At 71.2% G+C, this 57,671-nt stretch carries 45 protein-coding genes and 1 riboswitch (1 of these 46 cut by a window edge); of the genes, 22 read left to right on the forward strand and 23 right to left on the reverse strand.

From position 1 onward, the window contains the following. Positions 1-198 precede the first annotated feature (198 nt). The gene (locus KF823_05865; protein ID MBX3725427.1) at positions 199-363 is read left to right on the forward strand and encodes a hypothetical protein; all 165 of its coding nucleotides are present in this window, start codon (positions 199-201) and stop codon (positions 361-363) included. A gap of 1,437 nt (positions 364-1,800) precedes the next feature. On the opposite strand, the gene KF823_05870 is transcribed toward KF823_05865, so the two are convergent. Then, positions 1,801-2,097, reverse strand: coding sequence for a type II toxin-antitoxin system RelE/ParE family toxin (locus KF823_05870; protein MBX3725428.1), 297 nt, complete (start codon positions 2,095-2,097; stop codon positions 1,801-1,803). Position 2,098: 1 nt separating this feature from the next. Further along, entirely contained in the window at positions 2,099-2,383 is a 285-nt protein-coding gene (locus KF823_05875; protein MBX3725429.1) for a ribbon-helix-helix protein, CopG family, read from the reverse strand. Positions 2,384-3,027: 644 nt separating this feature from the next. Here KF823_05875 and KF823_05880 point away from each other — a divergent pair. The 4 genes from KF823_05880 to KF823_05895 all read left to right on the forward strand — a co-directional run bounded on the left by KF823_05880 (position 3,028) and on the right by KF823_05895 (position 8,274). Beyond that, the gene (locus KF823_05880; GenBank protein MBX3725430.1) at positions 3,028-4,338 is read left to right on the forward strand and encodes a hypothetical protein; all 1,311 of its coding nucleotides are present in this window, start codon (positions 3,028-3,030) and stop codon (positions 4,336-4,338) included. A gap of 345 nt (positions 4,339-4,683) precedes the next feature. Continuing rightward, positions 4,684-6,891, forward strand: a complete 2,208-nt coding sequence (katG, locus tag KF823_05885) for a catalase/peroxidase HPI (GenBank protein MBX3725431.1) — start codon at positions 4,684-4,686, stop codon at positions 6,889-6,891. Between the two features lie 335 nt (positions 6,892-7,226). Continuing rightward, a complete protein-coding gene (locus KF823_05890; protein MBX3725432.1) occupies positions 7,227-7,787 on the forward strand; it encodes a sigma-70 family RNA polymerase sigma factor in 561 nt (186 codons plus the stop codon). Beyond that, entirely contained in the window at positions 7,780-8,274 is a 495-nt protein-coding gene (locus KF823_05895; protein ID MBX3725433.1) for a hypothetical protein, read from the forward strand. The genes KF823_05890 and KF823_05895 overlap by 8 nt, the downstream gene beginning before the upstream one ends. Positions 8,275-8,668: 394 nt before the next feature. Here KF823_05895 and KF823_05900 read toward each other — a convergent pair whose 3' ends face one another. The 3 genes from KF823_05900 to KF823_05910 form a co-directional block, all read right to left on the reverse strand. Next, positions 8,669-10,258: a peptide chain release factor 3 gene (locus tag KF823_05900; protein MBX3725434.1), complete on the reverse strand. Its 1,590-nt coding sequence runs from the start codon at positions 10,256-10,258 to the stop codon at positions 8,669-8,671. Positions 10,259-10,774: 516 nt separating this feature from the next. Next, a complete protein-coding gene (locus tag KF823_05905; GenBank protein ID MBX3725435.1) occupies positions 10,775-11,740 on the reverse strand; it encodes a M23 family metallopeptidase in 966 nt (321 codons plus the stop codon). 148 nt (positions 11,741-11,888) lie between these two features. Further along, entirely contained in the window at positions 11,889-12,626 is a 738-nt protein-coding gene (locus tag KF823_05910) for a hypothetical protein (GenBank protein MBX3725436.1), read from the reverse strand. 214 nt (positions 12,627-12,840) lie between these two features. Here KF823_05910 and KF823_05915 point away from each other — a divergent pair, with 214 nt between their 5' ends. From KF823_05915 to KF823_05930, 4 genes are read left to right on the forward strand one after another with little or no spacing between them, the layout of a single operon-like run. Then, positions 12,841-14,316 carry a 50S ribosome-binding GTPase gene (locus tag KF823_05915; protein MBX3725437.1) on the forward strand — a complete coding sequence of 492 codons (1,476 nt, stop codon included), beginning with the start codon at positions 12,841-12,843 and terminating at the stop codon, positions 14,314-14,316. Further along, positions 14,313-14,921 (forward strand): polyisoprenoid-binding protein, encoded by a 609-nt coding sequence (locus tag KF823_05920; GenBank protein ID MBX3725438.1) that lies wholly within the window; start codon positions 14,313-14,315, stop codon positions 14,919-14,921. The genes KF823_05915 and KF823_05920 overlap by 4 nt, the downstream gene beginning before the upstream one ends. Next, positions 14,921-16,045: a cytochrome b/b6 domain-containing protein gene (locus KF823_05925; protein MBX3725439.1), complete on the forward strand. Its 1,125-nt coding sequence runs from the start codon at positions 14,921-14,923 to the stop codon at positions 16,043-16,045. Before KF823_05920 ends, KF823_05925 begins: the two co-directional genes overlap by 1 nt. Further along, a complete protein-coding gene (locus KF823_05930) occupies positions 16,042-17,388 on the forward strand; it encodes a GTP-binding protein (GenBank protein ID MBX3725440.1) in 1,347 nt (448 codons plus the stop codon). The genes KF823_05925 and KF823_05930 overlap by 4 nt, the downstream gene beginning before the upstream one ends. Positions 17,389-17,599: 211 nt before the next feature. Here KF823_05930 and KF823_05935 read toward each other — a convergent pair whose 3' ends face one another. Together KF823_05935 and KF823_05940 are read right to left on the reverse strand one after the other, a co-directional pair. Next, entirely contained in the window at positions 17,600-20,620 is a 3,021-nt protein-coding gene (locus tag KF823_05935; protein MBX3725441.1) for a S8 family serine peptidase, read from the reverse strand. Positions 20,621-20,701: 81 nt separating this feature from the next. Beyond that, the gene (locus KF823_05940) at positions 20,702-20,968 is read right to left on the reverse strand and encodes a glutaredoxin family protein (GenBank protein MBX3725442.1); all 267 of its coding nucleotides are present in this window, start codon (positions 20,966-20,968) and stop codon (positions 20,702-20,704) included. Positions 20,969-21,180: 212 nt separating this feature from the next. Here KF823_05940 and KF823_05945 point away from each other — a divergent pair, with 212 nt between their 5' ends. Next, on the forward strand, positions 21,181-22,563 hold the full coding sequence (locus tag KF823_05945) for an L-serine ammonia-lyase (protein ID MBX3725443.1): 1,383 nt from the start codon (positions 21,181-21,183) through the stop codon (positions 22,561-22,563). Positions 22,564-22,787: 224 nt separating this feature from the next. Here the strand turns inward: KF823_05945 and KF823_05950 are convergent, their stop codons facing one another. From KF823_05950 to KF823_05980, 7 genes are all read right to left on the reverse strand, one after another. Beyond that, positions 22,788-25,826: a hypothetical protein gene (locus tag KF823_05950; protein MBX3725444.1), complete on the reverse strand. Its 3,039-nt coding sequence runs from the start codon at positions 25,824-25,826 to the stop codon at positions 22,788-22,790. A gap of 146 nt (positions 25,827-25,972) precedes the next feature. Further along, entirely contained in the window at positions 25,973-27,079 is a 1,107-nt protein-coding gene (locus KF823_05955) for a homoserine dehydrogenase (protein ID MBX3725445.1), read from the reverse strand. Further along, positions 27,076-28,257 (reverse strand): cystathionine gamma-synthase, encoded by a 1,182-nt coding sequence (gene metB / locus KF823_05960; GenBank protein MBX3725446.1) that lies wholly within the window; start codon positions 28,255-28,257, stop codon positions 27,076-27,078. Before metB ends, KF823_05955 begins: the two co-directional genes overlap by 4 nt. Further along, positions 28,254-29,267, reverse strand: coding sequence for a homoserine O-succinyltransferase (locus KF823_05965; GenBank protein MBX3725447.1), 1,014 nt, complete (start codon positions 29,265-29,267; stop codon positions 28,254-28,256). The genes metB and KF823_05965 overlap by 4 nt, the downstream gene beginning before the upstream one ends. A gap of 89 nt (positions 29,268-29,356) precedes the next feature. Continuing rightward, positions 29,357-29,477, reverse strand: a riboswitch (SAM riboswitch). Positions 29,478-29,678: 201 nt separating this feature from the next. Continuing rightward, positions 29,679-33,680 carry a response regulator gene (locus KF823_05970; GenBank protein MBX3725448.1) on the reverse strand — a complete coding sequence of 1,334 codons (4,002 nt, stop codon included), beginning with the start codon at positions 33,678-33,680 and terminating at the stop codon, positions 29,679-29,681. A 123-nt stretch (positions 33,681-33,803) separates the two neighbouring features. Continuing rightward, the gene (hemE, locus tag KF823_05975; protein MBX3725449.1) at positions 33,804-34,889 is read right to left on the reverse strand and encodes a uroporphyrinogen decarboxylase; all 1,086 of its coding nucleotides are present in this window, start codon (positions 34,887-34,889) and stop codon (positions 33,804-33,806) included. Between the two features lie 52 nt (positions 34,890-34,941). Further along, a complete protein-coding gene (locus tag KF823_05980; GenBank protein ID MBX3725450.1) occupies positions 34,942-35,199 on the reverse strand; it encodes a WGR domain-containing protein in 258 nt (85 codons plus the stop codon). 289 nt (positions 35,200-35,488) lie between these two features. On the opposite strand from KF823_05980, the gene KF823_05985 reads away from it, so the two are divergent. Then, a complete protein-coding gene (locus KF823_05985) occupies positions 35,489-36,382 on the forward strand; it encodes a pirin family protein (protein ID MBX3725451.1) in 894 nt (297 codons plus the stop codon). A 41-nt stretch (positions 36,383-36,423) separates the two neighbouring features. Here the strand turns inward: KF823_05985 and aroB are convergent, their stop codons facing one another. Beyond that, positions 36,424-37,500, reverse strand: a complete 1,077-nt coding sequence (gene aroB / locus KF823_05990) for a 3-dehydroquinate synthase (protein MBX3725452.1) — start codon at positions 37,498-37,500, stop codon at positions 36,424-36,426. Further along, on the reverse strand, positions 37,497-38,042 hold the full coding sequence (locus KF823_05995) for a shikimate kinase (GenBank protein MBX3725453.1): 546 nt from the start codon (positions 38,040-38,042) through the stop codon (positions 37,497-37,499). Before KF823_05995 ends, aroB begins: the two co-directional genes overlap by 4 nt. A 289-nt stretch (positions 38,043-38,331) precedes the next feature. On the opposite strand from KF823_05995, the gene xrtH reads away from it, so the two are divergent. The 7 genes from xrtH to KF823_06030 all read left to right on the forward strand — a co-directional run bounded on the left by xrtH (position 38,332) and on the right by KF823_06030 (position 44,743). Further along, on the forward strand, positions 38,332-38,841 hold the full coding sequence (gene xrtH, locus KF823_06000; protein ID MBX3725454.1) for an exosortase H: 510 nt from the start codon (positions 38,332-38,334) through the stop codon (positions 38,839-38,841). Positions 38,842-38,947: 106 nt separating this feature from the next. Beyond that, positions 38,948-39,157, forward strand: coding sequence for a dodecin domain-containing protein (locus KF823_06005; GenBank protein ID MBX3725455.1), 210 nt, complete (start codon positions 38,948-38,950; stop codon positions 39,155-39,157). Between the two features lie 19 nt (positions 39,158-39,176). After that, the gene (locus tag KF823_06010) at positions 39,177-39,899 is read left to right on the forward strand and encodes a response regulator transcription factor (protein ID MBX3725456.1); all 723 of its coding nucleotides are present in this window, start codon (positions 39,177-39,179) and stop codon (positions 39,897-39,899) included. Between the two features lie 63 nt (positions 39,900-39,962). Beyond that, the gene (gene pdxH / locus KF823_06015; protein ID MBX3725457.1) at positions 39,963-40,553 is read left to right on the forward strand and encodes a pyridoxamine 5'-phosphate oxidase; all 591 of its coding nucleotides are present in this window, start codon (positions 39,963-39,965) and stop codon (positions 40,551-40,553) included. Between the two features lie 163 nt (positions 40,554-40,716). After that, positions 40,717-42,558 carry a potassium transporter Kup gene (locus tag KF823_06020; protein ID MBX3725458.1) on the forward strand — a complete coding sequence of 614 codons (1,842 nt, stop codon included), beginning with the start codon at positions 40,717-40,719 and terminating at the stop codon, positions 42,556-42,558. 175 nt (positions 42,559-42,733) lie between these two features. Next, positions 42,734-44,065 (forward strand): hypothetical protein, encoded by a 1,332-nt coding sequence (locus KF823_06025; protein MBX3725459.1) that lies wholly within the window; start codon positions 42,734-42,736, stop codon positions 44,063-44,065. A gap of 21 nt (positions 44,066-44,086) precedes the next feature. Beyond that, the gene (locus KF823_06030) at positions 44,087-44,743 is read left to right on the forward strand and encodes a TrkA family potassium uptake protein (GenBank protein MBX3725460.1); all 657 of its coding nucleotides are present in this window, start codon (positions 44,087-44,089) and stop codon (positions 44,741-44,743) included. 98 nt (positions 44,744-44,841) lie between these two features. On the opposite strand, the gene KF823_06035 is transcribed toward KF823_06030, so the two are convergent. After that, positions 44,842-45,189, reverse strand: a complete 348-nt coding sequence (locus tag KF823_06035) for a DMT family protein (protein ID MBX3725461.1) — start codon at positions 45,187-45,189, stop codon at positions 44,842-44,844. 178 nt (positions 45,190-45,367) lie between these two features. On the opposite strand from KF823_06035, the gene KF823_06040 reads away from it, so the two are divergent. From KF823_06040 to KF823_06050, 3 genes are all read left to right on the forward strand, one after another. Then, on the forward strand, positions 45,368-45,916 hold the full coding sequence (locus tag KF823_06040) for a sigma-70 family RNA polymerase sigma factor (GenBank protein ID MBX3725462.1): 549 nt from the start codon (positions 45,368-45,370) through the stop codon (positions 45,914-45,916). 36 nt (positions 45,917-45,952) lie between these two features. Continuing rightward, positions 45,953-48,766, forward strand: coding sequence for a serine/threonine protein kinase (locus KF823_06045; GenBank protein ID MBX3725463.1), 2,814 nt, complete (start codon positions 45,953-45,955; stop codon positions 48,764-48,766). Between the two features lie 184 nt (positions 48,767-48,950). Next, complete coding sequence (locus KF823_06050) at positions 48,951-51,341, forward strand: hypothetical protein (protein MBX3725464.1); 2,391 nt, start codon at positions 48,951-48,953, stop codon at positions 51,339-51,341. A gap of 88 nt (positions 51,342-51,429) precedes the next feature. Here KF823_06050 and KF823_06055 read toward each other — a convergent pair whose 3' ends face one another. The 6 genes from KF823_06055 to KF823_06080 all read right to left on the reverse strand — a co-directional run bounded on the left by KF823_06055 (position 51,430) and on the right by KF823_06080 (position 57,349). Continuing rightward, on the reverse strand, positions 51,430-51,765 hold the full coding sequence (locus KF823_06055) for a diguanylate cyclase (protein ID MBX3725465.1): 336 nt from the start codon (positions 51,763-51,765) through the stop codon (positions 51,430-51,432). A 526-nt stretch (positions 51,766-52,291) separates the two neighbouring features. Further along, complete coding sequence (locus KF823_06060; protein ID MBX3725466.1) at positions 52,292-52,603, reverse strand: BrnA antitoxin family protein; 312 nt, start codon at positions 52,601-52,603, stop codon at positions 52,292-52,294. Continuing rightward, a complete protein-coding gene (locus KF823_06065) occupies positions 52,527-52,802 on the reverse strand; it encodes a BrnT family toxin (GenBank protein ID MBX3725467.1) in 276 nt (91 codons plus the stop codon). The genes KF823_06060 and KF823_06065 overlap by 77 nt, the downstream gene beginning before the upstream one ends. A gap of 514 nt (positions 52,803-53,316) precedes the next feature. Beyond that, the gene (locus tag KF823_06070; GenBank protein ID MBX3725468.1) at positions 53,317-53,790 is read right to left on the reverse strand and encodes a hypothetical protein; all 474 of its coding nucleotides are present in this window, start codon (positions 53,788-53,790) and stop codon (positions 53,317-53,319) included. Between the two features lie 380 nt (positions 53,791-54,170). Next, positions 54,171-56,645, reverse strand: coding sequence for an FtsX-like permease family protein (locus KF823_06075; GenBank protein MBX3725469.1), 2,475 nt, complete (start codon positions 56,643-56,645; stop codon positions 54,171-54,173). Next, positions 56,642-57,349, reverse strand: a complete 708-nt coding sequence (locus KF823_06080; GenBank protein MBX3725470.1) for an ABC transporter ATP-binding protein — start codon at positions 57,347-57,349, stop codon at positions 56,642-56,644. The genes KF823_06075 and KF823_06080 overlap by 4 nt, the downstream gene beginning before the upstream one ends. Here KF823_06080 and KF823_06085 point away from each other — a divergent pair. Then, positions 57,348-57,671 carry the 5' portion of an arylesterase gene (locus tag KF823_06085; protein MBX3725471.1) on the forward strand. 300 nt of this gene lie beyond the right edge of the window, so the window shows 324 of its 624 coding nt (coding positions 1-324); it begins with the start codon at positions 57,348-57,350; its stop codon lies beyond the right edge, outside the window. The genes KF823_06080 and KF823_06085 overlap by 2 nt on opposite strands.

A 57,671-nucleotide genomic window follows, 5' to 3' on the forward strand; every position in this document is an offset into this window, starting at 1 on the left:
TGTGCCCTTGGCCGGCGGCGGCTTAACGCGGCGTTAGACTTCATGAGACCTACCCGGCCTTGGCGAGAAATGATTGCGGACTGGGCGCCGGAGCTTTCGACCAAGCTTGGCCGACCCGTAGACCTGATCTTGGAGAAGGGTCTTGGGGCCTTGGACTTTGGCGCAAGCTCATCCGTCGAGATTAGGGACCCTGGCGGCATGACTACGCGCATCGAGCTCGCATTTGCCTTGATTCGCCCAGAGCAGAACATTGCGGCCGTGTTCTCGGAGCACTGCGGATACTTGAAGTTTGATCTCAGGGAGGACTCAGTAGTGGCAGAGATCCGTGAGGAGATCTACACGCACTGGGGTGACCCAGAGTGAGGTACAACAATTCATTCAAGCCGAACCCGCTTCGCTGGTCGGCTTAACTCGGGCGTTGGACGTTGAGCAGACATCTGGTAATTACTTTTCTGTTGTTGCTTGCAGCGTGCTCCTCGGTTTCTACCAGAGGTTTGCCGCGCTTCGTTGAATCTCACGTCGCGCGGGCGGACGGGGCGTCCGAGATTGTCGTGTCGGCTTTGGCCATTAAACCTGACGGGTCCAGCGCAGGTCCGGTAAACATGATGGCGCTACTTGAGGAGGCGGCTGAGGCACTCTGTGCCGGAAGCTACACAATTGATACAGACGAGAGCATTGGCCTTATTACGCCCAGGTCTGGTGGCATGCGTGCAACGTTTACAGGGATAGTCCGTTGTCAGCATTAGAGAAGTGCTGTCAGAGCACACTCACAAGACGCCTGCCGATTCGCGGACGCCGAGCTTCGTTCGTGTTCCATCTGGAAACGTACTGCGATGGGAACCTTCCGGCGCCAGTCGTTTCCAACGACGCATATCGCAATTGAAGGCTGGGAGATTAGCAAGTGAGCTGGCTTCGCCGGTAACCGAACATAGACGTTGGGGGATATCCAGCATTTGTCCAGGAGGTGTTCCGTGTTTGTCACGAATGGAGTGATTGTTTTCATTGCCGGCTTTTCTCTAGCGGTTCCCACATGGACTGCAGGGGCCTCGGAAAGCGAAGAGTGCTGGCAAAAAGCCAGGGTCCACATCGAGGAGACGGTCCCGCCTGTTGCGATTCTGGGAGAAGAAAAAAAGTTTGAGTCCATTGATGTTCGGCTACCCATTGATTGTTCGACGAAGCGCGTTCTCTTGCCAGTTGGCCTAATCCAGGCCTTGGCTTGGGTGGATCGTGGGATGCCAATCGCCTATAAATCCGGCTTGTTAACTGACTCGCTTTATCTGGATTCCCCATACGGATCTTCGGTCTTGGCGGACGTGGGCAGATTTTATCGGGACCATTGGCGCCTCGATAGGAAAAGTCAGATTTGCACTGCAACGTGGAGGGCACTGTCTGAGCTGGGGGACCCTCCGTTTGTTGATGAGGATACTGAGCACTGTGGAGCCGACCTGCAGCGACTACTTCGTTTTGCTCTGACAATGCGGCACTGTGAGATTCCCGAGGGAAACAGAAATCTCTCGGTTTCAAGTGGCTGTGTGCCGCCAGGATGGCTGGCGAAGTAGCGAGCAAGGAACGGGGTCAGGTTCAGTTCTTTGGAGTGGGGGCATGACTCGCCAGGCGTCATGCGCCGCGGCAGTGGGCGTCGAGTCAAGCGCGCGGTCCGGACGCCTGCGCGGCGGGTGGTCGGGGCCTCGGCGTTCTCCCCGAAGCGAATGCTGCCCAAAGGCACGACGACGCTGTCGAGTCCGTCGCGTCGTCCCCCGGCAACTCGACCTGGACCACCCCGTCCGGCTCCAACCGGACTCACGCCCGCGCGTAACCCGCCTCGCGTTGCCCGCGGATCGCCAGCACAAGGGCCACGTCCAGCATCGGCAGGTAGCGATACAGCGCCACGTAATCCTCCGCGCCGCGACCGATCACCAGTTCGCGCCGGTCTTCGCCGGCCGGCCAGCCGATCAGTGGGTTGGCTTCGAGCACATCCAGGGCGCTGATGATCCCGGCGACCCGCGTCTGCGCGGCCTTGGCCTCGTGGCGCAACAGGTGGTCGACGATGCGGTCGAGGTCGTCGATCACGCCGGGCGCAAGGCGGACGCGTGCCATCTCACCTGGCCTGCTTCCTGGTTGCGGGTGCCTTGACCGGTTTCCCGGAGAGCCGTTGTTGCAGCCAGGTGCGTGCCTCTTCCCAGGGGATCGCCTGCCCGGTCTCCAGGAACTGCGCATAGCGCTGGTCGGCGACCGCGTGGAAGGCAGCACGCTGCTCGCTCAAGGTCGCCTTTTCCGCGATGGCTTCCAGGATGAAGTTGTGCGAGGTGGTTCCGGCCGCTTCCGCCGCCCTGGCGATGCGCGCCTTCAGTTCTTCAGGAAGGCGGATGGTGGTCGTGCTCATGCGGATTCCTGCGGCGCTGCGGCGACGGAAAAGTAGCACAGGTGTGCTACACGCGAGAAACGGGGTCAGGTTCGGTTCCTTGGCGTGGCGGCAAGGCGCGCCAGGCACCAGTCGCCGGGAGGCGGCACGCGTCGAGACCGGCGCGACGGCCGGACGTCTGCGAAGCGAGCGGTCCGGGCCCTGGTCTTCGCCCGCATGAGGTCGCGCTGTGGGGATGCTGTTGCTGCAGGCTGGGGCGGATTCGGCGACTTGCGGAGCGGGCAGGGCGTGCCGGGATAGCGCCCGGACGGCGTAGTCGCGATCGCCCCCGGTGCCATCAAGGGCCAGCCAGGCGGGAGGCGACTGCAGCGGATTGCCGCGGCTGCCGGGGGGTTGGGGGGAGGGCAGCTCGACCTGGGACGGCGGTCCGGCGCGTCGATCATGCGGGCCCACACGCGGTCCCGCCGGGGTGCCGAGCCTCGGGAACGCATCCGGGGTGCCGACTGACCTGCCCCGGCATCGCAACTCAATGCGCTGATTGAAAACGAAAAAATCTTGCCGATAGGGGCGCGCAAGCTTCCGATCAGGCAGCGCCGGCGCCTCCCCTCCAGATTGGCCGCCTCCGCGATCCCGCGGTCGTCACCCCAACCTGGAGACCCAAGTCCATGCGTCCTTCATACCTGCCACGCCAGCGCGGCCACCTGTCGGTGGACACCCCGTCCCGCTACGTCCGCGCTCCTGCGCAGCGCTTCGGAAGTACCCGCCCCAGGCGGCGCCTGACTGCGGTGGCCCCGGCACCGTTGCCCGCCCATCCGGCGCCGGCCAGCCCCTCGGGATCCCCGGCGGGCCGCCGGCCCTGGAACCCGGCGCGGGCATCCGTCCTGGCGATGGCGCTTTCCCTGCTGGCCGGCCTGCTGCTGCCCCTGCAGGCCTCGGCGGCGCAGTACTGCGCTCGCACCGTCGCCCAGCTCAGCCTGGCGCTCGACCTGGCCGAGGCCAACAACGAGAACAACGTTATCCGGATCGCCCGGGGCGTGATCGCGCCGGCCGCTCCGAGCGATGGCCACCTGTTCTTTTACCTCTCAAGCAAGGACCGGTCGCTGGAGATCAGCGGCGGATGGGACCCTGTGGACTGCTCCAGCCAGGTCCTCGATCCGGGCAGCACCCGAATCGAGGCCAACGGCTCCTTCGGCCTGTTCCAGGCCATCATCGGCTCGGCGGGTGGCAACGCCCGGCTGCGGGTGCACAACCTGACCCTGTCCGGCGGCTCCAGCGACTCCCTGGTCGCGCGCGGCCTGGGCCTCAACGTCAGCGGGTTCCAGTACGTCCATGGCAAGGTGGAGATCGACCGGGTGGTGTTCGCGGACCATCACTGCAGCCATGCCGAGAGCCGGGGCTGCGCATTGAACTTTTCCTTCGGCATCAAGGAGGTCGTGGTCCGCAACAGCCTGTTCCACCACAACAGCGCCGGCGGCACCGCCGCCATCCGGGCCTGGGTTACCGAGGACATCCAGCCGGTGTTCCGGCTGCACAACAACACCCTCGTCGACAACTACGCCCATGCGCCCGACCAGGCACGGGCCAGCGCCGTCGAGTTCCTCGGCGACACCGACACGATCCTGATGTACAACAATATCCTGTTCGGCAATCCGACGCTGAACGCGCCAGTCCCGCTGCCCGATCTCGCCCGCGACCCGGCCGGTGCGATCCTCGGCAAGCACAACAACATCGCCGCCAGCGCGGTGACCTGGACGCCCGACACCAGCGGCAACCGCTCGATTCCGCCGGTGTTCGCCGGCCGCGTCGACGACTATCGCCTGCGCGGCGACTCGCCGCTGCGCGATGCTGGCTTCAATGCCGGTTGGCCGACCCATGGCCTGCTGGAGCTGGGCGGTGGCCCACGCGTGCTGGGCCCGACCATCGACCTGGGTGCCTACGAGTCGGACGTGCTGTTCAACGCCGGCTTCGGCGATTGAGGTCGGCGCGGCCAGAACGGTGCCGGGTGCAGTGCCGCGGCAGGAAGGGGAGCGGACCGGGTCGCCTGGAGAGCACGAAGGGCTGGACGAGGTGCGCATCCGCGTCGGGTGGGGCGCCCGACCGGTGTCCGGCAACATGCTGCATGCGCACATTGGGGCGGGTCGCATTTCAGGCGGCTCGATCCCCGGTGCGTAGGGAACGGTCTCGCGGTTGCAGCGTCCTTGCCCTGCCCGGTTGATTCCTCAGGCCAATGCCTGTCATTGGCGCAATCGATTTCCTCTGCATGCCCGGTGGGATCATGCTCGGAGCTGTTCTCCGGTCCATGCCCAAGAGGAACATCCGTCATGTCCAACGAAGCGAAATGCCCCGTCCACGGCGGCACCGGCCACATCGGCATCGGCCAGGGCCCGCGCAATCTCGATTGGTGGCCGAACGCGCTGAAACTCGACGTCCTGCACCAGCACTCGCCGAGATCGAATCCGCTCGGCGAGGCGTTCGATTACCGGAAGGAATTCGAAAAGCTCGATCTCGACGCGGTGGTCGCCGACCTGAAGGCGCTGATGACCGACTCGCAGGAGTGGTGGCCCGCGGACTATGGCCACTACGGCGGTCTGTTCGTGCGCATGACCTGGCACGCGGCTGGCACCTACCGCATCTATGACGGCCGCGGCGGCGGTGGCACCGGCGACCAGCGCTTCGCCCCGCTGAACAGCTGGCCCGACAACGGCAATCTCGACAAGGCGCGCCGTCTGCTGTGGCCGATCAAGCAGAAGTACGGCAAGCAGCTGAGCTGGGCCGACCTGTTGATCCTTGCCGGCACCGTCGCGATGGAGTCGATGGGCTTCAGGACCTTCGGTTTCGCCGGAGGCCGTGCCGATATCTGGGAGCCGCCGATCATCGACTGGGGTGCAGAGAAGGAATGGCTGGCCACCAGCGACAAGCCGAACAGTCGCTACTCGGGCGAACGCGACCTTGCCGATCCGTTGGCCGCGGTGCAGATGGGCCTGATCTACGTGAACCCGGAAGGCCCGGACGGCAACCCCGACCCGCTGGCGTCGGCGCGCGACATCCGCGAGACCTTCGCGCGCATGGCGATGAACGACGAGGAGACGGTCGCCCTGACCGCCGGCGGTCATACCTTCGGCAAGGCGCACGGCGGTGGCGATGCCGCCAAGGTCGGCGCCGAGCCCGAGGCCGCCGACATCGCCGAACAGGGCTTCGGCTGGATCAGCACACATGGCAGCGGCAAGGGCAACGACGCGATCACCAGCGGCATCGAGGGCTCGTGGACGCCGAACCCGATCCAGTGGGACAACGGCTACTTCGACATGCTGTTCGGTTACGAGTGGGAGCTGGTGAAGAGTCCTGCCGGTGCGCATCAGTGGCACCCGATCAATCCGCGTCCAGAGCACATGGCGCCGTCAGCGCATGACCCGTCCAGGAAGGTCACGGTGATGATGACCACCGCCGACATGGCGATGCGGATGGATCCGGCCTACGAGAAGATTTCGCGGCGTTTCCACGCCAACCCGGACGAGTTCGCCGACGCCTTCGCCCGCGCCTGGTTCAAGCTGACCCATCGCGACATGGGCCCGCGCTCGCGCTATCTGGGCAAGCTGGTTCCGAAGGAGGTGCTGATCTGGCAGGACCCTGTGCCCGAGGTCGACCACCCGCTGGTCGATGCCGATGATGTCGCGGCGCTGAAGGCCACGGTGCTGGCGTCGGGCCTGTCCACCCAGGAGCTGGTGTCCACCGCCTGGGCGTCCGCATCGACCTTCCGTGGCAGCGACAAGCGTGGTGGCGCCAATGGCGCGCGCATCCGGCTGGCGCCGCAGAAGGACTGGGCCGTCAATCAGCCGGCCCGACTGGGCAAGGTGCTGGGTGTGCTCGAAGGTATCCGGAAGGACTTCGACGCCTCGGCCTCGGGCGGCAAGCGGGTCTCGCTGGCCGATCTGATCGTCATTGCCGGCAATGCCGCAGTCGAGGATGCGGCAGGCAAGGGTGGCGTCAAGGTCAGCGTGCCCTTCCACCCCGGTCGCACGGACGCCAGCCAGGAGCAGACCGATATCGACAGCTTCGCCGTGCTCGAGCCGCGCGCCGATGGCTTCCGCAACTACGTCGCCAAGGGCTACGAGGGTTCGCAGGTCGAGCGCCTGATCGACAGGGCGCAACTGCTGACCCTGTCGGCGCCCGAGATGACGGTGCTGATCGGTGGGCTGCGCGCGCTCGATGCCAATGTCGATGGCACAAGGCACGGCGTGTTCACTTCGCGGCCCGGTGTGCTGAGCAACGACTTTTTCGTCAACCTCCTCGACATGGGCACGAAGTGGAGCCGCACGGCCACGGATCCGGATGTGCTGGAGGGTCGTTGCCGCAAGACCGGTGCGCTGAAGTGGACGGGTACCGTGGTCGACCTGGTGTTCGGGTCGAACTCGCAGTTGCGCGCGCTCTCCGAGGTCTACGCCGAAAGCGACGGCCAGCCGAAGTTCGTGCACGATTTCATCGCTGCCTGGACCAAGGTGATGGAGGCCGACCGCTTCGACCTGAAGTAGGTCGCCCGGTGCGAAGGCCCCGCAGCTGCCGTCACCCCCGGCAGCTGCGGGTCTGACGCGAGAGGCGCCACGCAAGAAGGTGCCAGGGACATTTCCGCGCCACGTTGGCTGGCGCAATCCCGCCCGCCGAGTCCGTCGCGTGGGCATCTCCAGGCAGCACCGGGCGCCCGGCCGCCCCGCCGTTGCCCCCGCGGACCGACGCACACGCCCACTTGCCAACTTCCCGGCCAGCGCCCAGCATTGCGAATTGCCCGCAGCCTGTCCGTGCTCGTGTCTGAATCCGCTTTCACCCTCCTGGCCGGCCTGTCCGGCCGATACCAGCACGGCCGGCCGCGGTGAGCGGCGGCCGGCCGCCTGGGCTGGAGGCGCTGCTGGCGAACCTGCTGGCCCGCCACGGCGCCCGGCTGCGCGCGCTCGTTGCCCAGCATTGCTCGGCAAATCAAGGACTTGACCCGGACGACATCGAGCAGGAGGTGCGCATCCGGCTGTGGAAGGCGCTGGAGCGTGAGAACAATCCGGCCCTGCCTGCGTCTTATATCCAGCGGGTCGTGGTCACCACGGTGATCGACGCCCTGCGCCGCAGCAAGCCGGAACAGACCACGGCATTGCCCGAGGACGGCCAGGAGGCCGGCATCGAGGCCTTGCTTGACCCGGTCGGTCCGGTGCGCAGCGCCCGCGATGGTCAGCACATGGACATGGTCCGTGCCGCCATCGAGGCGTTGCCGGGGCGGCGGCGGCAGCCGGTACGGCTGGCGCTGCAGGGCTTCACCCCGGAGGAGATCGGCGAGCTGCTGGACATGACCGCGACGATGGCCAAGAACCTGATGTACCGCGGCCTGTACGAATTGCGAGACCGCCTGCGGGCGGCCGGACTGGATGGAAGCGACGATGACTGAGCACAACCTGTCCCACCTCTACCGGGCGTCCTGCCGCGACGATGCCGCCGTGCTGGCCTCGGTGACGCCGGCCGAGCTGGTCGACCTGGCCGAAGGCCGCCTGGCCGGCCCGCGCCGCGCTGCCGTGGTCGAGGCGATCGCCGCCTCGCCCTCCCTGGCCCAGGCCTGGCGCCTGGCACGCGCCAGCCGCGACGCAGCGGTCGAGCTGTCGCAAGGGCTCGCCGATGCCCGCCGCGCAACGGCGCGGCCGCTGCATGCCCGTCCCGCCCTGCGCCGCCTGGCGCTGGCCGCCACGGTCTCGGCGGTGGCGGTGGGTTCGGTTTTCATGGCCCGCCAGCTCGGCCCGGATGCCGGCCTGCCGACCATGGTCGAAGAGGACGCCATCGCCACAGCCGGTTTCGACGGCCGTGGCGACGACCGTATCTTCTCGGCAAACACCGGCCTGGAGTCGGACCAGATCTTCGGCCAGAGCTTCAACAACTCCTGACCTCCCGCGCCGGCCCCCGGCCGGCGCCCTCCCCCGAACGAGCCGCCGGCACCCCCGGCGGCTTTTTCGTTTCAGCCGCAACCAGCCCGACTCCGCCAGTATCCCGGCCCCGGCCCCGGTCCCGGTCCAAGGCGAGCAGCCTCGCTCGCCGGTCCGCATCAAGCACCTGCCCCCAGGTCCCGCGACGACCCCGCGCGCCCGCAGTGCAGGAAAGGGGTAGCAAAAAGGAAGCGGCAGCCGGCACGCACCCCGACACGACCGGCCCCACGCCATCGCCGTACCAGCCAATGGAGCAAGGCGCGGTCGCACTTGCGCATCTGCCCCGGCCCTGCTCGCCTTTCCCCGGTCCCCGGTCCCCGGTCCCCGGTCCCCGAGTCCCCAGTCCCGACCCCACCTACCCCTGCGTCTCCCGCGTCGCCGCGAACACCAGGTCCGGCCATCGTTCCTGGGTGAGCTGCAGGTTGACCCGGCTGGGCGCCAGATAGACCAGCTCACCGGCGGCGTCGATGGCCAGGTTCAGGGCGTTCTTGTCGCGGAACTCCTCCTGCTTGCGGGCATCGCCGCCGCGCACCCAGCGCGCCGTGCTGATGCCGACCGGTTCGAAGGCGGCGTCGACGCCGTACTCGTCCTTGAGCCTGTAGGCCACGACGTCGAACTGCAGCATGCCGACCGCGCCCAGCACCAGGTCGTTGCTCATCAGCGGCCGGAAGAACTGGGTGGCGCCTTCCTCGCTGAGCTGGGCCAGACCCTTCTGGAGCTGCTTGAGCTTGAGCGGATCGCGCAGGCGGGCGCGCCGGAACAGCTCGGGCGCGAAGTTGGGGATGCCGGTGAAGACCAGCGCCTCGCCCTCGGTGAAGGTGTCGCCGATCGAGATGGTGCCGTGGTTGTGGATACCGATCACGTCGCCCGGCCAGGCCTCGGCGGCGATCTCGCGGTCGGAGGCCATGAAGGTCAGCGCGTTGGCCAGCTTGAGCTCCTTGCCGCTGCGCACGTGGAAGGCCTTCATGCCGGCCTGGAAGCGCCCCGAGCACACGCGCATGAAGGCGACGCGGTCGCGGTGCTGCGGATCCATGTTGGCCTGGATCTTGAACACGAAGCCGGTCAGCCGGTCCTCGCCGGGTTCGACCTGGCGGCTGGTGGTTGCGCGCGGCCGCGGCGACGGCGCGTGCTCGACGAAGAAATCCAGCAGCGGCTGCACGCCGAAGTTGTTGACCGCCGAGCCGAAGAACACCGGTGCCTGTTTGCCGGCCAGGTAGGCCTCGCGGTCGAACGGGTGGCTGGCGCCCTGGACCAGCTCCAGTTCCTCGCGCAGCTCGGCGAGCATGGCCGAGCCGATCCGTTCGGCCAGTTCCGGCGCGTCGATGGAAGCGAAGATGGTCGAGTCCTGGCGCGTGAAGTTGCGGCCGGACTCGTACAGGTGGACCTCGCCGCTGACCAGGTGCACGACGCCCTTCAGGCGCGAGCCCATGCCGATCGGCCAGGTCACCGGCGCGCACTGGATGCCGAGCACCGACTCGATCTCGTCGAGCAGGTCGATCGGCGCCTTGCCTTCGCGGTCGAGCTTGTTGATGAAGCCCATGATCGGCGTGTCGCGCAGGCGGCACACCTCCATCAGCTTGATGGTGCGCTCCTCGACGCCCTTGGCGACGTCGATCACCATCAGCGCGGAGTCGACCGCGGTGAGCACGCGGTAGGTGTCCTCGCCGAAGTCGGCGTGGCCGGGGGTGTCGAGCAGGTTGACGATGCGGCCCTCGTAGGGGAACTGCATCACCGAGCTGGTCACCGAGATGCCGCGCTCCTTCTCCAGCGCCATCCAGTCCGAGGTGGCGTGGCGGGCCGCCTTGCGGCCCTTGACCGAGCCGGCCATCTGGATGGCGCCGCCGAACAGCAGCAGCTTCTCGGTGAGCGTGGTCTTGCCGGCGTCCGGGTGCGAGATGATCGCGAAAGTGCGCCGGCGCGCGGCTTCCTGGGCGGGGGTGGTCATGGCGGGCAGGGGGTCTTCCGGGCAGCCGCCCATTGTACGGGAGGGCGTTGGGGGGACTCGGGACTCGGGACTCGGGACTCTGGGCTCGGGACCCGGGACCCGGGACCCGGGACCCGGGACCCGGGACTCGGGACTCGGGACTCGGGACTCGGGACTCGGGACTCGGGACCGGGGACCGGGGACCGGGGTCCGGGGTCCGGGGTCCGGGATTTCGGGATTTCGGGATTTCGGGATTTCGGGATTTCGGGATTTCGGGATTTCGGGATTCGGGATTCGGGATTCGGGAAGCGGAGCGCGCTGTGCTCTCTCTCTTCGGAGACCTGATTCGCGTCGTGTCTCAGCCCGCTGTCAGCCGGCGCTTCGCTAGTGCGACGGCACCGCACTTCTCCCCTCCCCCGCCTGCGGGGGAGGGGCCGGGGGAGAGGGCCGGGGCTGGCCATGATCTGCATCGCCGCCGGTCAAGGCGCACGCACCGGCCGGACTGCCATCCCCGCACGCGGGGATCGTCCGCGCGCGTCAGGGCACCAGCCGCCAGCGCTCGCCGGCCTGCGGCGTCCAGGCACCGTCCGGGCCGTCGAAGTGGAACGGGATCGAGACCAGGCGCAGTCCCTCGTTGCGCTGGACGACGAAGTGCAGGTGCGGGCCGGTCGCGAAGCCGGTGGCGCCGGCCGCGCCCAGACGCTGGCCGGCAAGGACCACGCTGCCCTCGCGCACCAGGACGCTCTCGAAGGCCAGGTGGGCGTACACCGCCATGGTGCCGTCCTCGTGCAGGACGCGGACCACGTTGGCGCGGTCGCCCAGGCGGCGATCCTGGCCGGATTCGTAGAAGTCGCGCTCGACCTGGATGACGATGCCGTCGCGGGCGGCCAGCACCGGGGTGCCTTCGTCGACGCCCAGGTCGACGGCGTGGTAGTTCTGCTCGTCACCGTGGCTGAAGCGGCCGCCGAAAGCCTGGCCGATCGCGTAGCGGGTGCCGGAGGGCAGCGGCAGGCGATAGCGCACCGTCGGGTCGGGGGCGCTGCGCGGGTCGCCGGGCACGGCCACCACCTCCACCCGCCAGGCGGCGTCCTGGTAGGGATCGTAGGAGCGCACCCGGGTCACCTGGACGCTGGCGCGCGGCGCCAGCACCACCCGCCGCGGCAGCCGCGGTTCGGCCAGGGCGTTGCGCACCTCGGTCAGCGCCAGCTCCACCTCCAGCGGCCCGGCGAAGCGGCTGTGCACCCACACGGTGCTGGCCTGGCCGCCTTCGCCGCGGGTTTCCAGACGCACCAGGGGCGAGGGGTCGACGCGCACCCGGGTGGCCTTGACCGGCGCGTCGGTGACCGGCGGCACGTCCGTGAAATGGCGGATGCCGTGTTCGTCGATGTATTCGTAGAGCTGCTTGGCCCGCACCACGCCGGCGACCAGAAGGCAGGCGAGCAGCGCCAGGAGGGCGCCACAGGCGCCCCCCGATCGATGCCGATTGGCCCGCACCTGCGGCATGTCAGGCCTCGCCGCGTCCCGCGTCGCGCGCCCGCACGAGGAGCGCGGCTGCGCGGCAGGCCGGGACGCCGCTGCCCGGGCTGCGGCGGGCGCGCCCGGCGACCGCCACCGTCACGGGCGCCAGGCAGGGCAGGCCGGGTCGCACGGATCAGGCCCGGCGCAGGAACAGCAGCAGGAAATGGAAGAACTCCGCGCGCGGCGCCAGCGCGTAGTCGGCCACGGTCCAGCCTTCCTTGCGCGCCTCGCGGTCGTAGGCGGCGGCGCCGATGCGTGGCGTGATGCGGCGCTCCTCGGTGCCGTAGAAGACCGCGCGCCGGCGCATCTGCTCGGCGAAGGATTCCGGTGGGGTGCGGAAGCGCGGGTCGGAATCCATCAGGTCCGGATCGGTGATGAAGTTCAGCGCCACCACCGCGTACCCGGCGTCGTCCTTGAGGTAGCGGAACACCGCCGGCATCGCGTCGAAGTGCTCGCAGAAGCCGGCGTAGACGCCGCCCAGGTTGTTGTCGAGGATGATCAGGTCGTAGCGGCCCAGGCGCGGGTCGCCCTGGTTCATCATCGCGAAGCTGTCGCCGTGGGTGGTGCGCACCTTCGGCCCGAGCTTGCCGGCCAGCCGGATGTAGTCCTCGTTGATGTCGCACAGGTGTGCGCTGTTGACCCGCTCCAGATAGCCGTGCGACATGTTGATGCCGGCCCCGGAGAACGGGTCGAGGATGTCCGGGTTGCGCAGCGGGTAGCCGTGCGCGGCGCACAGCCAGAACACGATGTCGATGTGGAAGCGCACGCGCAGGTAGTTGCCGACCGGCGGCAGTGCCCGGGTCATGCCGGAGATGCCGCCGATGGCGGCGCGCCGCGTCCAGTAGTGCAGGTCGGTGGAAAAGCTGGCCATGCGTGCTCCCTCGGAAAGGCCCGGCCGACCCGTCCCTGGGCCGATCGGACTCGCAGGCGCCCGCTCGCGGGCCGCACGAGCCATCCCTGGCTCGCGGGAAGGTCCGGTGATCCAGCCCTTCCCCGAAGGCTGAGCCGGCAAGGTAGCCGGCACGGCCTGGCCCGGCAACCCGGCTCACGCGCGGTCAACCCGGCGCCGGCTACCATGGCCGGGCATGGTCTCCACCCGTCTGCTTCGCTGTCTCCTGTTCGCACTGCTCGCCGCGGCGGTCGGCGGCGCCCTGCTGCTGGCCCTGCTGGCGATCGACACCTCGCTGTCGGTCTGGCAGCGCCTGCAGGGCCTGCCGGCCGGCTTCGGCTACCTGTATGGCGCGCTGCTGGGCGCCGCCGGCCTGGGCGTGGCCTGGCTCGGCTGGCGCCTGCTGCGCCGTCGCCGTCCCCGGCGCCGGCCGCCGCCGCCGCCGGTGACCCGCGCCGACATCGAGCGCCGTGCCCAGCGCCTGGTCGAGGTCGGTGCCACGGCGCCCGCGGTCGCCGATGAACTGGCCGAGCTCGACCGCCGGGCCGGCTCCGGCCATGTCTGGGTGGTGGTGTTCGGCGCCGTCAATGCCGGCAAGAGCGCCCTGGTGCGCGCCCTGGCGCCGCAGGCGACCACCGCCAGCGATGCCCTGGCGGGAACCACCCGGGCCGTCGAGCACGTCCACGGCGCGCTGCCCGATGGCCGCCCCCTGGTGCTGGCCGACGTGCCGGGCACCCAGGAGGATCCCGGCCGCGAGACGCTGGCGCGCGAGGAGGTGCTGCGCGCCCACTGGGTCCTGTACGTGTGCGCCGGCGACCTCAGCCGCAGCCAGGCCGCCGAGGTCGACTGGCTGAAGGCCTTCGGCAAGCCGTTCGCCCTGGTGCTGAACCAGGCCGACCGCTACCGGCCCGAGGAGCTGGCGCAGCTGCAGCGTCGGCTGCGCGAACGCGTCGACGCGCCGCTGGTGACGGTCAGTGCCGGTGGCGAGGAGGCAGTCGAGCAGGACGGCACGCTGGCCTGGCGGCAACGCCCGCCCGAGGTCGCGCCGTTGCAGGCCCTGCTGGCGCGCCGCCTGGCGGCGGGCCCGCAGGCGCTTGAGGCGGCGCGCAGCCAGGCGGTGCTGGGCGGGCTGGATGCCCGGCTGTCCGCGGTCGAGACTGCCGACCGCGCCGCGCGCTGCGAAGCCGCGGTCGGCAAGTACACGCGCCGCGCCGTGGTCGGCGCCCTGGCGGCGGTGGCGCCGGGCAGCGACCTGGTCATCCAGGGCGCCCTGGCCACCGGACTGGTGCGCGAGCTGGCCGCCATCCACGAGGTCCCGGTCCGGCAGATCGACATCGACGCCCTGGTGGCGCGCGCCACCGGCACCTTGCGCACCACCACAGCGGTTGTGCTGGCGATCGCCGGCAACGCGGCCAAGGCCTTCCCCGGCCTGGGCACCCTGGGCGGCGGCGTGGCCCACGCGGTCGCCTACGGGATGATCTTCGACAGCCTGGGCCGGGCGGTTGCCGCGACCCTGGCAGAGTCCGGCCGGCTGGACGCGCAGGCCGCCGTCGACGCCTTCGCCGACACCCTGCGCGCCACGCCGCGGCCGCCGGTGCTGGGCCTGCTCGGCGCCGTGCTGGCCGAGCGCGTGGTCGATCGCGCGAAGGCGCGTGAGGAGAGCCGTCCATGAACCCGCGGCTGCCGACCTTCGTCCTGCTGGCATCGATGCTCGCCGCGCCGCTGGCCGCGCAGCCGGCCTGGTACCAGATCGACCCGGTGCATACCCGGGTCCTGTTCTTCGTCGAGCACGCGCGCTTCTCGCGCAGCATCGGCCTGTTCCGGCCCGTCGAGGGCGGGCTGTGGTTCGACGAGGCGGACTGGACGCGCAGCCGGGTCGAGATCTGCCTGCCGCTGGCCAGCCTGGACATGGGCGACCGCGCCTGGGAGAACACCCTGCGCCGGTCCGCCTTCTTCGACGCCGGCCGGCACCCGGCGATCTGCCTGCGCTCGCAACGCATCGAGCGCCTGGACCAGCGCCGCGGGCGCCTGCATGGCCTGCTCGAGGTGCGCGGCATCGCCCGCGAGGTGGTGTTCGAATTCACGGTCAACGACGTGCGGCGCTTTTCCCTGACCCGCAAGCGACGCATGGGCGTCAGCGCCACCGCCACGGTCTCGCGCGCCGCCTTCGGCATGACCCGCGACCCGACCCTGATCGGCGACGCCGTCGAGATCGTGATCGAACTTGAGGCCGAGCCGGCGCCCGCGCCGGCCGGCGATGACCCGGAGGAGAGATGATGGCCTTGCGCAGTGGACCGACCGACTGGAGCACCCCGATCAAGATCCTGCACTGGCTGCTGGCGCTGGCGGTGCTGGCCATGGTGGTGTTCGGCTTCGTCATGAAGTACGGCGACTTCAGCCAGGTCGAGCGGATCCGCCTGTACAACCTGCACAAGTCGACCGGCCTGACGGTGCTGGTGCTGGCCGTGCTGCGTCTGCTCATCCGCCTGGTCGACCGGCGTCGGCCGGTGCTGCCGCCGATGCCGGCCTGGCAGCGCGCCACCGCCGCCTTCACCCATGTCTTCCTGTACGTGGCGCTGATCGGCATGCCGTTGTCGGGCTGGCTCTACAACTCGGCCTCGGGATTCCCGCTGCGCTGGTTCGGCCTGTTCCCGGTGCCGGCACTGAGCGGCCGCGACAGCGGCCTCAAGGACCTGGCCGGCGAGATCCATTTCGCGCTGGCCCTGCTGCTGGTGCTGGTGGTGATCGTCCACGCCGGCGCCGCGCTGACCCACCATTTCCAGCATCGCGACAATGTCCTGCGCAGCATGCTGCCGCGCCTGCGCAGGGGCGCCGCCGGCGCCCTGCTGGCGGCCGCGCTGCTGCCGGCCTTGCTGGTGTCCGGCACCGCGCGCGCGCAGGCGCCGTCCTGGGTGCCGGAGGGCGAGGCGGTGCTGGCGTTCCGTGGCAGCTACCAGGGCGAGGCCTTCGAGGGCCGCTTCGCGCGCTTCACCCCGCAGGTGCGCTTCGACCCCGACGACCTGGCCGGTTCCGGCATCGAGGTCGACATCGAGCTGGCCAGCGCCGCGACCGGCATCGAGGACTACGACGGCACGATGCAGTCGGCGGAGTTCTTCGACAGCGCACGGTTTCCGCGGGCCCGCTTCGTGGCCGGCAACCTGCGCACCGAGGGCGAGGGCTACCTGGCCGATGCCGAGCTGACCCTGCGCGACCGCACCGTGCCGCTGGCCTTTCCGTTCGTCTTCGAGATCGACGGCGAGCGTGCCGTGCTGACGGCAAAGGTGACGCTCAAGCGCCTGGACTTCGGGGTCGGCACCGGCGAGTGGGCCGATACCGCGCTGATCGCCAACGAGGTCGAGGTGCGCGTCGAGCTGCCGCTGCGGCGCGCGCCGGCGCCTTGAAGCTGCCCTGGCCCCGGCGTCGCCGGACGGCGCCCGACGCCGGGGCGCCGGCGACCGGCGAACGCCATCGCGACCGCGCCCGCGCCAGCCTGGCGGCGCTGCGCGACGACCCTGCCATCCCGCCGGCGATCCGCCAGCAGCTCGCCGCCGACTTCGCCGAGGTCGAGACCCTGCTCGGCCGGCTCGAGCGCGGCGACCTGCACATCGCCGTGTTCGGCCGCGTCAGCGTCGGCAAGTCGGCCCTGCTGAACGCCCTGGCCGGCCGCGCGCTGTTCGAGGTCGGTGTCCTGCACGGCACCACCACCGTGCACAGCCTGGCCGACTGGCGCGAGTCCGGCGCCGGCAAGGTGGTGCTGGTCGACACCCCGGGCATCGACGAGCTGGACGGCGACGCCCGTGAGCAGCTCGCCTTCGAGGTCGCCGGTCGCGCCGACCTGCTGATGTTCGTGGTCGAGGGCGATCCGGTGCGCGTCGAGCGCGAGGCGCTGGACCGGCTGCTGGCCCTGCAGCGTCCGCTGCTGCTGGTGCTGAACAAGGCCGACCGCTTCCCGCCGGAGACCCGCGCCCGGCTGCTGACCCGGCTGCGCGAGCTGGCCGGCCCGACCCTGCCTGCCGAGAACGTGATCGCCGTGGCTGCGCTGCCGGCGCCGCTGGCGCGCATCGAGCGCGATGCGCGCGGCGGCGAGCGGCGCCATGCGCAGGCGCGCGAGCCGGAGATCGCCGCCCTGCAGTCGCGCCTGCTGGAGATCCTCGAGCGCGAGGGCCGCAGCCTGGCGGCGCTCAATGCCGGCCTGTTCGCTGGCCAGCTGGTCGAGCAGGTCGCGCAGCGCGTGGCGGCGCTGCGCCGCGACCAGGCGGCGCGGGTGATCCGCGGCTACTGCCTGGCCAAGGGCGTGACGGTGGCGCTGAATCCGGTGCCGGTCGCCGACCTGGTCGCCGCCGCCGGTCTGGACATCGCCCTGGTGGTGCACCTGGGCCGGGTCTATGGCCAGCCGCTGAGCCGGCGCGAGGCCGGCCGCGTGATCGCCACCATCGCCGCCCAGCTCGCCGGGCTGATGGCCGGGTTGTGGGCGATCAATCTCGGCGCATCGGCGCTCAAGGCGGTCAGCGCCGGTCTGTCGACCGCGGTCACCGCCGGCGCCCAGGGCGCCCTGGGCTGGTACGCGACCCTGGTGGTCGGCCGCGTGGTCGAACGCTGGCTGCTGCAGGGCCGGCAGTGGGGTCCGGACGGCCCCGGCCGGGTGGTCCGCGAGATCCTCGACAGCCTGGATCGCGGTTCGGTGCTGCGCGAGGCGCGCACCGAAATCCTGGCGCGCATCCGGCGGCCGGCGCGGCGCGGCTGAGCGGGGCCGCGGACCAGGCGCGTCCCTGGCCGGTCCCCGGTCCGCGCCGTCAGCGCCGCGTGGCACTGCGCTGGCGAACCATCGAACAACCGCGTCCTGGTCGTTCTTCATGGCGCCCCGCCGGCGTCGATCCGGACGGGCGGTGCGACGAGCCGGCCGCCGGCGCCATTGCCTCGCCGAGGGCGGCCGTCCCTGGCCGCCCGGCAACCCGTCAGTCCAGGCAGGCCGGCTTGGCCTCGAAGTCGTCGCGGAACACCCGGTCCTCGGGCGCCCCGGTGACGGTGACCGAGGCCTGCGCGGTGTTGTTGGCCTGCGCCGGATCGGGGTTGGCGGCCTGCACCGTGGCGATGTTGACCAGCTCACCGCCCTTGTCCGGGGCCAGCACGGTCAGCCGGACCGGCGCGGGCGGCGCGGCCAGCGGGCCGGGTTGCGCGCATTCGACGGTGTCGGCGGCCAGTTCGCAGGTCCAGCCCGGTGCGTCGATGGCCACCACGCAGGTGCCCGAGGGCAGGGGGTCGGCGAGGACGATGTCGATCGCGCCCGGCGCATCCATGTCCACCGACAGCAACCAGTCGAACGGCCGGCCGGCCTCCACCGTGGCCGTCGAGGCGGACTTGGCCAGGTCCAGGTCGCGGGCGCCGACCAGCACGTCGGCGCTGCCGGTGTTGTTGGTCGGATCGGGATCGGGGGTGTCCGAAGACACGCCCGCCAGGGCGGTCAGCACCCCGGGACTGTCCGGCGCGGTGGCGTGGAACTGCAGTCCCGCGCTGCTGCCGGCCGGGAAGCCGCCATCGAAGGTGCAGATGACCGTGGCGACGAAGATCTCACATTGCCAGCCAGGCGGTGCCAGGGCCTCGGTGGCCGGCACCGGCAAGGTGGCGGTGACCGCGACGATGCCGACGGCATCCGGGCCCAGGTTGTCCACGTTCGCCAGCCAGCGGGCCAGGCCGCCGGGCTCGACTGGTGCGGCGCCCGGGACGAGGGTCAGGGCCAGGTCGGCGCTGCTGCCGCCGGCCGGTGCGGCGACGTCGCCGGTGGCGACCACCGCGTAGCGCTGGCCGCTGCCGCCCATCGGCACGTTGATGCCGCGCACCCGGACCTGCCAGGTGCCGGCACCCGGCGTCGGGAAGACCAGCTGGTGCACGACGTTGCGGTCGTCATGGCCGGTAGTGGCGGTGCTCTGCGTGGGGTTGGGCGTGCCGCTGGCCGGCAGCTTCTGGGTCCAGACGCCGCCATCGGGGTCCTCGACCTCCAGGCGCAGCCGGTTGACCACGTGCGGGTTGGCGCCGATCGCCGCGGGGAAGTCGCTCCAGACCAGGGTGACCTTGAGCGGCTGGCCGGCGGCGACCTCGAGCGCGAACTCGGCCTGCTCGCCGGTCGCCAGGCCGGCGCTGGCGTCGTGCAGCCACAGCCGGCGGGCGTCGCCGCTGAAGTGCAGGACATCGTCCAGGTGGATGCGGCCCCAGCCCTCGACCTGGTTCGGCGCGGCGGCGCCGGCGCCGGTGCCGGTCATGTCGCGCGCACCGTTGACCAGCAGGGCCTTGAGCAGGGCAGCGGACGGTTCGGCGATGGCGTTGGCGGCGTTCTCGCTGCCGCCCGGGTAGAAGCCGCGGTTGAGGTACTCGCGCACCAGGGCCGCCAGGCCGGCGGCGGTCGGCGTCGCCATCGAGGTGCCGCTGAAGGTGCAGGTCGCGCAGCCGCTGGTGGTGGTGCTGCCGTTGCTGGCCGACGAGACGATGCCGTCGCCCTGGGCCATCACGTCGGGCTTGGTGCGGCGATCGAGGGTCGGTCCGCGCGAGGAGAAGCTGGCCGCGTTGTTGCCGTTCGCACCTGCTCCGGAGGCGCCGACCGTCAGGGCGCTCTTGGCCAGGCCAGGCGAGCCGACCGCGCCGCCGCTGCTGGCGCAGCAGGTGCCGTTGTTGCCGGCAGCGATCGCCACCAGCAGTTCCGGGAAGTCCCAGGTCGCCTGGTCGGCGTCGCGCGCGAACTCGTCATAGCTGGCCGTGCAGCCGGGCAGGCAGAACAGTCCCAGGAAGCAGCAGCTGCCGCCCCAGGAATTGGAATGGATGCGGGCGCCGTTGGCGTGGGCGACGGTGGCCGCGTGGTAGATCGAGCCGCCCAGGTTGTTGACGTACTGCAGGCTCTCGCCCATCTCCTGGGCGACCAGGCGGGCGCCGGGCGCGGTGCCGTCGAGGTTGCCCGGCGTCGCCGCCAGCGTGCCGGCGGCGCAGTCGACCGGGTTGGCCGGATCGCTGCCGGTGATCGAGCCGGCGACGTGGGTGCCGTGGCCGGCACCGGTGCTGCTGCTGCAGGCGTTGTCGCCGAGCGCGTCACCCGCGCCCGACCACTTGTAGTAGTGCAGGGTCTTGCGCTGCAGCAGGTCGGGCAGGCCGGGCGCGCAGGCGGCGCCGTCGCCGCAGTCGCTGATCGGCGGATCGCCCTGCACCGTGTCGTTGAACGCGCAATGGTTGTAATCCACGCCGGAATCGAGCACGCCGACCACCTGGCCGCAGCCGAGCAGGCCGCGGTCGAACACCGGCAGCTGGCCGGGGCTGCCGCTCTGGTGCAGCCAGCCGGCGCGCGCGTTGAGGAAGGCCATCTGCTTGCGCAGGCCGATCGACGCGACCTCGGCCTGCGGCGCGATCGCCGCGAGCACGCTTTCCAGTCGCGTGCCGACCAGGCTCAGCACGACGCGCGGCGAGGTGGTGCCTTCGACCTGGAAGCCGTGCACCACGCCGTCGATGTCGAGCCAGCGCGCCAGCAGGTCGGCGGCGTCGGCGCCGGGGTGCAGGCCGACCGACAGGGGCAGGGCGGCCGGGCGCTCGCCGCCTTCGAGCAGCTCGGGCAGGCCGCCGCTGAGCTTCCAGGCCGCGGCCATCGGCCCCGTCCAGGTCGCGCCGGCGACCCGACCGGCCGGGTCGGCGTCGAGCGTCATGCGCACGCGCAGGGCGTGATGCGGGAGATAGTCGACGGCCTCGGCGCCGATCGCCTGCAGGGCGGCCCGTTCGGCGCGGCCGATCGGGCCGGGGAATTTGACCACCCACCAGCTGTACCGTTCGCCGCGCGCCTCGCCGGGCAGGCCGGCCAGGGCATGGTCGAACAGGCTGGCGCGCTGCGCACAGGCATCGAAACTGCCGGCATCGAAGCCGAGCGTGCAGCGTTCATCGGCGAAGGCGCTGGACAGCACCAGCAGCATGGCGGCGGCGCAAGCCGCCCGGAACCGAAGGCTCATGCAGGTCTCCCGTAGTGATGAATGCCCGTCCCCCCGGGCGCCGCGACCTTAGCATGGCCGCCGCGCACTGCGCCCGCGCGATCAGTGCGGGTCCGCGACCAGCGTGCGGATCTGTGCGGGGGAGAACGGCCAGGCCAGCTCTGCGCCGTCGGCGCGCCGCAGCACCGGGATCACGGTGCCGTAACGCGCTTCCAGTGCCGGATCGCGTTCGATGTCGACGCGCTCGAACTCGGCGACCCCGGCCAGGGCCAGCACGTGTTCGGCCTCCAGGCACAGCAGGCAATACGGTCGCAGCAGCAGCTGCAGCGCGCCCGCCGCCGGGTCGCCCTCGCGCGGTTCGATGTCCATGGCCGCATTCTATGGGCTGCGGCAGTCCGCTCCGCGTCCTGCGCCCAGCAAGGCACGCACAACCAGGCCCATCGCCTGCCGCAGCACAAGGATCGCGACGGCACGCGACTTGTGCCTCATTCTCGCCAGGGCCATGCTAGTCCCCGGTCCCCGGTCCCCGGTCCCCGGTCCCCATCCCTCTTCCCACTTGCCACTCAATCCCCCAGCCCATCATGGCCGTCAGCGTCTTCGACCTCTTCAAAATCGGCATCGGTCCCTCGTCCTCGCACACCGTGGGTCCGATGCGCGCCGCCGCCCGCTTCGTCGAGCGCTGGCTGATCGACAACGGCGAGCTCGGGCGCACCGCCCGGGTCCGGGCCGAGGTGTTCGGTTCGCTGGCCCTGACCGGCCGCGGCCATGGCACCGACAAGGCGGTGCTGATGGGCCTGGAGGGCCACTGGCCGGATCGCATCGATCCCGACCTGATCCCGGCGGCGCTGGAGCGGATCCGCGCCGACAAGCGGATCCGCCTGCACGGCCGGCACGAGATCGGTTTCGACGAGAAGCACGACCTGGTGATGAACAAGCGCCAGAAGCTGCCCTTCCATACCAACGGCATGCGCTTCACCGCCTACGACCAGGGCGGGGCCGAGATCGCGACGCGCGACTACTACTCGGTCGGCGGGGGCTTCGTGGTCAACCAGGACGAGGCCGCCGAGGACCGCATCGTCGCCGACACCACCGAGTTGCCGCATCCGTTCGGCTCCGGCGACGCCCTGCTGGCGCGCTGCCAGGAAACCGGTCTGGCGATCGCCACCCTGATGTACGAGAACGAACAGGTCTGGCGCAGCCGCGCCGAGATCGACGCTGGCCTCGACGCGATCTGGGCCGCGATGCAGGCCTGCGTGGCCCGCGGCATCCGCGAGGCCGGGACCCTGCCCGGGGGGCTGCACGTGCGCCGGCGCGCGCCGGCCCTGCACGCCGAACTGTCCTCGCGTCCGGAGGCCGCGTTGCGCGATCCGCTGACGACGCTGGACTGGGTCAACCTGTACGCGCTGGCGGTGAACGAGGAGAACGCCGCCGGCGGCCGGGTGGTGACCGCGCCGACCAACGGCGCCGCCGGCATCATCCCCTCGGTGCTGCACTACTACGAGCGCTTCATCCCCGGCTCCACGGCGCAGGGCGTGCGCGATTTCCTGATGACCGCGGCCGCGGTCGGCATCCTCTACAAGGAGAACGCCAGCATCTCCGGCGCCGAGGTCGGCTGCCAGGGCGAGGTCGGCGTCGCCTGCTCGATGGCGGCGGCCGGCCTGACCGCCGCGCTCGGCGGCAGCCCCGGCCAGATCGAGAACGCCGCCGAGATCGGCATGGAGCACAACCTCGGCCTGACCTGCGACCCGATCGGCGGCCTGGTGCAGATCCCCTGCATCGAGCGCAACGCCATGGGCGCGGTCAAGGCGATCAACGCCTCGCGCATGGCGTTGCGCGGCGACGGCAAGCACAAGGTCTCGCTCGACAAGGTCATCAAGACCATGCGCGACACCGGCCGCGACATGCAGGACAAGTACAAGGAAACCTCGCGCGGTGGCCTGGCGGTGAACGTCATCGAGTGCTGAAGGGGTCGGCGCGATGCCAGGTCCTGTCCATCCTTCCGGTCCGTTGACGCACTCTTCCTCACTGGCATCGCGGAAAGTCGGAACGGTGGCTGTCGGCCCGATGGGCGCCTGCTGTACTGGCGGTTTCCCGGATCGCCTTGCCGGCGCGGGTTCCGACGGGATCCCGGTGAACCACCCGCCTGCGCGGTGGTTCACCGGGCGGCCCCTCCCGGGCTCGCGCCGCGTTACTGGAAGCCGTTGGCGAAGATGCGGTCGACCGGGCCCGTGGCCGGCACCAGGCTGAGGGTGTTGTTGCTGGGGTCGTGGTCGTTGACGACCTGGCCGATCGCCACCGAGATCGGCGCCGGCGGCGGCGTCAGGCCGGTGAACACCGCGCGCACGCGCACCATCAGCGGCGCCGCGCCCGGGCCCACCACGTAGCCGCGCAGGCGGTAGCGGGTCGGGCTGTCGGCCAGCTTCTCCAGCGTGCCCGGACAGGGCAGGCCGCCCTGGGTGCATTCGGACTCGCTGCCCAGCAGGTAGCCGGCCGGGAACTGGATGTCGACGTGGCTGCCGCCCAGCTCGGCCGAGGGGCCGAGGTTGACCAGCTCGAAGGCGACGTCGACCTCGTTGCCGATGCGCGTCGCGGTGCCCGCCTCCAGGCCCAGGTTGCGGCTGACCACGACGTCGCGGCGGTAGCTGACCCGGTCGTTGCTGTCGTCGGGATCGATGACGCCACCGATCGCCAGCGGGATCCAGGTGCCGGCATCGAAGGCGACCTCCTGGCCCTGGTCCAGGAAGGGATCGGGCGTGGCCAGCAGTTCGATGGTGGCGGTGGCGCCTGCCGCCAGGTCGAGCGAAGGCTGGAAGTGCTCCATGCTGCACCAGGGGCCGGCGCAGCCGGCGGGCAGCGTGCAACTGGAACCGGCTGGCGCGACGCAGCGCCAGGCGTGGGGATTGAACAGCGGCTGGGCGGTGACCGGGTGGCGGCCGAGCTGGCCGGTGAAGCGCGCCTGCGGTGCCCGCGCCGGTCCGTCGTTGCTCACCGCCAGGGTCCAGAAGCGCGGGTCGCCGGCGACCAGGTTGGCGGGCGCGGTCAGGGCCAGGCGCAGGTCGGCCAGCGCCGGCGGCGTCGCCTGGCAGCGGATGTCCAGCGACCAGTCGCGCAGCACGCCGGTGTCCTGGGCGGCGTTGTCGCTGACGGTCAGGGTCCAGGCGCCCTGGCCGGCGCCGCCGATGATGCCGGGAAACCCGGCGCCCGGGCGCAGGCTGCCGTCCAGGGCGCGCAGGCCGGGACCCAGCTGGCCGCACATCGCCTGGGCGTTGGGCAGGTCGCCGAGCTCCAGCGTCGCCAGGATGTCGTCCTGCGAGCAGTTGCCGGCGCCCGGCATGCCGGTGCCGCGCGGCCGCTGGATCAGCGGAATCGCCGGCCGGCCCGGCGGCCTGAGGAAGATGTTGAGGTCGCCGACGTAGGTGTGCGTGATGTCCAGGCCGACCCGGATCGCGGTGACGAAGTTGCAGGACTCGAACACCTGGATGGTCGAGGTCACCGGCGCCAGCGGCGCGTTGTCCGGGATCGGCGCATTGCTGTTGCACAGCCCGTTGTTCGAGCAGCGGATGCCCGGCAGCGATCCGGTGGTGGTGCTCTGGAACAGCAGGGTCTCGCGCTGCCCGATCACCCGCATGGCATTGCGCGGGTCGTACAGGCCGCCGACCGAAGCCGAGGTCACGGTCACGGCATTGGCGGCGCCGGGCGTGAGGTGGCGCAGCGCGATGCGGTCGCCGTTGCGGACCCAGCCCGGGCCCGACAGCCAGCCGCCGTCGTTGATCCGGTACTGGCCGCCCTCGACCAGCACCGGGACGTGCAGGCCGGCATCCAGGCCGGACACGGTGGCGGTGTCGGAGACCACCCAGGCGTTGCGCGGCGCGTCGTTGCGAGGGGCGACGGCGAGCGGTGCCGGCCGCGTGCCCCAGTGCGGCGAACTGTTGTCGGCCTGCAGGCGGACCACCACGCCACGCCGGCTGAGCGTGCCGCGCGTATGGCCCGCGGCCAGGATGCGACCGGCGCCGTCGACGGCGACCGCCTCCAGCCGTGTGTCGGCGCTGCCCGGCGCCTGCAGCACCCGGCTGCCGCCGATCGAGAAGGTGGCTTCGGCTGCGCCGTTGCTGCGCCGCGCGGCGACCAGGCCATGCCGCGCGGTGCCGTGGCGGTCGCGCACGGTGCCGACCTGCACGCTGCGGCCGGTCGGCAGCAGCGCCATCGCGCTGCGGCCGTCGCTGGTCGGCGTTGCGACATAGCCGCGCTGCAGCAGGTCGATCAGCGACTGGCCCGCCTGCGCCCCAGGGCCGCCGACGAAGCCGGCATCCGGTGCGCCCGCTGCAGACCAGCGGCCCGCCGGCACCGCTTCCAGCATCGGGTTGACGCCGTCGTTCCAGGCGGTCGCCGCGACCAGCACCGCCAGGTCGGGCTGCAGGAGGCTGCCGGTGGCCGCCGCCCTGGACGCCGCGAACAGTGCGCCGCGCGCGTCGCCGTCCTGGAGGTTGCTCTCGTAGCGGGTCAGGTTGCCGCCGATCAGACCGACCACGTCGACGCGGTCGCCGGTGCGCACGGTTGCGCCGCCGCCGGCATTGGCGATGCGCCGGGTAGCGAACGACGAGGGCTGCGCCGGCCCATCGGCAGCGAAGGTCCAGGCCACGGCCCCGTAGATGTTGCTGATCGTGCCGGTCGCCAGGATCTCGCCCGAGGACAGGCGGGTCAGGTGCAGCGGTTCGGGCGCGTGCTCGTTGGCATTGAGCGGCAGCGGCTCGGGCAGGTACACGCCGCCCGGCGCGAAGCCGCCGTCCAGCGTGCCATTGGCCAGGATGCGCACGAACGCCGCCTCGTGGCCGATGCCGGCGCGCGGCATCCGGGCGCCGACCACCAGGCTGCCGTCGGGCAGCAGCAGGGAGGCCCGGCAACTGTTGAGCGAGCCGCCGCTGGCCTGGAGCAGGAATTCGACGCGGCCGCCGTTGCCCCAGGCGGCATCGAGCTGGCCGGTGTCGGTGAGGCGGGCAGCGAAGCAGCCCAGCGGCGACTGCGACTGGCCGTCGGGCGGCATCTTCTCGCCGACCAGGTAGATGCGCTGGTCGTTGGCGCCGACGTGGATGCCGGTGACATGCGCCGGATAGGTGGCGCCAGGGCCGGACCAGCCCTGGCTGCCGAAGCCGGTGTCGGTGTCGCCGGGCAGGGCGAGTGCGGAGGAGCTGGCCAGGGCCAGGGACAGGACGAGCGGGCGGATCGACATGGGGACACTCCGGGGAAACCGACCGTGGCTTGCGCAACCCCCGTGCCAGTCCAGGTCGGACCGTACCGTTGCGGCTGCGGGCCGACGCAAGCGCCGAGCCCGGTCCGCGATCGCGGTCGCAAGCGCCGCCTTTCGCCCTCCCGAGTTCAGCAACGCGAACCGGGCGGTCCTGCGCGCCGGCCGAACCCTACGGCGCCGGCGATTTCCAGGATGTCGTCCAGCAAGCCGGCCGCGGTGACCGCAGGTCCCGCGCCTGGACCCGACAGAGTCAGGGGTGTATCCGGATACCGGTCGCTGTAGATGGCCAGGCGGTTCCCTGGGCCCGCGCCCGCCAGGGGATCGTCGGGGTCCAGGCAAGCCAGGCCGACCCGTGCCCGGCCATCGGGCAGCAGGCGCGCGACATGGCGCAGGCGCCGGCCCTTGGCGTGCGCCTGAGCGAGCCAGCCCGACAGGGTGCGATCGAGTGCGGCGGTGTCCGGCCCCAGGCCCGGATCGAGCAGGGGCGCGCGTTGCACTGCGCAGGCCAGCAAGCCATGGCCGGCGGCCCGCGCCAGGATCAGCAGCTTGCGCTCGACATCCTGGCCACCGAGGTCCTGCCAGGGGTCGGGTTCGGTCAAGCCCAGCGCGCGTGCCTGTTCGAGCAGCGCCGAGAACGGCCGGCTGCCGTCGAAGCGGTCGAGCAGCCAGGCCAGGGTGCCCGACAGCGAACCTGCCAGGGCATGGATGCGGTCGCCGCCGGCGCGCAGCCGGGCGATCGCCGCCAGCAGGGGCAGGCCGGCGCCGACCGTGGCGCTGGCGCCGTAGCGGGTGCCTGCGCCGCGACGCGCGGAGGCGATCGCCTGCCAGCGCGACAGGCAGCCACCCAGGCCCCGCTTGTTGGCCGTGACCACGTGCACGCCGGCGGCCAGCCAGCCGGCATGCCGATCGGCGAGCGCTTCGCTGGCGCTGGCGTCGACCACGATGGCGGCGCGGCCGCGGCGCACGGCCAGCCAGGACAGGGGATCGGGCGTTGCCTGCGACCGCGCGGCCCGGGCAAGCGCATCGGCTGCCTCCGCGAAAGGCAGGCCGTTCCTCGCGGACACATGACGCGTGCTGTTGGCGATGCCGACCAGGCGCAGATTGCCTGCGGCGGGCTGGTCGTGCAGGCGGCGCAGCAGGGCGCGCCCGACCTGGCCGCAGCCCAGGACAACCAGATCGGCGGGTGGCGCATCGGCGGCCGGGGCGGTGGCCACGCGGGCGGCGGATGCGTTCATGCCGCCTCCTTGCACGGGGCGACGGCGGCAACACGCGCCAAGGCATCGTCCAGGTCGGCCAGCAGGTCGCGGGCATCCTCGATGCCGACCGACAGGCGCAGCAGGCCGGGGCCGATCCCGGCGCAGGTCCGCGCCTGCTCGGACATGGCGGCATGGGTCATGGTCGCCGGGTGCGCGATCAGGCTCTCCACGCCGCCCAGCGATTCGGCCAGCGTGAAGCAGCGCAGGCCCTCCAGGAAGGCGCGCACGGCCGGCTCGCCGTCGGCCAGTTCGATGCTGACGATGGCCCCCGGGCCGTGCTGCTGGCGCAGGGCCAGGGCATGGTCGGGGTGCCGCGCCAGGCCGGGCCAGTGCACCGCGGCGACCCCGGGCGCATCGGCCAGGCGCCGCGCCACCGCCTCGGCATTGTGCTGGTGCTGGGCCAGTCTCACTGCCAGGGTGCGCAGGCCGCGCAGGGTCAGCAGGCTGTCGAACGGGCTGCCGGTCAGGCCCAGGGCGTTCGCCCACCAGGCGAGCTCCGCGGCGAGTCCGGCGTCGGCGGCCACCACCGCACCGCCGACCACGTCGCTGTGGCCGTTGAGGTACTTGGTGGTCGAGTGCACGACCAGGTCGGCACCGAGCGCCAACGGCCGCTGCAGCGCCGGCGACAGGAAGGTGTTGTCGACGCAGACCAGGGCGCCGGCGGCGTGGCCGGCCTGCGCCAGGGCGGCGATGTCGACCAGGCGCAGCAGCGGATTGCTGGGCGTCTCCAGCCACAGCAGGCGCGGCTGTTGCGCCAGCACCGCGGCCAGCGCGGTGGGGTCGCGCTGGTCGACCAGGGCCAGTCGCAACTGGCCGCGTCGCGCCAGCGCGGTGAACAGGCGCCAGCAACCGCCGTAGCCGTCGTGCGGCGCCACCAGCAGGTCGTCCGGACCGAGCAGGGCCAGCACGGTGGTGACCGCCGCCAGGCCGGAGGCCGTCACCACGGCGCCGGCGCCGCCTTCCAGTTCGGTCAGGGTCTCGGCCAGCAGGTCGCGGGTGGGATTGCCGCTGCGTCCGTAGTCGTAGCGGCGCGGCTGGCCCAGGCATTCGAAACTGAAGGTGCTGCTCAGGTGCAGGGGTGGCGTCACCGCGCCATGGGCGGCATCGCAGTCGATGCCGCCGCGGACGGCGACGGTGGCAAGCGCGGCCGGCCTCATGCCGCCACCTCGCGGGCCGGCGTGACGGCTTCGCGCAGTGCCTCGGCGATCGCCTCGTGGCACTTCAGGAAGGCATCGTGGCCATGCGCCGAGCGCAGCGTCAGCAGACGCGCCGGACCGGCCAGGGACTCGGCCAGCGCGTACAGCGAGGACAATGGCACGACCTGGTCCTCGTTGACGCCGACCAGGGTCACCGGTACCCGGATCCTTCCTGGGTCGACGGCGTGCAGGTCCAGCGATTCCGACAGGCGCAGGTAGGCCGTGGCCGGCCATCGTGACGCGAAAGCTTCGCCATGAGACCGCAGCCAGGGCTCGCAGGCCAGCTCGAAGCGGTCGTCGAGCCGGGTCGGTGGCAGGTCGAAGCGCGCCCGGACATCCTGCGGCGTGCGGTAGCCGAGCAGGGCGACCTGGCGGGCCAGCGCCAGTGCCGGCGCCGCCTGGCCGGCCGCCAGGCCATGGCGGAGGATGGCCCGTTGCAGGCCGCGCCAGGCGCTGGCCCAGGGATCGGCGCGGTCTGCGCCGCTGATCGCGACCAGTTGCCGGAGACGCTCGCCATGACTGGCGGCGAACGCCAGACCGACCATCGCGCCATAGGACGCGCCGACCAGGGCGTGCAGGCGGGCGATGCCGAGCGCGTCGAGGACGGCGGCCAGGGCCTGGGCCTGGTCGGCGGTGTCGATCGGCTGGTCGATGCCGCCGCAGCGGCCCAGCCAGTCGATGCCGAGCAGGCGGAAGCGTCGCGTGTCCAGCGCCAGACCGGGGCCGCACTGTTGCGGCCACCAGCCCGGCTCGGGGTAGCGTCGGGTGGCCAGCAGATGGCGGTCGCCGGAGATGCCGCCCAGCACCGCGATCACCGGTGCACCGGGCGGCCCGGCCAGTTCGTAGGCGATGCGCACGGCGCGCGTGCCGCCGTGGCGCAGGCCGAGGGTGATCCAGCAGTCGCCGCGTTCGGCGGCGCAGTCGGCGGGGGCGGGGGCGGTGGCGCGCGGGCCGGGGTGGGTAGTGGTCATCTCGGCACTCCTTCGAAGGGCGGAAAAGGCATGCCATCGAGATGAGTGCGGATGATCGTGGCCAGCCACCGGGCGGGGGCGCCGAGCACGTTCCATCTGCCGGCGGGCCTTCGGGCCAGCCGCAGGAATTGGCACCTTCGACGGCAGCGCTGCTGCCGACGGGTTGCCCCGGCTTCAAAGGGCCTGTCCCTCAGCCGGTCTCGATGGTGGCGGCAGCCTAGCGGCAGACCATCCGGGCTGTCAATCGCTATATCGCGATGAAGAGATAGATAAGCTCGGGGTCGACCGTGACGCCCGGCGAGGGCATCGCTGCGCTGGCGCGGATGTTTCACGCGGGCGCGCGGATCGACGGCCGTAGCCGCGGCCCCACGAGGACTCCGAACCGCCGGCGGGCAGCCGCGCGACCTGCCGTCAGCGCGACGCCGTCGCGTCGACCAGGTCGCGCAGACGACGCGCCAGCTCGCCTGGATCCACCGGCTTGGCCAGGACGGCGCGTGCGCCCAGGGCAAGACATTCCCCGGCAACCTCGTCGCTGTAGCCCGCGGTGACCACCAGCACCGGCGGCATGCGCGCGCCCTGCAGGCGGCCCAGCGCCCGCAGCACCCCCTGTCCATCCAGGCCCGGCAGATTCAGGTCGAGGACCACGGCATCGAAGCGGGCGACCTCCAGATGGGTGAGGGCGGCCAGTCCGTTGTCGACGCTGACCACCTCGGCGCCGTCGGCGGCGAGCCGGGTCGCCATCACCTCGCGCTGGGCCGGATCGTCCTCGACCACCAGCAGGTCCAGGTCCCGAAGCGTGTCCTGCGTGCGGCCGGACGGTTCCGGCGCCCCTGCACCGGACATCGCCAGCATCCGGCACGCGCTCAGCAAGGCGCCGGGTCGCCAGCAACCGTGCACCGTCGCCCAGCCGGCCGGCAGGTCCCCGGCGTCGATGTCCAGAGGCAGGCGCAGCAGCACAGCCTGACCCGGCGGATAGCGTCCGCGCAGCGCCGACAGCGCATCGGCATCGTCGACCGCCGCCAGCAGCAGCGCGCCCGGAGGCAGCGTGCCCTCCGGCCCTGGCCCGGAGATGTCCTGAGGACGCGTAGCCGGGCCGTCGAGAAGATCGGCGGTCGCAGCAGCGGGCCCATGAGCCATCCGGGCAGGATGCGTAATCGCCGAACTGGCGCCGAGCGCGGCAAGGGTGGCCTGCAGGTCGTCGGCACGCCCGGCGTCGCCGTCGGCAAGCAACAGAGCCGGCAGCCCGGCCGCCGGCCATTGCGGCGGGCCGGGAACCGCCAGGCTCACCCAGAACGCGCTGCCGCCGCCGTCGCGGTCGCGCGCACCCAGGTCGGCACCGAGCAGGCCGCACAGTTCGCTGGAGATCGCCAGGCCCAGCCCCGCACCCCCCGCGCGGCGGCCGTGGCCATCCTGGCTCCAGGGCTGGAAACGGCGCTGCCTGAGCGCCGGTGTCAGGCCCGGCCCCTGATCCTCGACCAGGAAACGCAGCTGGCCGCCGCGATGGTCCACGCGCAGACGGACCCTGCCGGTGGCGGTGAACTTGATCGCATTGCCGAGCAGGTTGACAAGCACCTGGCGCAGGCGCTGGCGGTCGGTGTGCAGGCTGCCCGGGACCGGCGTGTCGATGCGTACCGACAAGCCCAGGCCCTTGCCGGCAGCGGCGGCCTCGACATCGCCCAGGACCTCGTCGAGCAGGTCGAGCAAGGGCGTGGCGGCAGGGCTCAGGATCAGGGTCCCGGACTCGATCCGCGCCAGGTCCAGCAGGTCGTTGACCAGTCGGAGCAGGTGCTCGCCGGCCTGCTGGATGCTCTGGCTGCAGTGCCGCTGACGCGACGCCAGTGGCCCGTTCTGCAGCAGCGCGTTCATGCCGAGCAGGCCGGCCAGGGGCGTGCGCAGTTCGTGTCCGACCCGGGCCAGGAAGCGGGTCTTTGCGGCGCTGGCCTGCTGCGCCCAGCGCTGTCGTTCCGCGGCCAGCAACCGCCGGTGCCGGCGCTGCAGGCGGCGGCGCAGGGCCTGCTGTCCGGCCACGGCGCACAGGCCCAGGGAAAGGGCGTAGACGACCAGCGCCGGCGCCCTCCGCCACGGCGGCGCCTCGACCTCGACCAGCAGGGTGAGCGGCGCAATCGCCGCCTGGCCATCGCTGTTGCTGGCCGACACCTGCAGGGCGTGGCGACCGCTCGACAGGCGCTCGAAGACGCGTTCCGGCCCGTCGCTGTCCAGGCCTTCGTCGCCATCGGCGCCGTCCAGCCGAAAGCGGAAACGCTGTGCCCGCGGCTTGTGGAAGCTGTCCAGCCGCACCGCGAGGCGCAGGTCGTGGTCGCCATGGCGAAGCTGCAGCGTGCCGGTGCCGGTATCGAGCGGCACGCTGCGACCATCGCGCTGCACGCTGGCCTCGTGCCAGCGCAGGCGCGCCACCGGCAGCGGCGCCAGCAGCGACCGGGTGTCGATCACGACCACGCCGGTCTGCACCGCTGCCACCAGCAGGCCACCCGGCAGTCGCTGCGGCGGCGAGCGGGCGAACTCGACGCCGGGCAGGCCGTCGGCCTCGTCGAACACCCGCAGCGTCCGCTGCTCCGGCAGCCAGGCGTGCAGGCCGCGCTGGCTGGTCAGCCAGACGCGGCCGTCGGCATCCACCATCACGCCGCCGCCGGCCACCGCCGGCAGTCCCTGTGCGGCGGCGACCGCCTCGATCTGCTCGATCCGGCCATCGGCGCGGACCCGATAGCGCGCCAGCATGCCCGGCCGGTGCAACCAGAGGCTGTCGTCGGGCGCGAAATCCAGGCCCAGCACGGGAAGATCGCCGCTGCCCGCCACCGCCTCGGGTTGCCAGGCCCCGGGTTCGGTCCGCAGCAGGCCACGCTCGCAGGCGAGCCAGGTGGCGCCGCGGCGGTCGAAGCGGATGTCGGTGATCTCCGCGCAGGGAAGCGCCTGTCGGTCGCCGAGGAACTGGAAGCGCACCTCGGACAGGTCGCCGCGGAACCAGGCCAGGCCGCCACCGCCGAACGCGGTCAGGATGTCGCCGGCGGGCGACTGCGCCATCCGCAGCACCGGCGTCGACGGGAACGCCCGGCCTTCGTCGTCCTGCTGCCACAGGCGGCTGCCGTCCGGATGCCAGCGATGCACGGTCCCGTGGTGGCCGGTCCACACGGTTCCGTCGGCGCTGGCCGCCACGCCCCGGATCCGGCTGTCCGGCAGGACGCCGCCCTCACGCTGCCCGGTCCAGCGCCGTACCTGGCCGCTGGCCGGGTCGAGTTCGAGCAGACCCGCGGCCGGGTGGCCGGCCAGCCACACCCGCCCCAGGGCGTCGGTCTGCACCATCCTCAATGTGCCCGCCGACGTCTGTGCCGGGCCGAGGTCGTGGTCCGGCAGGTAACTTCGGATGCTGCGCCAGCGCGGCGGCAGTTGCGCGATGCCGCCGCCCTCCATGGCGAACCACAGGCTGCCCTCGCGATCCCGCAGGACATCCAGGATCATGCCGGCGGGAAGGGCCCGGACGCGCCCGGGTCGCGCCGGAAACACCTGGACCAGGCCGCTCGGCGGATGCCAGCGCCGGATGCCGTCGATGCTGGCGTACCACAGGCTGTCGTCGGCATCGCCGGCCACGCCCCAGCCGGACACGCCAGCCAGCTCGGCCGGCAGCCCTGGCGTCCTGGCGTCGGTCGTTGACAGGGCGCGCAGGCCGGCATCGGTGGTCAGCCAGCGCAGGCCGCCGTGCTGCCGGATGTCGGCGACGATCGCCGGCCGGGTGACCTCGCCGGGCCCGACCAGCGGCACCGCCAGGAGACCGGTGTCGGGGTGCCAGCGGCACAGGCCCTCGGTGCTGCCGATCCAGACCGTGCCATCCGGGTCGACGTCCAGGGCGATGACGTGATCGGAACACGGTCCGGCCTTCGCCGCGTCGTCGTGCCAATGTCGGGTGATGCGGCCGTCGATCGCCAGTCGCGCCAGGCCGGTGCCGAACCCGCCCAGCCAGATGCCGCCGAGGCCATCGGGGGCCAGTGCCCAGATGCGGTCGCCGGGCAGGCTGGCATCGTCGCCGGCGCGATGCCGCCAGGTCTCGAAGTCGTTGCTGTCGCGGCGGTAGCGGGCGACGCCGGCGTCGTTGACCGACACCCAGACCTGGTCGAGCGGATCGACCAGCACTTGCTGCACGTCGTTGCCCGGCAGGCTGCCGGCACGATCCGGATCGTGCCGCCAGACCGTGAAGCCATGGCCGTCGAAGCGCGCCAGACCGTCGAGGGTGGCCAGCCACAGATTCCCGGCGCGGTCCTGGGCCAGGCGATGAACGGTGTTGGAGGGCAGGCCGTCGGCGCTTCCGAGCAGCCGGAACAGCGGCCGCTCCGGCGGCGCCCCGAGCTCGCTGGCTGCGGCCGCTCCGGCGGCCGGCAGCAGCATGGCAAGCAACGCGAACATCCGGGTCGGCATCGCCCCAGACTAGGTGGAGCGACCCGTCGCACCCATCGGAACCGGCCGCTGCCGGGTGTAGGAATTTTCCGATGTCGCCGCGACGCCGGGCGCGCGCCGGGTTCCGGGCGGTCAGCCGGGGCCGGCGTGCCAGCGCGGGCTGAGCCGGGCCACGGCGTCCACCAGGGCGCCGAGGTGCTCGGGACGGACCTGCGGGGTGATGCCGTGACCCAGGTTGAAGACATGGCCGGGACCGTGCCCGTAGTCGGCCAGCACGGCGTCCGCCTCGCGTTCGATCGCGGCCGGGTCGGCGTAGAGCAGGGCCGGGTCCAGGTTGCCCTGCAGGGCGACCCGGTCGCCGGTCAGGGCGCGCGCCTCGGCCAGGCCCTGGGTCCAGTCCAGGCCGAGGGCGTCGGCGCCGGTATCGGCCAGGGCGGTCAGGTGGCTGCCGTTGGCGCCCTTGGCGAACACGATCACCGGCACCCGGTCGGGGTCGTCGCCCTGGCCCAGGGCGGCGACTATGCGCGCCAGGTAGCGCAGCGAGAATTCGCGGAAATGGTGCGGCGCCAGCACGCCACCCCAGGAATCGAACACCTGCAGGGCCTGGGCACCGGCGGCGCGCTGCGCCGACAGGTAGTCGATGATCGCGGTGGTCAGCACGTCCAGCAGGCGGTGCATCAGCGCCGGCTGCTCGGCGAGCAGCGCCTTGGCGCGCCGGAAATCGGTGCCGCCGCCGCCCTCGATCATGTAGCAGGCCAGTGTCCAGGGGCTGCCGGAGAAGCCGATCAGCGGCACCTTGCCGGCCAGCTCGCGGCGGATGAGAGACACCGCGTCGATCACGTAGCGCAGCTCGACCTGCGGATCCGGCGCGGCCAGGGCCTCGATGTCGGCGGCGCTGCGCAGGGGCCGCGCGAACCGCGGTCCCTCGCCCTCGACAAAGGACAGGCCCAGGCCCATGGCATCGGGAATGGTGAGGATGTCCGAGAACAGGATGGCGGCGTCGAGCGGAAAGCGCGCCAGCGGCTGCAGGGTCACCTCGCAGGCCAGTTCGGGCGTCTGGCACAGGGCCATGAAGCTGCCCGCGCGCTCGCGGCTGGCCCGGTACTCGGGCAGGTAGCGGCCGGCCTGGCGCATGATCCAGACCGGGGTGCGGTCGACGGGTTGCCGGCGCAGGGCGCGCAGCAGGCGGTCGTTGAGCAGGGGCGGGTGGCTGGTCATCGGGGTCACTCGGAATCCTGGGGGCAAGGGCCGGCGACCGGCGCCGGGCCGGTCAGTCGGAGGGCGGCTGGGCGCCTTCGGCGAAGGTGATGCGCAGGCCGCGTCGGATCTCCCGGTCGCGGGCGGCTTCGAAGGCCGCGACCGCGCTGTCCCGGTCGGGGTGCACGCTGCGCCGCACCTGGCTGCGTCCGCCGATCTCGCCGCTTTCCCGCATCAGCGTGTAACCCCCCAGCAGGTCGGCCTGGAGGATCAGCTGGCAAAAGCGGGGCGGCGCGCCGGTGGCCGGCGGCTGCTGGAGGAACATGCGCATGACGGCATTCTACTGGTGCGCCGGCTGGCCCGGAAATTTCATGAGGACGCGCAGCGAGGCCGTCGAGGCCGCGCCAGGGCACGAGGATCGGCAGCCGCGGCAGGGGTCCCGGGAAACGTCCGGGCCGGGATGCAGGTTGCCGCCAGGCTGCGTCGTCGTCGGCGGATACCGAAACAACCCGGTGCCCGTCGTGCCCCTCGCGCGTCCGGCCGTGGCGCCGGTCGCGTCATGCATGGCCGCGTGCGCGATGGGTCGGCTTACACTGGGGGCCTGGCGAACGGAGCGAGCGATGTCCCTGATCCGCATCGATGCCCAGCCGCGCGACCTGGGCGACGGCTTCGTGGTCCGCCGGCTGCTGCCGGCAGCGAAACTGCGTACGGTCGGCCCCTTCGTGTTCCTCGACCATTTCGGGCCGGTCGACTTCGCGCCCGGCCAGGGCATGGACGTTCGGCCGCACCCGCACATCGGCCTGGCCACCCTGACCTGGTTGTTCGACGGGGCGATCCGCCATCGCGACAGCCTGGGCAGCGCGCTCGACATCGAGCCCGGGGCGGTCAACTGGATGATCGCCGGTCGCGGCATCGTCCATTCCGAACGGACGCCGCCGGCGCTGCGCGAGCGCGGCCAGCGCCTGCACGGCATCCAGACCTGGATGGCGCTGCCGCTTGCCGACGAGGCCATGGCGCCGGCCTTCGTGCACGTACCGGCCGAGCAGCTGCCACGGCGCACCGGCGACGGCTTCGAGGCCACGGTGGTCGCCGGCGATGCCTGGCGCCTGCGTTCGCCGGTGCCGGTGCGCAGCCGCACCCTGTACCTGTCCCTGCGGCTGGCGGCGGGCGCCACCCTCGAGCTTCCCGCCGACCATCCCGAGCGGGCGATCTATTGCGCCCAGGGCCGCCTGGCCGTGGCCGGCACCACGGTCTCGGCCGGCGAGCTGCTGGCGCTGCCGCCCGGCCCGCTGGCGGTGGCCGCCGGCGGCGAGAGCCTGGCGGTGGTGGTCGGCGGCGAGCCGCTGGACACTGGTCCGGAGAATTCGGCGGCGCAACCCCGTCACCTGCGCTGGAACTTCGTGGCCAGCCGGCAGGCCGACATCGAGGCGGCCGCTGCGGCATGGCAGACGAGCGACACCGCGCGCTTTCCCGACGTGCCGGGCGAGGTCGACAGGATTCCCTGGCCCGCCTGATTGCCCCTGATCTCCCCGCGGGGCGGCGCCAGGGGCGCGGTTCAGCCGGCCGCGAGCACCGCCCGCACCGCGTCCCCGGGCACGCCGGCGACCACCTCGGCGCGGCCGACACCGCGCCAGAGCACGAAGCGCAGGCCGTCGGCCTGGGCCTTCTTGTCCAGACGCATGTGGTCGAGCAGGGCATCCACGGGCATCGCCGGGTCGCCGCGCACCGGCAGCCCGAACCGTGCCAGCAAGGCGGCCAGTCGTTCGGCATCGGCGGTCGGCGCCAGACCCAGGGCGCTGGACAGGCGCGCCGCCTGCACCATGCCCGCGGCCACCGCCTCGCCGTGCAGCCAGTGCCGGTAGCCATCCTCGGCCTCGATGGCGTGGCCGAAGGTATGTCCGAAGTTCAGCAGGGCGCGGTCGCCCTGCTCGCGTTCGTCGCGGGCGACGATGGCGGCCTTGTGACGCACGCTTGCGGCGATCGCCTCGATCATCGCCGCGGGCTCGCGCGCCAGCAGGGCCTGGGCGTGCTCTTCCAGCCAGTCCATCAGCCCCGGATCGGCGATCGCCGCGTACTTGACCACTTCGGCCAGGCCGGCGGCCAGTTCGCGGTCGGGCAGACTGGCCAGGGTGCCGGTATCGGCGATCACCGCCTGGGGCTGGTGGAAGGCGCCCACCAGGTTCTTGCCCTCGGGCAGGTTGACCGCGGTCTTGCCGCCGACCGAGGAATCGACCATGGCCAGCAAGGTGGTCGGCACCTGCAGCAGGCGCACGCCGCGCATCCAGCAGGCCGCCGCGAAGCCGGCCAGGTCGCCGACCATGCCGCCGCCCAGTGCGACCACCGTCGCGTCCCGGGTCGCGCGCATCGCCGCCAGCGCCGAGAAGATGCCGGCACAGTGCGCCAGCGTCTTGCTGGCCTCGCCTGCCGGGACCACGTGCAGGGCGTCGGCGGTCAGGCCCAGCCGTTCGATCACGGATTTGCCGTAGCGTGGCGCGACATTGCCGTCGCTGACCACCAGGCAGGGTGCGCCGGTTCGCAAGCCTTGCCACATGGCGGCGTCGGTGAGCAGGCCCTCGCCGATGGCGACCTGGTAGGCGCGTTCGCCCAGCGCCACGTCGACGGTCCGGTTCATGGCATGCCACCGGTCGTCGCGGTGTCCGGCCGTGCCAGCAGTCCGGCCAGCGCCCGTGCCGCCTGGGCCGGCGGTCCGGAGGGGTGGAAGCGCAGGTGCGCGGTGGCCCCGTACAGGGGCTCGCGCTGCTCGGCGAGGGACTCCAGGCGCGCGCGCCGGTCGGGCACCTGCAGCAGCGGCCGCTGGCGGTCGCGCGCGAGGCGTCCCAGCTGCTCCTCGATGGTCGCGGCCAGGTGGACCACCAGGGCGTGCTCGCGCAGGCGTGCGCGATTGCCCGGGTCGAGCACGACACCGCCCCCGCAGGCGATCAGACTGGGCAGCGGCGCCGCCAGCGCACGCGCGAGGGCCTCCGACTCGCGGCGCCGGAAGCCGGACTCGCCCTCGTGCTCGAAGATCAGGGCGACGCGAGCGCCGGCCGTCGCTTCGATCGCGTGGTCGAGATCGACGAACGGCCGTCCGAGCAGGTCGGCGAGCGCCCGCCCGATGCTGCTCTTGCCGGCACCGGTGGGGCCCACCAGGGCGATGTGCTCTGCGCATGCCATCCGCTCGAAAGGTTAGCAGGCCCTGGCGCGGTCGCTTCATCGCTTTGTGGGAGTGCTGCCGAGTCCGCCGCGCCCAGCGCCACGGCGTCGATCCCGACGGCCCCGCCGCGCATCCTCATGAAATGGCCGGTCCGTATCTGCCCCGGGCAACCGGCAGCGACGGCGACCGAGGATCGACGGCCGCGCGTGGCCTGCGTCGTGGCCTGCCCACGACCGGCCCGCAGGGCCTGGCGCCGCGGCCCCGCTACACTGTGCGGCCACGCGAATTCCGCCCGCACGACGCCCCGCCATGCTGCGATTCACCCTGGTCTTCACCGGCCTGCTGCTCGGCCTGTTCACGCTGTCACTGCTGCCGCCGGTCGAGCGCGCCGTCATCGAGCCGTTCACGACCGCGCTTGCCCAGGTCTGCACCGCCCTGGTGTCGATCTTCGACGGCAACGCGGTGACCGAGGGCCGGGTGATCCGCACCCTGGACGGCAGCTTCGGCATCAGCATCGAGCGGGGCTGCAACGGTGTCGAGGCGATGATCGTCCTCGCCGCCGGCGTGCTGGCCTTCCCGGCCACCTGGAAGCAGCGGCTGGCCGGCCTGGCGATCGGCTTCGTGGCCATCCAGGCGCTCAACCTGGTGCGCATCATCAGCCTGTTCTATCTGGGCCAGTGGAGCATGACCGCCTTCGAGTGGTTCCATCTCTACATCTGGCAGGCGCTGATCATCCTCGATGCCCTGGTGGTGTGGCTGCTCTGGCTGCGATACCTGGGCCGGCCGCGGCCATCCCAGGCAAGCCCTGCGCTCGCCTGAGCGCATTCCAGGGCGGATGCACCGGCCGGCCCCGGTCCGCTGCTTCCGCAGCCGCATTCGATGCTGCTAATCTGCCCGCACATGGCAGACCGAAGGGGGTAGCGTCATGGCCACGCAGGTAGCAAAAGTCATCGAGATATTCGCCTCCTCGCCGAAAGGCATCGAGGATGCCGTCGAGAAGGGCCTGAAGAAGGCCGCCCAGACGGTCAACAACATCCGGGGCGCCTGGGTGAACGAGATCAAGGTGGTGACCAGCCCGGACGGCAAGGTGTCCGAGTGGCGGGTCAACCTGAAACTGACCTTCATCGTCGAGTGATCACGGGCCCGCGCGCGTCGTGAGCAGCGGCCCGGTCACCATCGGTCTGGTCGAGGACGATCCCGACCAGGCCGACCTGCTGGTGCAATGGTTGCAGGCGGCCGGCTACCGGTGCCTGCACTACGGCACCGCCGCCGAATTCCGGCGCGGTCGCGGCCGGCATGCCGCCGACCTGGTGCTGCTCGACTGGGAACTGCCCGACAGCGACGGCCTGACCCTGCTGACCGAGGTCCGCAGCGACCCGGCGACCGCGGCCACGCCGGTGGTCATGCTGACCGTGCGCGCCGACGAGGACGATGTCGTCCAGGGCCTGCGCACCGGGGCCGACGACTACATCGTCAAGCCGACCCTGCGCGCGGTCCTGCTGGCCCGGATCGAGGCGGTGCTGCGCCGCACCCAGCTGGCCCACGGCGCCGGCGAGGACATCGACCTCAGCCCTTACGAGATCGACACCGAGCGCGCCCGCATCCTGATCGACGGGCGCGACACCGAGCTGACCCAGCGCGAGTTCGAGCTGGCGGTGTATATGTTCAGGCGGCACGGCCGCATCATCCGCCGGGAGACGCTGCTCGAGAGCGTCTGGCAGATCGCCGCCAACGTGCCGACCCGCACCGTCGACACCCATGTCAGCCGGCTGCGCCGCAAGCTGCAGCTGGACGGCATGTACGGCTGGCGCCTGGTCGCCGTCTACCAGCACGGCTACCGCCTGGAAAAGTTCGTCAGCAACGGCGAGCGCAGCTGAGCCCGGCCGGGCAGCGGTCCCGACGCAGTATCCTGCGCCTCCCATTCCGAGCAGGAGGCGGCCATGCTGCCGCAGCGACTGATCGACCGGTTCCATGAACTGCTCGCCGCCGCCGAGGCCGCCGGCGAGCCCGAGCCGACGGCGATGAGCCTCGCCACCGTCGACGACCTGGGGCAGCCCTGCGTCCGCGTGGTCCTGCTCAAGGCGCTGGACGCGCGCGGCTTCAGCTTCTACACCAACACCGAAAGCGACAAGGGCCGGCAGCTCGCCAGCCAGCCCCGTGCGGCGATCTGCTTCCTGTGGAAGCACCTGGACCAGGTCGTCCAGGTGCGCGCCCAGGGCGCCGTGGAAGCGGTCGACGACGCCGAGGCGGATGCCTATTTCGCAAGTCGTCCGTACGGCAGCCAGATCGGGGCGTGGGCCTCCGACCAGTCGCGACCGCTGGCCGATCGCGCCACCCTGGAGCGGCGCATCGCCGAAGCGCAGGCGCGCTTCGCGGGCGCGCCGGTGCCGCGCCCGCCGCACTGGGGCGGATACCGTCTGGTGCCCGACCGCCTGGAGTTCTGGCACGGCAGGGAGTACCGGCTGCACGACCGCTTCGTGTTCGAACGGGAGGAGTCCAATAACTGGCGAGAGTCCCGCCTGTTTCCCTGAGCACGGATCGGCGCACACGAGCCCCTGCCCGATGCGCCGTTCGCCCGGCTTGATTCGGTCCGGACAGGGGCGTATGGTGCAGCGCCGCATCACCGCTCCCTGACGGCCCGCCCCCGCCGACGCCACGTTCGTGGACAGCCAAGCCAACCACGCGCCCAAGCGCATGCTGCCGCTGATGGTCGCCGCCACTGGCGTCGTCTACGGCGATATCGGCACCAGCCCGCTGTACGCCATGCGCGAGGCCTTCAGCGGTCCGTTCGGCATGGCGCCGACCGAGCTCAACATCCTGGGCGTGGTCTCGCTGCTTTTCTGGTCGCTGGTGCTGGTGATCTGCATCAAGTACCTGACCGTGATCGTCCGCGCCGACAACCGCGGCGAGGGCGGCATCCTGTCGCTGATGGCGCTGGCGACGCGCAACTGGGGCGGCAGCGCGCGCACCCGACGCTGGCTGGTGCTGCTCGGCATCTTCGGCGCCACCCTGTTCCTGTGCGACGGCCTGATCACGCCCTCGATCACGGTGCTGTCCGCGGTCGAGGGTCTCAAGGTCGCGACCCCGGTGTTCGAGCCCTACGTGGTGCCGGTGGCCCTGGTCATCCTGGTCGGCCTGTTCTCGGTGCAGCGCTTCGGCACCGCCCGGGTCGGCAGCCTGTTCGGGCCGGTGATGATCCTGTGGTTCTGCGTGCTGGCGGCGATCGGCGTCTCCAGCATCGTCCAGAACCCCGAGGTCTTGCGCTCGCTCAGCCCGCACTACGCGGTGCTGTTCTTCGCCGAGCACCGCACTGCCGGGCTGGTGATCCTGGCGGCGGTGTTCCTGGTGGTGACCGGCGGCGAGGCGCTGTACACCGACCTCGGCCACTTCGGCCGCGCGCCGATGCGCCGCGCCTGGTTCGGCCTGGTGATGCCGGCGCTGATGCTCAACTACCTGGGCCAGGCGGCGCTGCTGCTGCGCGAGCCGGGCGCCGCCGACAATCCCTTCTATCTGATGGCGCCGTCCTGGGCGCTGTATCCGCTGGTCGTGCTGGCCACCTGCGCGGCGGTGATCGCCTCGCAGGCGGTGATCACCGGCAGTTTCTCGGTGGTCCGCCAGGCGGTCCAGCTCGGCCTGCTGCCGCGCCTGGAGATCCGCCACACCTCGGCCAGCGCCATGGGCCAGATCTACGTGCCGGCGGTCAACCGCTTCCTGCTGGTCGGCGTGATCGGCCTGGTGCTTTCCTTCCAGACCTCGTCCAACCTGGTATCCGCCTACGGCATCGCCCTGGCCCTGACCATGGCGATCGAGACCGTGCTGGCGATGGTGGTGGCGCGCCGGCTCTGGCACTGGGGCGTCGCCGGCATGGCGGCGATGGCGCTGTTCATCGCCATCGACCTGGTGTTCCTGGGCGTCAACGCCCTGAAGATCCCGACCGGCGGCTGGTTCCCCCTGGTGCTGTCGGGGATCCTGGTGCTGCTGATGACGACCTGGCGCCGGGGCCGCGAGATCGTCCACGAGAAGCTGCACAACGCCACCTTCCCGCTGCACCTGTTCCTGGCCAACCTGGACGGCATCCACCGGGTCCAGGGCACCGCGGTGTTCCTGACCGCCGATCCGGAAGGCCTGCCGCACACCCTGCTGCACAACCTCAAGCACAACAAGGTGCTGCACGAGCGCGTGGTGCTGATGACCCTGGTCACCGAGGAGGTGCCGCGGGTCGACGACCACGAGCAGGTCGACATCCAGGACCTCGGCGAGGGCCTGTTCCGCGTGGTCGCGCGTTTCGGCTTCATGGAGGACCTCGACGTGCCTCATGCCCTGGCGCTGTGCGAGTCGCACGGCATGCACTTCGACGCCATGGACACCACCTTCTTCCTCGGCCGCGAGACCCTGGTCTGCACCAAGGGCGAGGACATGCCGCTGTGGCGCGAGAAGCTGTTCGCGGTGATGTGGCGGGGCGCGGCGCGGGCCATGGACTTCCTGCGCATTCCGCCGAACCGCGTGGTCGAGCTGGGGACGCAGGTCGAGATCTGATCCCTGGGTCGGCGACGGGCCCTCCGTAAACGGGGTCAGAGTCACTTTCCGGCGCGGATCACTGCGCATGGGCCAGGTCTTCCGGGCCGGAAAGTGACTCTGACCCCGTTTACCCGGTTGACCGGGGGGGCGCGCGGCGTATGCTGCCGCCCATGTACGGACACCGCCCCTGAGGATGCAGGCCGGCCTGCGCCACCCGGCGCGCATCATTCCGCTGGCCTTCCTGGTGGCGATCGCCGTCGGCACGGCGTTGCTGATGCTGCCGGCGGCGCGCGCGGGGCAGGGCGGCGCGAGCTTCGTCGAGGCGCTGTTCACCGCCACCTCGGCCGTGTGCGTCACCGGCCTGACCGTGGTCGACACCGCCACCTACTGGAGCGGGTTCGGCCAGGGCGTGATCCTGCTGCTGTTCCAGCTCGGCGGCCTGGGCATCATGGCCGGTGCCACCCTGATCGGCCTGCTGGTCAGCCGACGGCTCGGGCTGTCCACCCATCTGCTGGCCAAGGTCGAGACCCGCAGCCTGGGTGTCGGCGAGGTGATGCCGATCCTGCGACTGGTGCTGGGGGTGACCCTGCTGGTCGAGGCGGCGTTGGCCGGATGGCTGTTCCTTCGGCTGCGCGGATCGCCCGACATGGCGGTCGGCGAGGCCGCCTGGCATGCCGTCTTCCAGGCGGTATCGGCGTTCAACAACGCCGGATTCTCGACCTGGACCGACAGTCTCACGCGGTTCGCCCTGGACCCGGCGGTGCTGCTGCCGGTGGCGATGGCGGTGATCCTGGGCGGGCTCGGCTTCCCGGTGCTGTACGAACTGCGCCGGCAGCCCCTTCGGCCGTCCCGGTGGTCGGTGCACGCCAAGCTCACCCTGGTCGGCACCGCGACCCTGCTGGTGCTGGGCACCCTGCTGATCGCCGTCTACGAGTGGCGAAACGCCGCGACGCTGGGCGGCATGGACGGTGCCGGGAAGGTGCTGGGCGCCTTCTTCCACTCGACCATGACCCGCAGTGGCGGCTTCAACACGATCGAGGTCGCTGCGATGCGCGAGGAGAGCGTCCTGGTGCAGTACCTGCTGATGTTCATCGGCGGCGGCAGCGCCGGCACCGCCGGCGGCATCCGGGTGACCACCTTCTTCCTGCTCGGCGCCGTGGTCTGGGCGGAGATCCGCGGCGAACCCGACAGCGTGGTGTTCCGGCGCCGCATCTGCCCGCAGGTGCAGCGCCAGGCCCTGGCCGTGGTGCTGATGGCGGTGGCGATGATCGGCACCGGCACCCTGGCGATCCTGTGGCTGAGCGACGCGCCGCTGCAGTGGGCGCTGTTCGAGGTGGTCTCGGCGTTCGCCACCGTCGGGCTTTCCAGCGGGCTCAGCGCGGAACTGTCCGGTCCCGGCCAGTGCGTGCTGGCCGCGCTCATGTACGTCGGCCGGGTCGGTACCATCACCGTGGTGGCGGCGCTGGCGCTGCAGCACCGGCAGCGCAGCTACCGCTATCCCGAGGAGCGGCCGCTGGTCGGCTGACCTCGCACCGGAGCAGGAACGATGAAGAACAGCGACAGCGTGGTGGTGATCGGCCTGGGCCGCTTCGGCGGTTCGGTGGCGCAGTCGCTGTACCGGCTGGGCCATGAGGTGCTGGGCATCGACGAGAACCTCGCCCTGGTGCAACGCTGGTCCAGCCGGCTGACCCACGTGGTGCAGGCCGACTCGACCAGCAACGAGGCCCTGCGCGAGCTCGGCATCGCCGACTTCCGCCACGCGGTGGTCGGCATCGGCAGCGACCTGGAGGCCAGCGTGCTGACCGTGCTGGCCCTGCACGAGATCGGCGTGCGCGACATCTGGGCCAAGGCCACCAGCGAGAAGCACGGCCGCATCCTGGAGCGCACCGGCGCCCACCACGTGGTCTATCCGGAGGCGGCGATGGGCGAGCGCGTCGCCCACCTGGTGACCGGCAAGATGATCGACTTCATCGAGTTCGACGACGGCTTTGCGATCGTCAAGACGCGCGCCCCGGTCGAGGCGCAGAACCGCACCCTGGCCGATTCCGGGTTGCGCACCAAGCACGGTGTCACCGTGGTCGGCATCAAGCGCCCACGCGAGGACTTCACCTATGCGCGGCCGGAGACCCTGGTCCAGGCCGGCGACCTGCTGATCGTCTCCGGGCCGACCGAGAAGGTCGAGAAGTTCGCTTCGCTGACGTAGGGCGGGCGCGAAAGGGGGTCAGAGTCACTTTCCGGCCCAGGCCGGCTCGCCTTTGCGACCATCTCGCGCCGGAAAGTGACTCTGACCCCCTTTCCCCCTCACCCCCGAAACACCAGCCAGGCCCCGAAGGCGATGGTCGCGAACCCGGCCACATGGTTCCAGCGCAGCGCCTCGCCCAGGTACAGCACCGAAAACGCCATGAACACCACCAGGGTGATCACCTCCTGGAGGGTCTTCAGCTCGACGGCCGAGTACACGGAGTGCCCGAGCCGGTTGGCCGGCACCGCCAGCAGGTACTCGGGCAGGGCGATCAGCCAGCTCGCCAGCACCACCAGCAGCAGCGGCGCCGCCTTGTACTTGAGGTGCCCGTACCAGGCGAAGGTCATGAAGACGTTGGAGACCAGCAGCAGGGCGATCGGCGTCAGGTGGGCATGCAGGCTGGCCATGGCGGGTACCGTGCGGGTCGGGGCGGCGCGAGCATAGCGGCGGGCGGGGGGATCCGGGGTCCGGAAACCGGGGTCAGAGTCACTTTCCGCCGCGGGATTGTGAAGCGAGGCGAGGACTGCCCAGCGGAAAGTGACTCTGACCCCTTCGGGCCCTAGGATGGACCCCGGAGGCCAGACCATGGATCCAGCCAGGGAACCGCAGTCCGTGATCGATGCCGATGCGCCGCGCTCGGCCGACCAGCTGTTCGTCGAGGTCTACGATCGCCTGAAGGCGATGGCCGGCCGCCGCCTGGCCGCCGGTCCCCGCGGCACCCTGGACACCACCGGCCTGGTCCACGAGCTCTACCTGCGCATGAATGCCGGCGAGCGCCTGCGCTTCAGCCATCCCGCCCAGTTCTTCACCTATGCAGCGCGCGCCATGCGCCACCTGCTCACCGACCGGGCACGGGCCCGGCTCAGCCAGCGCGCCGGCGGCGAATGGCTGCAGGTCACCCTGACCGGCAGCGATCCGGACCTGGCGATCACCAGCGCCGAGCAGGCCCTGGCGCTGGACGAGGGCCTGCAGCGTCTGGAGCGGGAGGATCCCCGGGCCGCCCAGGTGGTGGAACTGCTCTATTTCGGCGGCCTGACCCTGGAGGAAGTGGCGCGCACGCTCGACGTGGCGCGGCGCACCGTCGACCGCGACTGGCGCTGGGCGCGGGCCTTCCTGAAGGCGGAGCTGGATTGATGTCGCAAGTCGGGGGAATGCTGCGTTATACCGACCGTGGAACGGGACAGCCGACCGCCGCTGCGTGAACTGTTCGAGGCCGCAATCGCCCTGCCGAAGGGCGAGCGCGACGCCTTCGTGGCAAGCCGTTGTTCCGATCCGGCCGATCGCACCCGCCTGCTGCGCCTGCTCGCCGCCGACGAGGCCGCCGACGCGCTGCCCCGGCGCGCGGCACCGGACCTCGCCGGCGATATCGGCGAGTCCGCCGAGGACATGGCCTGGCAACCCGGCCAGACGGTCGGCCCGTACCGACTCGGCGAGCTGCTCGGCTCAGGCGGCTCCGCGGAGGTGTTCCACGCCTGGCGCGAGTTCGATGGCGCCCGCCAGGAGGTGGCGCTGAAGCTGCTGCGGCGCAGCCTGGTGTCGCCGGAGGCGCGCCGCCTGTTCAGGCGCGAGCGCCAGGCCCTGGCCGCGCTGTCGCATCCGGACATCGCGCACCTGGTCGATGGCGGCGTGTCCGAGGGCGGCCAGGCCTACCTGGCCATGGAGTACGTCGACGGCGTGCCGATCACCCGCTTCGCGCAGGCGCGCTCGCTGCCCCTGGCGCCGCGCTTGCGCCTGATGATCCGGGTCTGCCGGGCGGTGGCGGTGGCGCACCGCAACCTGATCGTGCATCGCGACCTGAAGCCGGCCAACATCCTGGTGACCGCCGAGGGCCAGGTGAAGCTGCTCGACTTCGGCATCGCCAAGCTGCTCGACGACGAGCTGCTGGACGGCGAACAGGCGACCCGTACCGGCTGGGCCGCCCTGACCCCCGGCTATGCCGCGCCGGAACAGTACGCAGGCGGTCCGGTGACCACCGCCACCGATGTCCACGCGCTTGGCGTGGTGCTGCACGAGCTGTTGTCCGGTGAGCGGCCGGCCGTGCGGTCGGGCGCCCCCGCCGCGTCGGAGCCGGCAGCGCCCGGGCCCGGCGACACCACCCGCCCGCGCGCCGTCGCGAGGGCCGAGATGCGTGGCGATCTCGGCAACGTGATCCGCAAGGCGATGGCCGACGAGCCCGGGCGGCGCTACGCCAGCGCCGCCGAACTCGCTGACGACCTGGAGCGCTATCTGCGCGCCGAACCGGTGCGCGCCCACCCGCCCTCGGCATGGTACCGGACGCGCAAGTTCGTGCAGCGCCATCGTGGCGGCGTGGCCCTGTCCGCGGCCTTCGCCATCGGCGTGCTGGCCAGTCTGGGCGTGGCGCTGTGGCAGGCGCAGCAGGCGCGCCAGCAGGCCCAGCTGGCGCAGCGTGAGGCGGCCCGTGCCAATGCGGTGCGCGATTTCCTGGAGTCGATGTTCCGGCCGGTGCGGCAGGGCATCGCCGAGGGTCGGCAGCCGACCGTGGTCGAGCTGGTCGCGCGCGGCGTCGAGGCGCTGGACGAGCAGGCCGGCCTGGCGCCACCGCAGCGCGTCGACCTGCTGATGATGTTCGCCCGGCTGCACGCCAACATCGGCGAGACCGCCCGCGCCCGCGAACTGGCCATCGCCGCGGATACGCTGGCCGGCGAATCCCTCGACCCCCTGCATCCGGCCGCGGTCGGCGCACTGGCGCTGCGCGGCATCCGCCAGGTGCGCGATGGCGAGACCGAGGCCGGCGCCGTACTGCTCGAAGAGGCGGCAACGCGCGCCCGGCGCATCGACGACCCGGTGCTGATCGCGGTCCTGGACACCCAGGCGGTCGCCGCCACCGATCTGGGCGACGCCGGGACCGCGCTGCAGCACGCGCGCGAGGCCCTGGCGCTGCGCCTGCGCCACTACGGCCCGGATGATGAGCGCATGGCCGCCGGTTACAACAACCTGGCCTACGGGCTGGTCGGCGTCGGCCGCTTCGACGAGGCGGTGGAGGCCTATCGGCAGACCTGGGAGATCGACCGCCGCTTCCGGCCCGAGCACAGCTACGACGTGCTCTATGCGCTGTCGAACTGGGCATGGGCGTTGCACCAGGCCGGGCGGGTGCGCGAGGCGCGCGCGCTGCTGGCCCAGGCCGAGGAGGGCTTCCCCACGCTCGGCGGACGGGCCCGCATGGGCCATGTGCTCAACAGCCAGAAGCTGTGCGGCATCGACATCGCCTGGGGCCTTCCGGCGGACGCCGAGGCGTCCTGCCGTCGCATGCTGGCGGTGACCCACGAGATGACCGGCGGTACCGGACTGTTCATGGGCTACGCCCTGCGCATGGAGGCGCAGCGGCTGCTCGAGCTGGGTCGGCCGGACGAAGCCGCGGCGATGCTGGACGGGGCGGCGGCGCAGCTGTCGGACAGTCCCAGCCATGCCCGGGGACGTGCCGGTGTGGCGCTGGTGCAGGCCCAGCTCGCCTGGCTGGCCGGCGAGCCCGGCCCGGCGCGGACCCGCGCCCGTGCGGCGCTCGAGGACGGCGCCGTTCACCGCCAGGCAAACATGGAGGCCTTGCCGGCACGCAGCCTCCTGTTGCTGGCCTGCATCGACGCGCCGCTGGAACCGCCCTGCCCGGGCCTGGCCGGCGAACTCGCCGATGCGCTTGCGCATCTGTCCTGGCCCGGCGATCCGCGTGCCCTGCCGGCGCGCACGGCGCTGGCGCGCCGGGCTCTCAGCCAGGGCGATCCTGACCAGGCCGCAGCGCTCGCCCGGACGGCGATCGAGCAGGTCGCCGCCGAACTGGATCCGGCCCAGGCCCAGGTCCTGACCGCCCGCGCCTGGCTGGCGGCGGCGCTGGCCGAAGGCGGCGACTGCGTCACGGCACGGACCGTTCGTGCCGACATCGCCGATGCCGCTCGACAGGCAGGCAACGCCGGTTCGCCCTGGCTGCAGGAAGCCGACCGGTATTGGCGGCAACGGGGGTTGTGTCCGTAGCGGGGGAAACGGGGGGAAACGGGGTCAGAGTCACTTTCCGCTCGGCAGTCCTGGCAAGGCCCGGAAATCATGAGGCGGAAAGTGACTCTGACCCCGTTTCCCCGTTTCCGGGCGATGTCGCAGATTCCGGCCCCTCTTCGTTACCCGGATCAGCCAGACCCCCTGGCCCTCCGGGAGCCCCTCCATGCCACTGCACCGAACCGCCCCGCCAGCCCTGCTCGTCGCCGCGCTCGTTCTGGCCGCCCCGCACGCCGCAGCCGACATCTTCACGGTCGGCGTCGGCACCGGCTGCACTCACGTCACCATCCAGGATGCCATCAACGCCGCTGAGGCCAATCCCGGGCCGGACACCATCCGGGTCACCCGCAGCCTCAGCTATACCCAGCAGGCGCTGACCATCAACACGGCGCAGCACCTGAGCATCGTCGGCGGCTTCGCCACCTGCAGTCAGGCGACCACCGACAGCACCACGACCACGATCAGCGGCGCAGGCGGCGCGTTGGCGCCGGTGTTCAACATCACCGGCCAGACCGGCTCGATCATCCGCATCCGGCTACTGTTCATCACCGGCGGCGACACCGCCGGCGAAGGCCACGGCGGCGGCATCCACTACCGCGGCAACGGGCTGATCGAACTGATCGAGACCGGTGTCAGCAACAACACCGCCGGCTACGGCGGCGGCATCTACGCCGACGGCCAGGGCGACCAGGCCGAGCTGCTGCTGTCCAACGACGTGGTGATCGCCGGCAACACTGCGCGCTACAGCGGTGGCGGCATCTACCTCAATGACATGAACATGCGCATGGTCGCGCCCGGCAGCATCCTGTTCAACAACACCGCGCAGGGCCTGTCCGACCGCGGCTTCGGCGGCGGCCTGATCATCCGCGCCGACAACCGCAGCGCACGTGCGCTGATCGGCAGCAACGGCATCGGCAGCCTGGGCACGATCACCGGAAACAGTGCGCGCTACGGCGGGGGCGTGGCGGCGATCGCGGAGTCGATCGGTCGCATCGCGCATCTGGAACTGTTCAGCACCGACGCCGCGCAGCGCACCTCGATCCGCGACAACATCGCCTCGGTGGTGGGGGGTGGCATCTACGGCAGGCCCTATCGCGAATCCGGCTTCTTGACCGTCGGCGATTCGGTTTCGACGCTCTGGAATGCCGACCTGCTGCTCAACGTCGCACCGGACGGCGCCGCTGTCTACCTCGAAGACGACTCTTCGTTCGGAATGGTCTGGGGTGCGCACCTGTGGATCAACTCCTGGTGGAGCAGCTGGAACGGGGGCAGCATGAACGGTCCGCCGTCCGGCGCGGTGCCCTGCCAGTCGATCCGCCATTGCGGGCGCATCGCCGGCAACCAGACCCGCAACGCCAGCAACGAGCCCACCACGGGCGCCGTCATCCGGATGAACCGGGATACCCGCTTCTATTCCAACTGGAACGCAGTACCCGGTGCCCCCCCGTCCCAGGGCGGCGGCGTGCTGTTCACCGAGAACACCGCGGGCCGGCTGATCGATGCCGCCGACAACAACGACGGTTCGGTGGTGCGCTTGCGCAACGCGGTGATGCACGGCAATGCGTTGAGCCTTCAGGTCCTGCGCGCCAGCGGGGGCGGCTCGCTCGTCGAGATCAGGGACAGCACGGTCGCCGGCAACAGCATCAACGGCTCGCACGTGATGTCGGTGCAGGGCGATTTCGCGCTCACCGCCGGCCTGATCTGGCAGCCCGGCAGGACCGTGCTCAGCCACAGCGGCGGCAGCCGTACCGTCAACTGGTCCATGGCCAACGAGGTGGCGAGCCTGGGCGATGGCCCGGGCGCAAGGCAGATCGCCGGGCCGCGCTTCATCGACCCGGACCGCAGCGACTACCGGCTGCGCGCCGCCTCGCCGGCGATCGACCACGCGCCGGCCGATCCGGACGGCACCGGCGATGCCGACAGCCGCCCGCGCGACGTCGTCCTGCCGGTGCCCTGGTCGGACCTGCGTTTCCGCGATGCCGGCGCCTACGAGCGGCAGTCGATCAGTCCGCTGGTGCTGAACGGCGATTTCGCCTCCGACCTGAACCTGTGGACCGCCGCAGGCGGTGTCACCTCGACCTGGGACGGCAGCCAGAATGCCGTCGGCGGTGCCGGCTCGGGCTCGCTTTCCGTCAACCAGGCGGGCGTGCCGCAGGCGCGCGTGGTGGTGCGCAGCCAGTGCATCCACCTGCCCGGCCGCGGGCGCTACCGTCTCAACGGCTGGGGCCGCGCCGGCATCGGCACGCCCGCCACCCGCGACGGCATCCTGCTGCACTGGCAGTTGCGCCACGACGGCGCGGAGACCTGCACCCAGGGTCCGGCCAACGCCAGCGCCGACCATTTCCTGACCACCTCGAGCAACTGGACCCAGCCCGCCACGCCCGCCCTGATCGAGCTGGCGCCGGAGGACTGGACGGTCAACAGTTCCCTGACCGTCTCGCTGGTGGTGAACGACAACGGCGGCACCGTGCCGCTGACCGTCACCGGCTGGTTCGACGGCATCACCCTGGACTTCGAGCCGTTCAACGACGTGATCTTCGCGGACGGGTTCGACTGAGGGGGAACGGGGTCAGAGTCACTTTCCGCCGCGGGATTTCGGGGCCTGGCGAGGACTGCCAGGCGGAAAGTGACTCTGACCCCCATGGTCAGCTCGCTGAAAAGTTGAGCTCGACGCCATTGCCGGCTGGATCGCTGAAGAAAAGCTGCACCTGGCCGGTACCTGGAACGATGTCGGACTCGTACGCGATGCCAGCGGACTGCAACCGCGCCTCGTAGGCTGCGGAGTCGACGCAGGAAAACGCGACATGATCGAACGTGGATCGCACAGAGACAGCGCGCCGCTCATCCGCGGATGACTCGGTGAGATGAAGCACGTCCTTGGGGCCGGCGTAGAGCCAGTAGCCGAACCTGCGAAAGGACGGGCGCGGGCCTACGGACAGGCCAACAACATCGCAGTAGAACGCGCGCAGCGCCTCGACCAGTTCACGAGGGGCCCGAAGATTGTAGTGACAGATGCCGAAGACTTGCACGGTGGCGCCTGACCCCGGATTCAAACGGCATCTGCGCCGTGCCCTGCATGTTACAAGCTCAGCAACATCCGGGATGCGGACTGAATGAGCGCTTGAACGATTGGTTACGCACCCATGCGCATCGTCGCCACCCGCCTGACGCCGATCCAGGCGCACCGGCGACGAACCCAGCAGTACGACCACCGGTGCACCGCCATGTGAGCGCGAACACGACGTGGCGCACCGAAGGTCAGGGCCGCGCGCCTCGACGGGCAGGCGGCGACCGAAACGGCCTTGTGCCCCCCTCGCGGCCGTGAAAACCGGCCGGGCAACCTCGCCACGCCCCCCTCCGCACCACGCACCCCACGTGCACAGCGCCAACGCGACACCGCCCCTCGGCACGCGAATGCCGTTTCCCTTAAAAACGTATCGGCAAGCCTGACCGGGCTTGTTCAACAACCGGATCAGATCGCGGCTGCGCGAGACCTATCCTTTGTCGTTAGACCGATGCATCGCGGAAAGCACGAAGCACCGCATTGATACGTGTCTGATATCCAGGACCCTGAGCCTTGAACCACTCAAGAACGTCTTGCTCAACGCGCAGAGAAATAGCCGTCTTGGGCGGCTGCGGCTTGAGGCCGCGGCGAACGACGCCGCGCATGATGTTACGGATGTTAGCCTCCGGATGTTCGGGGGCAACTGACGCTGCTGTTTTGGACTTGAGCCGGGCCCAGTCAGTCTTTGACTGCGGCGAAGAAGATTTGCGCTTCACGGCGGGTCGCTTGGCGGAACGAGATGATGCGGATTTCATGGGCGGTCTCCGTATGGACGATTGAGACGGGAACACCAGCGAGTAACCCTAAGGTGACAAATCGCTGCTCTTTGTAGGAGAGCCGGTCATCCTCAAAGGTGAAGGTCAAGCCACCGAAGACAGCGGGGGCATCAACAAAGTCGAGCCCATGCTGTTTGAGGTTGAGTGAGCGCTTACGCTCAGACCAAGTGAACTCCATCGGCGGAGTGTATATACAAACTGTCAGGCGCGCAAGATGGCTGTTGCAGCGGTCTCACGTCGTGTTAAGCCACCGCCGCGCGACTGTGTGTGGATGATACGAGCAACTTCCTCGGCGTTCGGCTTGAACACATGGTTATGCGTCACGATAGCCAGTGCGCCGACGAGCGGACTTGAGTGCCAAGAGACGGAGGACGATGTTCTCGCCGATCTGAGCGAACTCCTCCGCGCTTAGCGTGCCCGCAACCAGATCCACCTTCGAGTACTCGCACGCCGTAAAAAACCCGTCCGTCCTCCACGATGCGGCGTCGACCCCCAGTTGGTATTGAACATCGTCCATCACCAGGCTTAGCCTGCCCTCTGAGGTTTCGAGCAGACTTGCTACGACGCCGGGACCCTCTCGCTGCCCGTCGTCACTAATAGGGAGAGCCATCAGTCCTCCTGTGACGCATAACGCCTGAGTTAAGCGGCGCGCGGCTTATTGCGCGTCCGCTTGGACGAGGAGTTATACGGCATCACTCGCCTGGCTCACGCTCTGCGTCGATGACCCGGTATCTGGTTTTTTCCGCTGACTTTCTGCCTGTGATTTCCTCGTACAGTACACCTAGAAACGCGGCACCTGCACCGAATACGACCCAAAGTGGAACACCGATTGCAGTACCAAGCGCAGCTATACCAGCCCCTTGCCCCCCAAACAAGGCAAGCCCAATCGCGGCGCCGCCAAGACCCAGCCTGCCATTCAATCCGCGGTCATCCCAAGTGAGGCGCTTTGTTTCGCGAGCAATGATCTTAACCGTCGGAACAACAACGCTGCTGCTTGCCGTTAGGGTGATGGCTTGTTTGGCTTTTTGGATGGCAGGAAGGTTGGATGCCTTGATTTCCAAGAGCCGCTCAATCCAAATACGTATCGCTTCCTTCTCGGCGGCGTTTGCTGTTGAAGCGATACGCACAGCGAGTTGCTTCTGCTTTTCTGAACTTTGCTCACTCATGGCATGCCCTTGCCGTATAACGCCATTTCTGCCCCGGGTCGGGGGGTTAAGGGGTGATTGTTCAGCTTTGTGGCGGGCGGGTCAATGGGAACTTTACGGCGCGCGATCAGGCACTTCGCTGAGGATGGCGTGGGTTGGGAGCGGCGATCCTCAACGCCCTTCAACCCCGGATCGCGGGTGCTCTGGGTTATCGGGACCAGGGCGGGGTGTTAGCGGGCGTCAGCCATGCGGCTGCGGCGCAGTCGAGGCTTCGGTGGTTTGGCGAGGTACGCCGCTGCCTGCGGGTTCGCGGCGACGGGAACACCGGGGTCAGAGTCACTTTCCGCGCTGCAATCCGCGCCAGGCCCCAAGGTCTTGGGGCGGAAAGTGACTCTGACCCCTCACGCCCGCAGGCTTTCGGCGGGCGGGGTGCGGGTGGCGGTGCGGGCTGCGGCCCAGGCGGCGAGGGCGCAGACGGCCAGCGCCACCAGGGCGGCGAGCACGGGCAGCGACAGGCCGGGTGCGTAGGCGAACTGGAACACCTGGCGGGCCAGCAGCCAGCCGGTGCCTGCCGCCAGGCAGGAGGCCACCACGGCGGCGACCAGGCCCAAGACCAGCCATTCCAGCGTCATCAGGCGGGCCAGTTCGCCGCGCGAGATGCCCAGGGCGCGCAGCAGGGCGGCTTCGCGGCGGCGTTCGGCCTGCGCGTAGGCGAGCGCCGCCAGCAGCACCAGGGCGGCGGCGAACAGGGCCAGCGCCAGCAGGGCGCGGGCCGCCGCGGACAGTTCGCCGACCAGGTCGCGGATGCGGTCGAGGATGGCGCCGACATCGACGGGCGACAGGTTGGGGAAGCTGCGGACCAGGCTGCGGATGCCGTCGGCGCGCTCGGGCGGCAGGTTGAAGCTGGCGATCAGGCCATGCGGCACGCGCTCGGCGGCGGCCGGCTCCAGGACCATGAAGAAGTTGACGCGGAAGGAATCCCAGTCGGTGGCGCGCAGGTTGGCGACGGTCACCTCGACCTCCTGCTCGCCGATGCGCAGGCCCAGGCGGTCGCCCAGGCCGACGCCCAGCCGGCTGGCGAAGCGCTGTTCCAGGGAGACGCCGTTGCCGGGCGTCGCGGCGTCCCACCAGGCGCCCTCCGCCAGGGAATTGCCGCCGGGCATCTGGGCGCTCCAGCTCAGGTTGAGCGGGCCATCGCGCCAGCGCGCCATGCCCGGGTCGGCGACCGGGTGCTCGCTGGCGGGCCGGTCGTTGATGGTGAGCAGTCGGCCGATCGCCACCGGCGACACCGTGACCGTGCGAGCGCCGATGCGCTCGAGCTCGGCGTCGAAGGCGGCGCGCTGGTCGGGCTGGATGTTGAGCACGAACCAGTTCGGCGTGTCCGCGGGCAGGGTGCGCTGCCACTGGCCGAGCAGGTCGGGGGCGACCCGCGAGGACAGCAGCAGGGCGGTCAGCGCGATGGTCAGCGCGGCGCCCTGCAGCAGTACCAGCAGGGGCTTGCGCACCAGCCGCAGCAGGGCAAGCCGGGTCAGGCCGGCGCGCGTGCGCGCCAGCCGGGCGAGCAGGCGCAGGACCAGCCAGACCAGCAGGCCGCAGACGGCGGCGGCGCCGGCCAGGCCGAGCAGCAGGACCAGCACCAGGGTGCGGTTGCCGCCCATCATCAGGCCGGCTACCGGCAGGCCGAGCAGGGGCAGGAACAGCCAGCGCACCGGCAGCCCTGGCCGCGCCGCCGAGGCCTGCAGCGCGCGCAGCGGCGGCACCCGCAGCAGGCCGAACAGCGGCGGCAGCACGCAGGCCAGCAGCAGTCCTACCAGCACCATCAGGGTGGGCAGGGCCGCCGCCAGGTCGACCGGCGGCGCCTCGAGGGCGAAGCGGGCCTGCAGCACGCGGTTGACCTGGCCCTCGGCGACCAGGCCCAGGGCGAAGCCGGCGAGGGCGGCGGGCAGGGCCAGCAGCAGCACCTGGCCGAGTGGAAGCAACAAGACCTCGGCGCGGCTGGCGCCCAGGCAGCGCAGCAGGGCCGAGCTGTCGGCCTCGCGCTCGGCCATGCGCGCCAGCGCCAGCCACATCGCCAGGGCGCACAGCGCCAGGGTCAGCAGCACGGCCAGGTCGATGAAGCTGCGGCCGCGGTCGTAGGCGCTGCGCAGGTTCTCGGCGGCATCCTCGATGCGGCTCAGGCGCTGGCCGGGCACCAGTTGCGGGCGCAGCCAGTCGGTGTAGGCGCGCACCGCGTCGGCGCGTCCGGCCAGCAGCAGGCGCCAGGACGGCCGGCTGCCCGGGCCCAGCAGGCCGGCGGCGCGGGCATCGTCGATGCCGACCAGAAGGCGCGGTGCCTGGGCGAACAGCTGGCTGCCGTCGGGGTCCTCGACCAGCTCGGCGGCGATCTCGAGTTCCAGCGTGCCCAGTTCGATCCTGGCGCCGGGCTCGATGCCCAGCGCCAGCAGCAGGCGGCGGTCGGCATAGGCCTGGCCGGCACCTGGCGGCGCGCCCATGCGATCGGCTTCGGCGCCGGGGTCGCGCAAGCGCAGCTCGCCGCGCACCGGGTAGCCGGCCGACACCGCCTTGACGTCGGCCAGCTGCTGGGCCTCGCCGGCGAACAGCATGCTGGGAAAAGCGAGGGTCAGCGCCGAGCTCAGCCCGCGCTCGGTGGCGCCGTCGACGAAGCCCGGCGGCAGCTCGCTGCGCGAGGCGATGCTGAGGTCGCCGCCGTTGATCTCGGCGGCCTTGGCCAGCAGCAGGTCGAGCGTGCGCTGGGCGCCCAGCTGCACGGTGGTCAGCGCGGCGATCGCGAACCCCAGCGCCACCAGGAACAGGCGGGTCTCGGACTGCCGGACCTGGGCGCGCAGGCCGCGCAGCACCACGCGGGGCAGGTTCATGCCGGCGTGCCGGCGGCGGCCACGCGCCCTTCGACCAGGGCCAGGCGCTGCTCGCAGCGCGCCGCCAGGTCGAGATCGTGGGTGACCAGCACCAGGGTGGTGCCGGCGCGTCGGCGCAGGTCGAACAGCAGGTCGGTGACGATCCGGGCGCTGTCGCCGTCCAGGTTGCCGGTTGGCTCGTCGGCGAACAGCAGGGGCGGGGCGTGCACGAAGGCGCGCGCCAGGGCGACGCGCTGCTGCTCGCCGCCGGACAGTTGCCGCGGCAGGTGGTGCAGTCGGCGGCCCAGGCCGACCGTCTCCAGCACCTGGCGGCTGCGTTCGCGGGCGTCGGCGATGCCGGCCAGCTCGGCGGCGATCAGCACGTTCTCGTAGGCGTCCAGGGTCGGGATCAGCTGGAAGGACTGGAACACGAAGCCGACGCGCCGGCGGCGCAGCGCGGCGCGCGCCTCCTCGCCGAGCGCCGACAGGTCGGCGCCGTCGAGCAGCACGCGGCCGGTGCTGGGCACGTCCAGGCCGGCGAGCAGGCTGAGCAGGGTGGTCTTGCCGGAGCCGGAGCGACCGACGATCGCCAGGCTGGCGCCGGCGTTCAGCGTCAGGTCGACCCCGTCGAGTATGGTGAGCCCGCCATCCGGGCCGTCCACGTGCTTGCCCAGTCCCTGGGCGACCAGGATCGGCTTGCCACCACCCACATCAGCATCCGCCATGTCCCAACTCCGTAGCTTCATCGTTGTCGTCGTCCTCGCCATCTTGGCACCGCACCCCGCCCGGGCGGACGTGCCGGTGGTCCTGGTCCTGGGCGATTCGCTCAGCGCCGCCCACGCGATCCCGGTCGAAGCCGGCTGGGTGGCCCTGCTGGACCGGCGTTTGTCCGACAGCGGCCGTGGCCGGGTCGTGAATGCCTCGATCAGTGGCGAGACCACCGCCGGCGGCCTGGCGCGCCTGCCCGGACTGCTGGCCGATCACACGCCAGGCCTGCTGGTGCTGGAACTGGGCGCCAACGACGGCCTGCGCGGCCTGCCGATCGCC

The sequence above is a fragment of the Lysobacterales bacterium genome (assembly GCA_019634735.1).
In the GTDB taxonomy this organism is placed as follows: Bacteria; Pseudomonadota; Gammaproteobacteria; order Xanthomonadales; family UBA2363; genus Pseudofulvimonas.

Bases quoted from the DNA above. Each gene is read 5' to 3' on its own strand.
- KF823_05865 (MBX3725427.1), top strand. From the start codon at position 199: ATGACTACGCGCATCGAGCTCGCATTTGCCTTGATTCGCCCAGAGCAG.
- KF823_05870 (MBX3725428.1), bottom strand. From the start codon at position 2,097: ATGGCACGCGTCCGCCTTGCGCCCGGCGTGATCGACGACCTCGACCGC.
- KF823_05875 (MBX3725429.1), bottom strand. From the start codon at position 2,383: ATGAGCACGACCACCATCCGCCTTCCTGAAGAACTGAAGGCGCGCATC.
- KF823_05880 (MBX3725430.1), top strand. From the start codon at position 3,028: ATGCGTCCTTCATACCTGCCACGCCAGCGCGGCCACCTGTCGGTGGAC.
- katG (MBX3725431.1), top strand. From the start codon at position 4,684: ATGTCCAACGAAGCGAAATGCCCCGTCCACGGCGGCACCGGCCACATC.
- KF823_05895 (MBX3725433.1), top strand. From the start codon at position 7,780: ATGACTGAGCACAACCTGTCCCACCTCTACCGGGCGTCCTGCCGCGAC.
- KF823_05900 (MBX3725434.1), bottom strand. From the start codon at position 10,258: ATGACCACCCCCGCCCAGGAAGCCGCGCGCCGGCGCACTTTCGCGATC.
- KF823_05905 (MBX3725435.1), bottom strand. From the start codon at position 11,740: ATGCCGCAGGTGCGGGCCAATCGGCATCGATCGGGGGGCGCCTGTGGC.
- KF823_05910 (MBX3725436.1), bottom strand. From the start codon at position 12,626: ATGGCCAGCTTTTCCACCGACCTGCACTACTGGACGCGGCGCGCCGCC.
- KF823_05915 (MBX3725437.1), top strand. From the start codon at position 12,841: ATGGTCTCCACCCGTCTGCTTCGCTGTCTCCTGTTCGCACTGCTCGCC.
- KF823_05920 (MBX3725438.1), top strand. From the start codon at position 14,313: ATGAACCCGCGGCTGCCGACCTTCGTCCTGCTGGCATCGATGCTCGCC.
- KF823_05925 (MBX3725439.1), top strand. From the start codon at position 14,921: ATGGCCTTGCGCAGTGGACCGACCGACTGGAGCACCCCGATCAAGATC.
- KF823_05935 (MBX3725441.1), bottom strand. From the start codon at position 20,620: ATGAGCCTTCGGTTCCGGGCGGCTTGCGCCGCCGCCATGCTGCTGGTG.
- KF823_05940 (MBX3725442.1), bottom strand. From the start codon at position 20,968: ATGGACATCGAACCGCGCGAGGGCGACCCGGCGGCGGGCGCGCTGCAG.
- KF823_05945 (MBX3725443.1), top strand. From the start codon at position 21,181: ATGGCCGTCAGCGTCTTCGACCTCTTCAAAATCGGCATCGGTCCCTCG.
- KF823_05950 (MBX3725444.1), bottom strand. From the start codon at position 25,826: ATGTCGATCCGCCCGCTCGTCCTGTCCCTGGCCCTGGCCAGCTCCTCC.
- KF823_05955 (MBX3725445.1), bottom strand. From the start codon at position 27,079: ATGAACGCATCCGCCGCCCGCGTGGCCACCGCCCCGGCCGCCGATGCG.
- metB (MBX3725446.1), bottom strand. From the start codon at position 28,257: ATGAGGCCGGCCGCGCTTGCCACCGTCGCCGTCCGCGGCGGCATCGAC.
- KF823_05965 (MBX3725447.1), bottom strand. From the start codon at position 29,267: ATGACCACTACCCACCCCGGCCCGCGCGCCACCGCCCCCGCCCCCGCC.
- KF823_05970 (MBX3725448.1), bottom strand. From the start codon at position 33,680: ATGTTCGCGTTGCTTGCCATGCTGCTGCCGGCCGCCGGAGCGGCCGCA.
- hemE (MBX3725449.1), bottom strand. From the start codon at position 34,889: ATGACCAGCCACCCGCCCCTGCTCAACGACCGCCTGCTGCGCGCCCTG.
- KF823_05980 (MBX3725450.1), bottom strand. From the start codon at position 35,199: ATGCGCATGTTCCTCCAGCAGCCGCCGGCCACCGGCGCGCCGCCCCGC.
- KF823_05985 (MBX3725451.1), top strand. From the start codon at position 35,489: ATGTCCCTGATCCGCATCGATGCCCAGCCGCGCGACCTGGGCGACGGC.
- aroB (MBX3725452.1), bottom strand. From the start codon at position 37,500: ATGAACCGGACCGTCGACGTGGCGCTGGGCGAACGCGCCTACCAGGTC.
- KF823_05995 (MBX3725453.1), bottom strand. From the start codon at position 38,042: ATGGCATGCGCAGAGCACATCGCCCTGGTGGGCCCCACCGGTGCCGGC.
- xrtH (MBX3725454.1), top strand. From the start codon at position 38,332: ATGCTGCGATTCACCCTGGTCTTCACCGGCCTGCTGCTCGGCCTGTTC.
- KF823_06005 (MBX3725455.1), top strand. From the start codon at position 38,948: ATGGCCACGCAGGTAGCAAAAGTCATCGAGATATTCGCCTCCTCGCCG.
- pdxH (MBX3725457.1), top strand. From the start codon at position 39,963: ATGCTGCCGCAGCGACTGATCGACCGGTTCCATGAACTGCTCGCCGCC.
- KF823_06020 (MBX3725458.1), top strand. From the start codon at position 40,717: ATGCTGCCGCTGATGGTCGCCGCCACTGGCGTCGTCTACGGCGATATC.
- KF823_06025 (MBX3725459.1), top strand. From the start codon at position 42,734: ATGCAGGCCGGCCTGCGCCACCCGGCGCGCATCATTCCGCTGGCCTTC.
- KF823_06030 (MBX3725460.1), top strand. From the start codon at position 44,087: ATGAAGAACAGCGACAGCGTGGTGGTGATCGGCCTGGGCCGCTTCGGC.
- KF823_06035 (MBX3725461.1), bottom strand. From the start codon at position 45,189: ATGGCCAGCCTGCATGCCCACCTGACGCCGATCGCCCTGCTGCTGGTC.
- KF823_06040 (MBX3725462.1), top strand. From the start codon at position 45,368: ATGGATCCAGCCAGGGAACCGCAGTCCGTGATCGATGCCGATGCGCCG.
- KF823_06050 (MBX3725464.1), top strand. From the start codon at position 48,951: ATGCCACTGCACCGAACCGCCCCGCCAGCCCTGCTCGTCGCCGCGCTC.
- KF823_06060 (MBX3725466.1), bottom strand. From the start codon at position 52,603: ATGAAATCCGCATCATCTCGTTCCGCCAAGCGACCCGCCGTGAAGCGC.
- KF823_06065 (MBX3725467.1), bottom strand. From the start codon at position 52,802: ATGGAGTTCACTTGGTCTGAGCGTAAGCGCTCACTCAACCTCAAACAG.
- KF823_06070 (MBX3725468.1), bottom strand. From the start codon at position 53,790: ATGAGTGAGCAAAGTTCAGAAAAGCAGAAGCAACTCGCTGTGCGTATC.
- KF823_06075 (MBX3725469.1), bottom strand. From the start codon at position 56,645: ATGAACCTGCCCCGCGTGGTGCTGCGCGGCCTGCGCGCCCAGGTCCGG.
- KF823_06080 (MBX3725470.1), bottom strand. From the start codon at position 57,349: ATGGCGGATGCTGATGTGGGTGGTGGCAAGCCGATCCTGGTCGCCCAG.